The sequence below is a fragment of the Haloglomus irregulare genome, from assembly GCF_007421925.1.
GTDB classification, from domain to species: Archaea; Halobacteriota; Halobacteria; order Halobacteriales; family Haloarculaceae; genus Haloglomus; species Haloglomus irregulare.
Genome location: NZ_QMDX01000010.1, coordinates 1 through 56133, shown reverse-complemented (window position 1 = coordinate 56133; position 56133 = coordinate 1). Strand labels below are relative to the sequence as shown.

General features: G+C 68.2%; 53 protein-coding genes, 5 tRNA genes and 4 pseudogenes. 31 read left to right on the top strand and 31 right to left on the bottom strand.

Annotated elements, in window-relative coordinates; all coding sequences use genetic code 11:
* Nucleotides 1-104 precede the first annotated feature (104 nt).
* The 3 genes from DP107_RS14140 to DP107_RS14135 all read right to left on the bottom strand — a co-directional run bounded on the left by DP107_RS14140 (nt 105) and on the right by DP107_RS14135 (nt 805).
* Nucleotides 105-178 (bottom strand) — tRNA-Phe (locus DP107_RS14140).
* Nucleotides 179-242: 64 nt separating this feature from the next.
* Nucleotides 243-368 carry a hypothetical protein gene (locus tag DP107_RS21150; RefSeq protein ID WP_272949850.1) on the bottom strand — a complete coding sequence of 42 codons (126 nt, stop codon included), beginning with the start codon at nt 366-368 and terminating at the stop codon, nt 243-245.
* A 364-nt stretch (nt 369-732) separates the two neighbouring features.
* Nucleotides 733-805 (bottom strand) — tRNA-Val (locus tag DP107_RS14135).
* 213 nt (nt 806-1018) lie between these two features.
* Between DP107_RS14135 and DP107_RS14130 the strand changes: the two genes are divergently transcribed.
* The 3 genes from DP107_RS14130 (at nt 1019) to DP107_RS14120 (ending at nt 4646) form a co-directional block, all read left to right on the top strand.
* On the top strand, nt 1019-1627 hold the full coding sequence (locus tag DP107_RS14130) for a DUF192 domain-containing protein (RefSeq protein ID WP_144262790.1): 609 nt from the start codon (nt 1019-1021) through the stop codon (nt 1625-1627).
* Nucleotides 1628-1724: 97 nt separating this feature from the next.
* A complete protein-coding gene (locus DP107_RS14125; RefSeq protein ID WP_144262789.1) occupies nt 1725-3662 on the top strand; it encodes an ABC transporter ATP-binding protein in 1938 nt (645 codons plus the stop codon).
* 234 nt (nt 3663-3896) lie between these two features.
* On the top strand, nt 3897-4646 hold the full coding sequence (locus tag DP107_RS14120) for a creatininase family protein (protein ID WP_144262788.1): 750 nt from the start codon (nt 3897-3899) through the stop codon (nt 4644-4646).
* Between the two features lie 63 nt (nt 4647-4709).
* Here DP107_RS14120 and DP107_RS14115 read toward each other — a convergent pair whose 3' ends face one another.
* The 8 genes from DP107_RS14115 to DP107_RS14080 form a co-directional block, all read right to left on the bottom strand.
* Entirely contained in the window at nt 4710-5117 is a 408-nt protein-coding gene (locus DP107_RS14115; RefSeq protein ID WP_144262787.1) for a DUF5790 family protein, read from the bottom strand.
* A 100-nt stretch (nt 5118-5217) separates the two neighbouring features.
* Nucleotides 5218-5481, bottom strand: coding sequence for a hypothetical protein (locus tag DP107_RS14110; protein WP_144262786.1), 264 nt, complete (start codon nt 5479-5481; stop codon nt 5218-5220).
* A gap of 40 nt (nt 5482-5521) precedes the next feature.
* Nucleotides 5522-6799, bottom strand: coding sequence for an adenosylhomocysteinase (locus DP107_RS14105; protein ID WP_144262785.1), 1278 nt, complete (start codon nt 6797-6799; stop codon nt 5522-5524).
* A 124-nt stretch (nt 6800-6923) separates the two neighbouring features.
* Nucleotides 6924-7550 carry a hypothetical protein gene (locus tag DP107_RS14100; RefSeq protein ID WP_144262784.1) on the bottom strand — a complete coding sequence of 209 codons (627 nt, stop codon included), beginning with the start codon at nt 7548-7550 and terminating at the stop codon, nt 6924-6926.
* Nucleotides 7551-7847: 297 nt separating this feature from the next.
* Entirely contained in the window at nt 7848-9167 is a 1320-nt protein-coding gene (locus tag DP107_RS14095) for an amidohydrolase (RefSeq protein ID WP_144262783.1), read from the bottom strand.
* Between the two features lie 155 nt (nt 9168-9322).
* Complete coding sequence (locus tag DP107_RS14090; RefSeq protein WP_144262782.1) at nt 9323-9937, bottom strand: NfeD family protein; 615 nt, start codon at nt 9935-9937, stop codon at nt 9323-9325.
* 67 nt (nt 9938-10004) lie between these two features.
* Nucleotides 10005-10259: a DUF7312 domain-containing protein gene (locus DP107_RS14085; RefSeq protein ID WP_144262781.1), complete on the bottom strand. Its 255-nt coding sequence runs from the start codon at nt 10257-10259 to the stop codon at nt 10005-10007.
* A 48-nt stretch (nt 10260-10307) separates the two neighbouring features.
* Nucleotides 10308-11135 carry an NAD+ synthase gene (locus DP107_RS14080; RefSeq protein ID WP_144262780.1) on the bottom strand — a complete coding sequence of 276 codons (828 nt, stop codon included), beginning with the start codon at nt 11133-11135 and terminating at the stop codon, nt 10308-10310.
* 192 nt (nt 11136-11327) lie between these two features.
* Between DP107_RS14080 and DP107_RS14075 the strand changes: the two genes are divergently transcribed.
* Together DP107_RS14075 and DP107_RS14070 are read left to right on the top strand one after the other, a co-directional pair.
* A tRNA-Gly gene (locus DP107_RS14075) sits at nt 11328-11398 on the top strand.
* A 135-nt stretch (nt 11399-11533) separates the two neighbouring features.
* Nucleotides 11534-12319 carry a histidine kinase gene (locus tag DP107_RS14070; protein ID WP_202877415.1) on the top strand — a complete coding sequence of 262 codons (786 nt, stop codon included), beginning with the start codon at nt 11534-11536 and terminating at the stop codon, nt 12317-12319.
* A gap of 98 nt (nt 12320-12417) precedes the next feature.
* Here DP107_RS14070 and DP107_RS14065 read toward each other — a convergent pair whose 3' ends face one another.
* The 4 genes from DP107_RS14065 to secF form a co-directional block, all read right to left on the bottom strand.
* Entirely contained in the window at nt 12418-12819 is a 402-nt protein-coding gene (locus tag DP107_RS14065) for a cupin domain-containing protein (RefSeq protein WP_144262779.1), read from the bottom strand.
* A 63-nt stretch (nt 12820-12882) separates the two neighbouring features.
* Nucleotides 12883-13617 carry an Nmad3 family putative nucleotide modification protein gene (locus tag DP107_RS14060; protein WP_144262778.1) on the bottom strand — a complete coding sequence of 245 codons (735 nt, stop codon included), beginning with the start codon at nt 13615-13617 and terminating at the stop codon, nt 12883-12885.
* A 95-nt stretch (nt 13618-13712) separates the two neighbouring features.
* Nucleotides 13713-15293 carry a preprotein translocase subunit SecD gene (locus DP107_RS14055; protein WP_144262777.1) on the bottom strand — a complete coding sequence of 527 codons (1581 nt, stop codon included), beginning with the start codon at nt 15291-15293 and terminating at the stop codon, nt 13713-13715.
* Nucleotides 15290-16183 (bottom strand): protein translocase subunit SecF, encoded by an 894-nt coding sequence (gene secF / locus DP107_RS14050; RefSeq protein WP_144262776.1) that lies wholly within the window; start codon nt 16181-16183, stop codon nt 15290-15292. Before secF ends, DP107_RS14055 begins: the two co-directional genes overlap by 4 nt.
* A 147-nt stretch (nt 16184-16330) precedes the next feature.
* On the opposite strand from secF, the gene DP107_RS14045 reads away from it, so the two are divergent.
* Nucleotides 16331-17008, top strand: a complete 678-nt coding sequence (locus DP107_RS14045; RefSeq protein ID WP_144262775.1) for an HAD family hydrolase — start codon at nt 16331-16333, stop codon at nt 17006-17008.
* A 63-nt stretch (nt 17009-17071) separates the two neighbouring features.
* Nucleotides 17072-17755 carry an HAD family hydrolase gene (locus DP107_RS14040; RefSeq protein ID WP_144262774.1) on the top strand — a complete coding sequence of 228 codons (684 nt, stop codon included), beginning with the start codon at nt 17072-17074 and terminating at the stop codon, nt 17753-17755.
* Between the two features lie 53 nt (nt 17756-17808).
* Here the strand turns inward: DP107_RS14040 and DP107_RS14035 are convergent, their stop codons facing one another.
* Nucleotides 17809-18252 (bottom strand): DUF7382 domain-containing protein, encoded by a 444-nt coding sequence (locus DP107_RS14035; protein ID WP_185977321.1) that lies wholly within the window; start codon nt 18250-18252, stop codon nt 17809-17811.
* Between the two features lie 84 nt (nt 18253-18336).
* Here DP107_RS14035 and DP107_RS14030 point away from each other — a divergent pair, with 84 nt between their 5' ends.
* From DP107_RS14030 to DP107_RS14015, 4 genes are read left to right on the top strand one after another with little or no spacing between them, the layout of a single operon-like run.
* Nucleotides 18337-18738: a fluoride efflux transporter FluC gene (locus DP107_RS14030; protein WP_144262773.1), complete on the top strand. Its 402-nt coding sequence runs from the start codon at nt 18337-18339 to the stop codon at nt 18736-18738.
* Nucleotides 18735-19079 (top strand): fluoride efflux transporter CrcB, encoded by a 345-nt coding sequence (gene crcB, locus DP107_RS14025; protein ID WP_144262772.1) that lies wholly within the window; start codon nt 18735-18737, stop codon nt 19077-19079. Before DP107_RS14030 ends, crcB begins: the two co-directional genes overlap by 4 nt.
* A gap of 50 nt (nt 19080-19129) precedes the next feature.
* Nucleotides 19130-20023, top strand: a complete 894-nt coding sequence (locus tag DP107_RS14020; RefSeq protein WP_144262771.1) for a cyclase family protein — start codon at nt 19130-19132, stop codon at nt 20021-20023.
* Nucleotides 20020-21075 (top strand): fumarylacetoacetate hydrolase family protein, encoded by a 1056-nt coding sequence (locus DP107_RS14015; protein WP_144262770.1) that lies wholly within the window; start codon nt 20020-20022, stop codon nt 21073-21075. The genes DP107_RS14020 and DP107_RS14015 overlap by 4 nt, the downstream gene beginning before the upstream one ends.
* A 4-nt stretch (nt 21076-21079) precedes the next feature.
* On the opposite strand, the gene DP107_RS14010 is transcribed toward DP107_RS14015, so the two are convergent.
* Together DP107_RS14010 and DP107_RS14005 are read right to left on the bottom strand one after the other, a co-directional pair.
* Entirely contained in the window at nt 21080-21652 is a 573-nt protein-coding gene (locus tag DP107_RS14010) for a response regulator transcription factor (protein WP_144262769.1), read from the bottom strand.
* Nucleotides 21653-21816: 164 nt separating this feature from the next.
* Nucleotides 21817-21889: transfer RNA gene (locus DP107_RS14005), tRNA-Asp, on the bottom strand.
* A gap of 268 nt (nt 21890-22157) precedes the next feature.
* Between DP107_RS14005 and DP107_RS14000 the strand changes: the two genes are divergently transcribed.
* The 5 genes from DP107_RS14000 to DP107_RS13980 are packed head-to-tail and all read left to right on the top strand — an operon-like array spanning nt 22158 to nt 31571.
* On the top strand, nt 22158-22385 hold the full coding sequence (locus tag DP107_RS14000) for a DNA-directed RNA polymerase subunit H (RefSeq protein ID WP_144262768.1): 228 nt from the start codon (nt 22158-22160) through the stop codon (nt 22383-22385).
* On the top strand, nt 22382-23947 hold the full coding sequence (locus DP107_RS13995; protein ID WP_144262767.1) for a DNA-directed RNA polymerase subunit B'': 1566 nt from the start codon (nt 22382-22384) through the stop codon (nt 23945-23947). The genes DP107_RS14000 and DP107_RS13995 overlap by 4 nt, the downstream gene beginning before the upstream one ends.
* A gap of 51 nt (nt 23948-23998) precedes the next feature.
* Nucleotides 23999-25846, top strand: a complete 1848-nt coding sequence (gene rpoB / locus DP107_RS13990) for a DNA-directed RNA polymerase subunit B (RefSeq protein ID WP_144262766.1) — start codon at nt 23999-24001, stop codon at nt 25844-25846.
* A 6-nt stretch (nt 25847-25852) separates the two neighbouring features.
* The gene (locus tag DP107_RS13985; protein WP_144262765.1) at nt 25853-28852 is read left to right on the top strand and encodes a DNA-directed RNA polymerase subunit A'; all 3000 of its coding nucleotides are present in this window, start codon (nt 25853-25855) and stop codon (nt 28850-28852) included.
* Complete coding sequence (locus DP107_RS13980; protein WP_144262764.1) at nt 28845-31571, top strand: DNA-directed RNA polymerase subunit A''; 2727 nt, start codon at nt 28845-28847, stop codon at nt 31569-31571. Before DP107_RS13985 ends, DP107_RS13980 begins: the two co-directional genes overlap by 8 nt.
* A gap of 297 nt (nt 31572-31868) precedes the next feature.
* Here DP107_RS13980 and DP107_RS13975 read toward each other — a convergent pair whose 3' ends face one another.
* Nucleotides 31869-32273, bottom strand: a complete 405-nt coding sequence (locus tag DP107_RS13975; protein WP_144262763.1) for a hypothetical protein — start codon at nt 32271-32273, stop codon at nt 31869-31871.
* Nucleotides 32270-32536 carry a TOBE domain-containing protein gene (locus DP107_RS21695; protein WP_449405197.1) on the bottom strand — a complete coding sequence of 89 codons (267 nt, stop codon included), beginning with the start codon at nt 32534-32536 and terminating at the stop codon, nt 32270-32272. Before DP107_RS21695 ends, DP107_RS13975 begins: the two co-directional genes overlap by 4 nt.
* 150 nt (nt 32537-32686) lie before the next feature.
* On the opposite strand from DP107_RS21695, the pseudogene DP107_RS20160 reads away from it, so the two are divergent.
* From DP107_RS20160 to DP107_RS13960, 3 genes and pseudogenes are all read left to right on the top strand, one after another.
* Nucleotides 32687-32901 (top strand): annotated as a pseudogene (locus DP107_RS20160) (hypothetical protein); the annotation flags it as partial.
* A gap of 145 nt (nt 32902-33046) precedes the next feature.
* The gene (locus tag DP107_RS13965; RefSeq protein WP_144262761.1) at nt 33047-34168 is read left to right on the top strand and encodes a putative sulfate/molybdate transporter; all 1122 of its coding nucleotides are present in this window, start codon (nt 33047-33049) and stop codon (nt 34166-34168) included.
* Between the two features lie 98 nt (nt 34169-34266).
* Nucleotides 34267-34821 (top strand): MGMT family protein, encoded by a 555-nt coding sequence (locus DP107_RS13960; protein ID WP_144262760.1) that lies wholly within the window; start codon nt 34267-34269, stop codon nt 34819-34821.
* Here the strand turns inward: DP107_RS13960 and DP107_RS13955 are convergent.
* The 3 genes from DP107_RS13955 to lonB form a co-directional block, all read right to left on the bottom strand.
* Nucleotides 34818-35225, bottom strand: coding sequence for an ATP-binding protein (locus tag DP107_RS13955; protein ID WP_144262759.1), 408 nt, complete (start codon nt 35223-35225; stop codon nt 34818-34820). The genes DP107_RS13960 and DP107_RS13955 overlap by 4 nt on opposite strands.
* Before the next feature lie 152 nt (nt 35226-35377).
* Complete coding sequence (locus DP107_RS13950) at nt 35378-36196, bottom strand: CPBP family intramembrane glutamic endopeptidase (RefSeq protein ID WP_202877414.1); 819 nt, start codon at nt 36194-36196, stop codon at nt 35378-35380.
* A 1-nt stretch (nt 36197) separates the two neighbouring features.
* Nucleotides 36198-38306: an ATP-dependent protease LonB gene (gene lonB, locus DP107_RS13945; protein ID WP_144262758.1), complete on the bottom strand. Its 2109-nt coding sequence runs from the start codon at nt 38304-38306 to the stop codon at nt 36198-36200.
* Nucleotides 38307-38487: 181 nt separating this feature from the next.
* Here lonB and DP107_RS13940 point away from each other — a divergent pair, with 181 nt between their 5' ends.
* The gene (locus DP107_RS13940; protein WP_144262757.1) at nt 38488-39099 is read left to right on the top strand and encodes a nicotinamide-nucleotide adenylyltransferase; all 612 of its coding nucleotides are present in this window, start codon (nt 38488-38490) and stop codon (nt 39097-39099) included.
* Nucleotides 39100-39185: 86 nt separating this feature from the next.
* On the opposite strand, the gene DP107_RS13935 is transcribed toward DP107_RS13940, so the two are convergent.
* The gene (locus DP107_RS13935; protein ID WP_144262756.1) at nt 39186-39536 is read right to left on the bottom strand and encodes a hypothetical protein; all 351 of its coding nucleotides are present in this window, start codon (nt 39534-39536) and stop codon (nt 39186-39188) included.
* A 99-nt stretch (nt 39537-39635) separates the two neighbouring features.
* Between DP107_RS13935 and DP107_RS13930 the strand changes: the two genes are divergently transcribed.
* The 4 genes from DP107_RS13930 (at nt 39636) to DP107_RS13920 (ending at nt 42604) form a co-directional block, all read left to right on the top strand.
* Nucleotides 39636-40325 carry a lipoyl protein ligase domain-containing protein gene (locus DP107_RS13930; protein WP_144262755.1) on the top strand — a complete coding sequence of 230 codons (690 nt, stop codon included), beginning with the start codon at nt 39636-39638 and terminating at the stop codon, nt 40323-40325.
* Nucleotides 40326-40404: 79 nt separating this feature from the next.
* A complete protein-coding gene (locus DP107_RS13925) occupies nt 40405-41238 on the top strand; it encodes a hypothetical protein (RefSeq protein ID WP_144262754.1) in 834 nt (277 codons plus the stop codon).
* Between the two features lie 64 nt (nt 41239-41302).
* Nucleotides 41303-41449 carry a hypothetical protein gene (locus DP107_RS20155; RefSeq protein ID WP_185977319.1) on the top strand — a complete coding sequence of 49 codons (147 nt, stop codon included), beginning with the start codon at nt 41303-41305 and terminating at the stop codon, nt 41447-41449.
* A gap of 57 nt (nt 41450-41506) precedes the next feature.
* Nucleotides 41507-42604: an SMP-30/gluconolactonase/LRE family protein gene (locus DP107_RS13920; RefSeq protein ID WP_144262753.1), complete on the top strand. Its 1098-nt coding sequence runs from the start codon at nt 41507-41509 to the stop codon at nt 42602-42604.
* 182 nt (nt 42605-42786) lie between these two features.
* On the opposite strand, the gene DP107_RS20530 is transcribed toward DP107_RS13920, so the two are convergent.
* Nucleotides 42787-43392, bottom strand: coding sequence for a hypothetical protein (locus tag DP107_RS20530; protein ID WP_202877413.1), 606 nt, complete (start codon nt 43390-43392; stop codon nt 42787-42789).
* 496 nt (nt 43393-43888) lie between these two features.
* On the opposite strand from DP107_RS20530, the gene DP107_RS13910 reads away from it, so the two are divergent.
* The 5 genes and pseudogenes from DP107_RS13910 to DP107_RS20845 form a co-directional block, all read left to right on the top strand.
* Entirely contained in the window at nt 43889-44194 is a 306-nt protein-coding gene (locus DP107_RS13910) for a hypothetical protein (protein WP_144262752.1), read from the top strand.
* An 823-nt stretch (nt 44195-45017) separates the two neighbouring features.
* Nucleotides 45018-45221 carry a hypothetical protein gene (locus DP107_RS20525; protein ID WP_202877412.1) on the top strand — a complete coding sequence of 68 codons (204 nt, stop codon included), beginning with the start codon at nt 45018-45020 and terminating at the stop codon, nt 45219-45221.
* 24 nt (nt 45222-45245) lie between these two features.
* Nucleotides 45246-45695 (top strand): recombinase family protein, encoded by a 450-nt coding sequence (locus DP107_RS21480; protein WP_202877418.1) that lies wholly within the window; start codon nt 45246-45248, stop codon nt 45693-45695.
* A gap of 657 nt (nt 45696-46352) precedes the next feature.
* A complete protein-coding gene (locus DP107_RS13900) occupies nt 46353-47273 on the top strand; it encodes a winged helix-turn-helix domain-containing protein (protein ID WP_144262751.1) in 921 nt (306 codons plus the stop codon).
* A 19-nt stretch (nt 47274-47292) separates the two neighbouring features.
* A pseudogene (locus DP107_RS20845) lies at nt 47293-47735 on the top strand (bifunctional sugar-1-phosphate nucleotidylyltransferase/acetyltransferase); the annotation flags it as partial.
* 40 nt (nt 47736-47775) lie between these two features.
* Here DP107_RS20845 and DP107_RS20840 read toward each other — a convergent pair.
* Nucleotides 47776-48291, bottom strand: a complete 516-nt coding sequence (locus tag DP107_RS20840; protein WP_238330884.1) for a hypothetical protein — start codon at nt 48289-48291, stop codon at nt 47776-47778.
* Between the two features lie 1817 nt (nt 48292-50108).
* Between DP107_RS20840 and DP107_RS21475 the strand changes: the two are divergent.
* A pseudogene (locus DP107_RS21475) lies at nt 50109-50715 on the top strand (trimeric intracellular cation channel family protein).
* 539 nt (nt 50716-51254) lie between these two features.
* Nucleotides 51255-52295 carry a hypothetical protein gene (locus DP107_RS13880; RefSeq protein ID WP_144262749.1) on the top strand — a complete coding sequence of 347 codons (1041 nt, stop codon included), beginning with the start codon at nt 51255-51257 and terminating at the stop codon, nt 52293-52295.
* Between the two features lie 235 nt (nt 52296-52530).
* Here DP107_RS13880 and DP107_RS21145 read toward each other — a convergent pair whose 3' ends face one another.
* The 5 genes and pseudogenes from DP107_RS21145 to DP107_RS13860 form a co-directional block, all read right to left on the bottom strand.
* The gene (locus tag DP107_RS21145; protein ID WP_272949849.1) at nt 52531-52662 is read right to left on the bottom strand and encodes a hypothetical protein; all 132 of its coding nucleotides are present in this window, start codon (nt 52660-52662) and stop codon (nt 52531-52533) included.
* A gap of 74 nt (nt 52663-52736) precedes the next feature.
* Nucleotides 52737-52809 (bottom strand) — tRNA-Pro (locus tag DP107_RS13875).
* A 54-nt stretch (nt 52810-52863) separates the two neighbouring features.
* Nucleotides 52864-54669 carry an SLC13 family permease gene (locus DP107_RS13870; RefSeq protein ID WP_144262866.1) on the bottom strand — a complete coding sequence of 602 codons (1806 nt, stop codon included), beginning with the start codon at nt 54667-54669 and terminating at the stop codon, nt 52864-52866.
* 91 nt (nt 54670-54760) lie between these two features.
* Nucleotides 54761-55447: a haloacid dehalogenase type II gene (locus DP107_RS13865; protein ID WP_144262748.1), complete on the bottom strand. Its 687-nt coding sequence runs from the start codon at nt 55445-55447 to the stop codon at nt 54761-54763.
* Nucleotides 55448-55990: 543 nt separating this feature from the next.
* Nucleotides 55991-56133 (bottom strand): annotated as a pseudogene (locus tag DP107_RS13860) (IS630 family transposase); the annotation flags it as partial.

The following is a 56133-nucleotide window of genomic DNA, read 5'->3' as shown; positions in this document are numbered from 1 at the left end:
GGAAGACGGTCCGGGGTACTCACTGCGTTGCGCTCCCGGGCTGCGACTTCCAGGCTCAAATCGCGTCGTTGGCACTCTTCGGTTCACCGCGTTCACCCAAGGAGTGCCGCCTCCCCGATTTGAACGGGGGACAGCCCGATCTTCAGTCGAGTGCTCTCCCAGGCTGAGCTAAGGCGGCGTGCAACCGCCATTCAGGACGATTCCGTATAAAAGGGTGTCGAAACCCCGTCACTGCGCCGGCCTCAGATGAGGAACACGTCCGCCGAGTCGAACCGCCGGTCGCAGTCCCGGCAGACGTACTCCATGCCGTCCTCGGAGACCAGTTGTCCGCCACACTCCGGGCAGTCCGACCCCGCCTGACTCGACATATCCCCCGTTACTCGGGGGTGGATATACGGTTTGTGCCCGTTCGACCGGAGGCGGTAGAGCAGTCGGTCCGACTCCGCTCGCCGTCGTCATCGGCGCTGCGCGCCGACTGCAAGCGGGACGGGGTCCCGCCCTGCTCGCGGGCTCTCAGTGGGGCCGGGCGGATTTGAACCACGGTCGTTCCCCTCCGCTTCACTCTCCGGTTCAAATCGCCGGACGCGTTGAACACCGCTCGCTCTGCTTGCGGATTCTCAGTGGGGCCGGGCGGATTTGAACCATCGTCACTTCGCTCCCGCCGGTCGCTCGTGACGGGGTTCAAATCGCCGGACGCGTCGAACACCGCTCGCTCCGCTCGCGGGTTCTCAGTGGGGCCGGGCGGATTTGAACCACCGACCTCTTCCTTGTAAGGGAAGCGTCATGACCACTAGACCACGGCCCCGCACCCGCGACTCAACGGGCGACCGGAATAACGCTTGCCTTCCAGCACACCGCCGGAGCGAACCGATTACGCGGTTCTGTCCTCCGTTCGTCGATTACTCGCGACTTTTTGGACATCGGACGAACGTACGCCACGAACTCGCCCCCGGTGCGGTCTCCCGCTCCGTCCGCGCTCCCGCAACGCTTAGTCCGTGCTCGCCCCTACCGGGCGGTCATGGACACCCGCCGCGTGGCGCTGGCGGTCGTGCTGGGCGGGCTGGTCGTGGCGGTGCTGACCGTCGGCGTCCAGGGGCTCGTCGCGCCGTTCCTGACGACGGACGGCTACAACCCGCCGAACTCGACGGCCACGCCGGACGACGGCGCTCCGGGCGACGGTGCCCCGGGCGATGGTACCCCGGCTGGCTCCTCGACGCCGGTCAACTCCGACTACGAGCGCGCGACGGTCGTCGTGACCGACGGGAACGGGACGGAGCTCGGCCGGATCCGTGCGGCGGTCGCCGAGAGCTACCAGCAGAAGTACACCGGCCTCTCCGAGACCGACTACCTGCCCGCGGACCGCGGCATGCTGTTCCCCTACGACGAGCCCGGCAACCACACGTACGTGATGCGTGGAATGAGCTTCGGCATCGATATCGTCTACATCGACGCCGACGGCACCATCACGCGCATCCACCACGCCGAGGAGCCCCCGGAGGGCGCCGACGGCAACGACTACGAGTATCCGGGCTACGGCCAGTACGTCCTCGAGGTGAACTACGAGTGGACGACCCGGCACAACGTCAGCGTCGGCGACGAGGTCCGTATCGAGGGGTACGAGCGGTGATCGGCGGTCGAGCACGCCCGTCCCGGAACGTGTCGGCCTGTCAACGTGTATCAGTTTCAGGGAACGCTTATTCGGCGCAGGCCCCGACCATACGGTAATGGACGTTGCTCCCGCAGAGGAGGACGACCCGTTCGAGGAGCAGCGGGAGAACGCGGAGAACCCGATGCGCCGGCTGTTCGGTGAGTACGGCGCCGACAACACCCTCGCGTTCGTCATCGGCGTGACCTCCAGCATCGTCGCACGGGTGCTGGACCTGCTGCCGCCGCTGCTGCTCGGACTGGCCGTCGACGCGATCTTCTCGCAGACCGCCGACCGTGAGTACCGCCTGCTGTTCGTCCCGGACGCCTGGCTCCCGACCACGGAGACGGGCCAGCTCTACCTGACGGTGGCCCTCATCGGGGTCGCCTTCTTCGGCGGCGCCGCCTTCCACTACTCCCGGAACTGGGGGTGGAACTCCTTCGCCCAGCATATCCAGCACGAGATTCGGACCGACACCTACGACAAGATGCAGCGGCTGAACATGGACTTCTTCGCCGGCAAGCAGACCGGCGAGATGATGTCCATCCTCTCGAACGATGTCAACCGGCTGGAGCGGTTCCTCAACGACGGGATGAACTCCGCGTTCCGGCTGGGCGTGATGGTCGTCGGCATCGCCGCCATCCTGCTCTGGATCAACTGGCAGCTCGCCATGGTGACGCTGTTCATCGTCCCGGCGCTGGCCGTCTTCACCTACCAGTTCATCAGGACGATCCAGCCGAAGTACACCGATGTCCGCTCGTCCGTGGGCCAGGTGAACTCCCGGCTGGAGAACAACCTCGGCGGCATCCAGGTCATCAAGACGGCCAACACGGAGGCCTACGAGTCCGACCGTGTGGATGACGTCTCCCAGGACTACTTCGACGCCAACTGGGACGCCATCGACACGCGCATCAAGTTCTTCCCCGGACTGCGCATCATGGCGGGCGTCGGCTTCGTCGCCACCTTCCTGCTGGGTGGCGTCTGGGTACTCACCTCCCAGGCCACCGGGACGGCGCCGCTGTTCTTCAGCGGGACGCTCAGCCCCGGTGACTTCGTCGTCTTCATCCTGCTCTCCCAGCGGTTCATCTGGCCGATGGCCCAGTTCGGGCAGATCATCAACATGTACCAGCGGGCGTACGCCTCGTCGGCACGCATCTTCGGGCTGATGGATGAGCCATCCCGCATCGCCGAGAACCCCGACGCCGACGAGCTGGGCGTCGAGGACGGTAACGTCGTCTACGACGACGTGACCTTCAGCTACGACGAGGAGCCCATCGTCGAGGACGTCTCCTTCGAAGTCGGGGGCGGGGAGACGGTCGCGCTGGTCGGCCCGACCGGCGCCGGGAAGTCGACGCTGCTGAAACTACTGCTCCGGATGTACGACGTGGACGAGGGGTCGATCGCCGTCGACGGACAGGACCTCCGGGACGTGACCATCACCTCGCTGCGCGAGCGGGTCGGCTACGTCTCCCAGGAGACGTTCCTGTTCTACGGTACCGTCGCCGAGAACATCGCGTACGGCACCTTCGGCGCCGAGCGCGAGGCGATCGTCGAGGCCGCGAAGGCCGCCGAGGCCCACGACTTCATCACCAACCTGCCGGATGGATACGACACGGAGGTCGGCGAGCGGGGCGTGAAGCTCTCGGGCGGTCAGCGCCAGCGAATCGCCATCGCCCGGGCCATCCTCAAGGACCCCGAGATCCTCGTGCTCGACGAGGCGACCAGCGACGTGGACACGGAGACGGAGATGCTCATCCAGCGCTCGCTGGACCGGCTGACCGCGGACCGGACCACGTTCGCCATCGCTCACCGCCTCTCCACCATCAAGGACGCCGACCAGATCGTCGTGGTGGAGGACGGCCGCGTCGTCGAACGCGGCACCCACGACGACCTCATCGACGACGACGGACTGTACGCCCACCTCTGGGGTGTGCAGGCCGGCGAAATCGACGAACTCCCCGACGAGTTCGTCGAGCGGGCCGCCGAGCGCCGGGCGACGGTCGAGAGCGACGACTAGCGGGGGCTTTTCTGCGCGGCGGGTCGGCTCGTGCGCCGGCTTCGCCGTCCTCGGAATCGAGGATTTCTGATGTCGAGGCGAATCTTCGATTCGCCGACCATTGGAGAGTTCCGCTCTCCCGAACGGCGCTCCTGGCCGACCCGCCGTGCAAAAACGTTCAGGAAAAAGCTCGCCCCGGGACTCGGCGAGAGGCGACCACCCGCCTATTAGCCGCCCGCGGTCCCACCATGGGCCATGAACCTCGATGAACACACCTGGACCGATATCCGCGACGCCGACACCGACCTCGCACTCCTCCCGGTCGGGTCGACCGAGCAGCACGGGCCGCACGCGCCACTGGGTGTCGACATGGCCAGCGCCGAGGCCATCGCCGAGGCGGCCGCCGAGCGCTACGCCGACGAGCACGGCGAGGACCCGGTCGTCGCCCCGGCGGTCCCCGTCGGCGTTGCCGAGGAGCACCGCGCCTTCGACGGGAGCCTCTGGGTGTCCGAGGACACCTTCCGGTCGTACGTCGCCGACGTCTGCCGGTCGCTCGCGCACCACGGCTTCGACCGCGTAGTGGTCGTCAACGGCCACGGCGGGAACACGGGCGCGCTCCGGGAGGTCTGTGCCCGCCTGACCCGGGACGGCGACTGCTACGCGGTACCGTTCACCTGGTTCGACGTGGTCGCACCGGAGTTCGAACTGGGGCACGGCGGGCCGACGGAGACCAGTATGATGCTCCATCTCGCGCCGGAACTGGTCCGCGAGGACCGCTACGAGGAGGCCGCCGCGGGCGCGGGCCACGAGTTCGGCGTCTTCGTCGACGACACCAACCTCGCCTACGACTTCGACGAGTTCTCGGAGAGCGGCAACCTCGCGGACCCCACGCCCGCGACGGCGGCGGAAGGCGAGCGGTTGCTCACCTCGGCGGCCGACGCCTGCGTCCGGGTACTGACGGCTCTTGCCGAACGGGAGTGGGGAGTCGACGACGGGCCGAATTAGGCGGAAGCCAGCCGCATCCGGCTGCACTGGCCGGTACTGTCGACCTGTAGGTCGCAGCCCCGATTACGCTTCCTCCTCGTCCCCGTGGGCGTCCTCCAGCGTCGACTTCAGGCCCGGGACCGTGGCGGCGAGGTCGGAGGCCTCCCCGTGTGCGGTCTCGATGTCGCCGAACAGGGCCTCCAGCTCCCCGATGTCGTCCTCGAGGTCGTCGGCGTCCTCGAACGCGTCGGCCCGCTGGCCGAGGACGAACTGCTTTTTGGCCTCGCGGAGATGGTCGCCGGCGTCGCCGACGTCGAGGGCCCCCTTCAGCGCGTTCAGCACGCCCAGCGTGTTGTCCGCCTCCACCTCCCAGACGGCGTCCGGTTCGGGGAGCTCGGCCCGGGCCGTCTCGAGGGCCTCCTCGACCTCCTCGCGCATCTCGCTGGTGGCCTCATCGAACAGCTCGTCGTCGTCGAAGGTGGACTGGCTCATACCCGCTGTTCTCGGGGAGACGATTTAAACGAACGCCCGAAACCGGAAGTGAAACCGGCCGCGAGGGCCGCGCTGCCACCTCAAGGGCCGTCCGGCGGGATCACTTCCGACGGAGTACCTCGACCCCGTCCCCGGTGAACCGGACGTGGCAGAGCGCGTCGGCCGCCGGGTCATCGGTCAGGTCGTCGAGTTCCGGCGCGCAGCCGCCCATCCCGACGGCCGTGAACCCGCAGGCGTCACAGGCCGCGGCGTCGGTGAGCGGCTCGTCGCCGCCGTCGGTCCCGGTGACGGGGAGGTAGCCCGAGTCGATACCGTCGCCGCAGACCGCGCAGGTGAGCGTGCTGGGCTCGAAGGCGAGCGTCATACGTCGGAGCAGCGACCGGAGGATGAAGAAACGGTGGCCCTCAGGTCCCGTGGTCCCAGGAGTCCATGTAGTCTCGCTGCGCGTCGCTCAGCTCGTCAACCTCGATCCCCTCGGCGTCGAGCTTCACCTCGGCGACCTCGCGGTCGAGTTCGTCCGGCACGTCGTGGACGCCGGCCTCGTACGGGTCGGTGTTCGCGACCAGTTCCCGCGCGCAGACCGCCTGGATGCCGAACGACTGGTCCATGACCTCGACCGGGTGGCCCATCGCGATGGGGGAGGCCAGGTTGACGAGTCGCCCCTCCGCGAGCACGTTGATGCGGCGCCCGTCGGGGAGCTCGAACGCCTCGACCCCGTCGCGGACCTCCTCGCGAGCCTCGGCCATGTCGTCGAGCTGGTCGAGATTGATCTCCACGTCGAAGTGGCCGGCGTTCGAGAGGACGACGCCGTCGTCCATCCTCCGGAAGTGCTCCTGCGTGATGACGTCACGATTGCCGGTGGTCGTGACGAAGATGTCGCCCTCGGCGGCGGCCTCGGCCATCGGCAGGACCTCGTATCCCTCCATGTGGGCCTCCAGCGCCCGTCGGGGGTCGACCTCCGTGACGACGACGTTCGCGTTCTGCCCGGCGGCCTTCTTGGCGACGCCGCGGCCACAGTAGCCGTAGCCCGCGACGACGACCGTCTTCCCCGCGAACGAGAGGTTCGTCGTCATCGAGATGTTCGACAGCGCGGCCTCGCCGGTGCCGTGGACGTTGTCGAACAGCCGCTTCATCGGCGTGTCGTTGACGGCGAACATCGGATATTCGAGCGCGCCGTCCTCGGCCATGGCGCGCAGTCGGTGGACGCCGGTAGTCGTCTCCTCACAGCCGCCGACGATGCCCTCGATGAGCTCGGGGTGCTCCTCGTGGATGCGGAAGACGAGATCGCCGCCGTCGTCGACCGTGATGGTCGGCTCGTGTGCGATGACTGCCTCCATCGCCTCGTAGTACTCGTCGTCGTCGACGCCGCGCTCGGCGTAGGAGGTGATCGACGGATGGGCGTCGAGCGCGACGCTCACGTCGTCGTGGGTCGAGAGCGGGTTGCAGCCGGTGATCGCGACCTCGGCGCCGGCCTCGGCCAGCGTCTCGGTCAGGACGGCCGTCTTCGCCTCGACGTGCATCGCCATCCCGACGGTCTCGCCCTCGAGGGGTCGCTCGCCGCGGAACTCCTCGCGCAGCGACGCCAGGATGGGCATATGCTGACGTGCCCACGAGATCTTCTGCCGACCCGACTCGCGGGCCGCGTCCGGGTCCTCGACCCGGCCCGTGATGGTCTCGGTCATATCCACATCGAGGGGGAGCGCCCGGAAAACGCTACCGAACACCGCCGTCGGGTGCGCTGCCGAACCGGCGGCGACGCCGACACGGTGCGAGAAACGGGGGAGAACGTGGAGCTGAACTACCGAATCAGTTGGGACCTCTGTGGCCGGGGCCGCCACCGCCGCTGGTCTCGGCATCGTCCGCATCGCCGCCACCGCCCGGGCCGGCGTCATCCGGCGGGCCGGCGTCGTCCGGCGGGCCGGCGTCGTCCGGCGGGCCGGTGGTCACGTTCGTGTCGTTACCGGGACCGGCGTCGGCCGGCGGCCCGGCGCTCTCGGGCGCGTTACCGGGGTTGTTCGCCAGGACGAAGTCGGCGACGAGCCGGCCGATACCGTTGCCCGGCCCGGCCGTCGCGTTGGTGTCGTTCGTCGAGTTGCCGTCGAGGAGGCCCGAGACGAACGAGGAGACCTCGAGGCCGAACGCGTCGGACTCGTTGCCGTCGTCGGTCTCCGTTTCGTTGCCGTCGTCGGTCTCCGTTTCGTTCGTATCGCTATCCTCCTCGTCGCCGTCCAACTCCTCTTCGGCGTCCGTTTCGTTGTCGCCCGTCTCGTCCGCGTCCTCCTCTGTCTCGCCGTCGTCGGTCGGCGTGGGAGTGGGTGTGTCAGTGTCGCCGTCCTCCTGTGTCGTCGCGGCCGCGGCGGCCGGAGCGAGGGCCATCAGGACCATCGCCACCACCATACCGACCGCGAGCAGTTTGTGCCGAGTGCTGGTCATCGTCACTCGTTCCTTTCCGGGATACCAGCATAAAGCGCGGTCCACGTTCGTTCCGTTCACCCCGTTCAACGCGGTCGTCTCGATAGCATACACGGTTCTCAGAGCGACTTTCATCGTTCAAAGAGTGTTTTGAGTGGCTCTCACTGTTCGGTGCATCTCGCATCACCATCGGGGGCGAGCGGCCCGCCGCGAGGCCGGAGCCATCCGGGTCGAGGGTCGGTATCCGGGGCTACGAGTGGGGTGGTAGGTCCGCCCCGTGCGGGAGCGGGGCTGCGCGTGGTCCCCGCGAGTCGACCCTCACTCGTCGCCGGTGGCTCGCGAGACGGCGTCGCGGCTCCGGCGCGTGGCCTCCCGCTTGGTCGCCTCGGGGTCCAGCGCCAGCACCTCCCGGTCGCGCATCAGCACGCGACCGTCGCAGACCGTGTGGCGCACGTCGTGGCCGCTCGCGGCGTACGCGAGGTGACTGACCGGGTCGTGTCGCGGGGTGAGGTGTGCCGCGTCGAGGTCGACCACGGCGAGGTCGGCCGCGGCGCCGGGTTCGACCCGGCCGCCCGGCAGGTCCAGCACGGCCGCGCCGCCCGCGGTCGCCATCCGGACGGCGGTCGCGGCCGGGACCGCGCTCGCGTCGTCCGCGGCGAGCTTCCCCAGCATGGCCGCGTCGCGCAGTTCGTCGAACATCGAGAGGTCGTTGTTCGAAGCGGCGCCGTCGGTCCCGAGCGCGACCGGGACGCCGGCGTCAAGCAGCCGCTGGACGGGCGCCATCCCGCTCGCGAGCTTCATGTTCGACGCCGGGCAGTGGACGACGCCGGTGCCGGTCTCGGCCAGCAGGCCGACCTCCGGGCCGTCGAGGTGCACGCCGTGGGCGAGGAAGTCCTCGGACGCCAGCAGCCCGCGGTCCCGGGCGTACACGAGCGGACGCTGGTCGTGGGCCTCGACGAGCGGCTCGACCTCGTCGCGCGTCTCGTTGGCGTGCAGGTGCACCGGGACGCCGGCCTCGCGGGCTCGTGGGATGAACTCGTCCAGGTAGCCGGTCCCGACCGTGGTGAGCGAGTGGGGGGCGACCATCGTCCGGACGCGGCCGTCAGCGGCCCCGTCCAGGTCGCGAGCCACGTCCAGCGACTCCTCGAAGTCCGCGCGGGCCGCGTCGTCGTCCTTCCCGACCGTGACGACGCCGTGACCCAGTCGTGCCCGGAGGCCGGTTTCGGCTACCACGTCCGCCACCTGCTCCATGTGGAAGTACATGTCGGCGAAGGCGGTCGTCCCAGAGCGGATCATCTCCAGGACGCCGAGTCGCGCCCCGGCCCGGACGTCCTCGGGCTCGAGGACACCCTCCACGGGCCAGACGTCCTCCTGCAGCCACCGGTCCAGCGACTTGTCGTCGGCGTATCCGCGCAGGAGCGTCATCGCGACGTGGGTGTGTGCGTTGACGAGGCCGGGCATGACGAGGCCGTCCGTGGCGTCGAGCGTCGCGTCCACGGCGGGGAGGTCGTCCGGGTCGCCGACGGCCTCGACGACGCCGGCCGACCCGTCGACGAGGACGTCCGCGCGCCCGACGGTGGCGTCCGGTCGCAGGACGTGTCCGCCGGCGATGCGGTACGTGCCATCGGAGAGGGTCATGACATGTCGTTCTCGGGTCGACAGCGTGAACCTGACGGATGGGCGTTGTGGGGAACCGGTGACGGTTCGCTGTGAACTGGACACGTTCAGTCGGAACTACCGGTTCTATCGGCGTATCGGCCATCTGCCAGAGAAAACGCCCTCGTCGTCCCGTGTCAGGCGACCTCGGGTTCGTCGTCGCGGTCCGTCTCGCCGTCGGCCTCGTGCTCCCCTCGGGCCCGCTCGCGCGCGAGTTCGCGGTCGATGGAGTCCTCGCTGATGCTCGCGACCGACTCGACGGTGAGGACGTTGCCACCACCCGGGTCGATAACCATGACCTCCTCGCCCTCCTCGATGGCGCCGTCCATGGCCCGTGCCTGGTAGTTGGGGTTGAACCCGCCCTCCTTGAGCTTCACCTCGCCGCCGTCGGCGGTGACGCGCTCGGTGACGCGGCCAGTCTTGCCCCGGAGCGCGTCGGAGTCGGAGGTGCGGCCGTCGTCCTCCCGCCCGTAGATGCCGACGTTGCGGTAGGCGTACAGTGAGCCGGCCCCGGCCACGAGCACGACAGCCGCGAGCAGGAGCGGCGTGAGCGGTCCCAGTACGGAGCCCAGCAGCGTGCCGACGAGGCCGGCGGCCAGCAGCGCCACCCCGACGACGATGAAGTGCGCGCCGGGCGCGAGCGCTTCCAGCACGATCAGCCCGGTACCCGCGAGGAGGAGGATCAACGAGAGCGAGAGGCCGAACAGCTCGAACCCCCCCTGGAGGGGCAGGACGGCGAAGGCGTCGACCATACTCGAGATAGGATGGCCCACCGAATAACCGTTGGGCCCTGGCGCCCGCCCGCCGCCGACCCGCCGCTCAGAAGCCGACCAGCTGCGCGAGGACGGCGAGCGTGAGCACGACGCCCAGCAGCACGAACAGCGCGCCCTCCACCGTCGGGGCCCCGGGTTCGACCGGGCCCAGGTCCCGCGTCGGCGACGCGCCCGCGACGTTGCCACTCTCGTACTCGATCCCCTCGACCTCCTCGACGGTCGCCGCGACCGTCTCCGGGTCCCGCTCAGTGGCGTGCTCGCTGTCGTCATCCCCCCGGCGGGAGCCGTCCGTCTCGTCCATACCACTCCGTTCGGTCCGGACGCTCAAATGGCTACCGTCGACCCCGGGTCAGCGCGGTTCGGGCGCCGGCGGCATGTGGCGCTTATGTTCGCTCGTCGCGACCAGCTCCTCGACATGCTCGACCGCCGACTCGGGCACGTCCAGCGCGCGGACGGTCGCGGCCTTCGAGAACGGCCCGTCGACGTGGAGCGCCAGGATGGCGTCCAGCGTGTCGTAGTCGAGCCCCAGCTCCCCCTCGTCGGTCTGGCCCTCCCACATCTCCGCGCTGGGGGGTTTCTCGACGAACTCGTCGGGGACGCCGACGTGCCGGGCCAGCTGGCGGACCTGGCACTTATACAGGTTGCCGATGGGGTTGCAGTCGACGGCCTGGTCGCCGTACTTCGTGTAGTAGCCGGCCATCGCCTCCGAGCGGTTGCCCGTCCCGAGGACGACGCCGGACTCGGCGTTGGCGACGAAGTAGTTCAGCACCGCCCGCGTCCGGACCCGGACGTTCCCGAGTGCCATCCGGTCCTCGGCCGCGTGGTCCGGCGCGACGTCGACGAACGCGTCGACGACCGGGTTGATATCGAGCACGTCGTACTCGATCTCCAGCATCTCGGCGACGCGCTCGGCGTCGCTCATGTTCCGCTCCGTGTTCACGTCGCTCGGCATGACGAGCCCGTGGAGGCCCTCCTCACCGAGCGCCTCGACCGCCAGGAAGGCCGTCAGCGTCGAGTCGATGCCGCCCGACAACCCCAGGACGGCACCCTCGGCGCCGGCGTCGTCCACGACCCCCTTGATGAACGCGGTGATATGCTCGCGATGGGCCTCCAGTTCGGCCTCCGACAGCAGCAGGTCGACGTTCGTCTCCTCTACGAGTTCGGTGGCTTCTGCCATTACCGGATGATGGGCCGCTTGCGACTAATACCCCCCGTCCCCGCCCCCGAAACTGGACGGTCGTGGGGGTCGACGGCGCCCGGCGGTCGCCGAAGCGCTACGTTGAAGTCGGCGAGCGGAGTAGACCGAGACGAGCGCGCTGTCGACGAGTGATCCAGACGGGATGACGAGTCGCGGGGCGCGAACGGATGCGCGCCGTTGGTCCAGTGGTAGGACATTAGCTTCCCAAGCTAATAGCCCGGGTTCGATTCCCGGACGGCGCACTACGCCGACCCGCCGTGTGTCATCACCGACGATCGTCCGCCGTCGGGACCCGTTTCCGGCCGAACTGTGGCTCAGTCGAGGGCGGATACGGTCCATGCTTTCATTACGCTCAAGCCCCTGCCAGAAACGTACTCGTGGACGCCATCGAGACCGACAACCTGCCCGGCGCACTCACCTCGTTCATCGACGAGGTGCCGGAGACGGAGACGACGCTGATGGTGGTGAACCGGACGGGACCGGAGCCGCTGATCGACCTGCTGGACGAGGCGTTCGGGACACAGACGGTTTCGGTCTCCGAACGACAGCTCCCGGAGGGCGAGGAGGACCTGGTCCTGTTGCTGAGGAGCGGGTCGGTCGCCGCCACCACGTCGATGGATCGCCTCCAACGGGCGTTCCTCCTCGTGAACACCGACCGGTACCGGACCGGCGCGAACGGGCTGGCCGAGGCGGAGATGCCGGACGTGCTGACGGGACTCGACGAGGTCGAGTTCCAGGTGCGGGGCTTTCCCGCCTCGAACAAGGAGAAACTGCTGCTCGTCCTCATCTCCCGGTTCATCGAGGGCCGGGCGCTTGAGGTCGGCGGCGGCCGGTTCGACGCCTCCTTCCAGCGGCTCTCGCGGCTCGACGACGAGTACGGCACCCGGACGGTGTACGGCTGGCTCGGCGACACCGAGGTCGACGCCCACGTTTACGGCGTCCACGACGAACCCGTCCCCGACGAGCTGGACGTGACGGTCCACGCCGGCACCCACGAGGAGTACCGCCGCTCCTGGTTCGTCGTCTTCCGGCCGCCGCCCGGCGAGAGCGGGCACGTCGCCCTCGTCGCCGTCGAGGTCGGCGACAACGAGTGGCAGGCGATGTGGACATACGACCCCGAACGGGTGGCGCGTATCGGCGAGTACGTCCGGGCGAACTTCTGAATCGGGACGGCGGTCCACCGGCTGTCGGCGCGACGAGAGGGCTGGAGACGCCGTTCCCGTCCGACCCCCTGTTCCTGGCCGTCGTCGCGCCGGAACGGTTACAGCTCCTCGACCTCGCGGGTCCGCTCGCTCTCTGACTCCCCCGTGTTCAGCGTCCCCGCGGGCTCGAACAGTAGCACGTGGGCCGCGTCGCCGCCCGGGCCGACCCCGGTGTCCGCGGGGACGGCGGGCCGGTGCTCGACCCCAGCCGGGACGACGTGGAACTCGTTCGCCTCAAGGTGGACGTCGGGGGTCTCGCGCAGCTCGATGTCGAGGGCGCCAGCGACGACGAGGAACAGTTCGTCGGCGCCGGCGTGGTGGTGCCACTCGAACGCACCGCGTAGCTTCGCGAGCTTGACGTGCTGACCGTTCGGCTCGGCCGCCAGCCGCGGCGCCCAGTACTCGTCGATGCGGTCGAAGGCGTCGGATAGCGAGACGGTGGTCCCGTCGGCGTCAGTCATGACAGTCGGTGTGAGCGCTCCGGACAGGAAGCTTCCGGCTCGGCCCGCGTGCCGGATGCCCGTTCAGCCGTCGAAGCAGCGGTCGAACGCGGCCGTGTCACCGATGTCGAGCCACTCCCGGGTGGCCGCCTCGTCGAGCCGGAGCGGCCGACGCCACCACGGCCCCTTCCCCGAGTCGGCCGACAGCTCCGTCACCAGCCGGTTGGCGTCGACGCCGGCCGTCCGCGTCGAGAGCGGGACAGCCACGTCGTAGCGCTCCGAGCCCCAGGCGTCGCCCTGGACGAGCACCTCGGCATCGAACGTCTCGCGCTTGACGTGGGCGTTGTTGGCGAACACGTCCCGGGTCGCTTCGGCCGCCTCGCGGTACGTCTCGCCGGGGAGCGGGTCCCGCGCCAGCCGGAAGTGGCCGATGACGAACGCCCCCCACTCCGGCGGCTGCCAGCCCGGTCGCTCGTCGCCCGTCGAGAGCGTCGCGTAGAAGAAGAGGAAGTCGCCGCCCGACAGCTCCAGGATGGGCCGGGCTTTCACCCCGTGCTCGTCGCCGTAGGTGTACCCCTCACAGAACGGGTAGCCGTCGAACTCCGGGTCCAGATGCGTCGGCACGTCGCGCACGTCGGCCACATCGACGGGCCAGTCGAGTGCGTCGTCAAGTTCGCCGTACGTGGGTGCGTGGGCGTCGGCGCGGGTGGGCTCGGACTCCGGGATGGGGATGAAGTCGAACTGCCCGTACGCGTCGATTCGTGCCCGGAAGCCCGGCTCGTTGGTGTTCGCGCCGACGTTGATGGCGAGCCCGCGCATGTGGGTCTACTGCGTCGGTCGTGTACATCAAGCCGCCGGGACGGCGCCGACACGGCCTGGCTCGCGCACGGGCCGGGGAGGTGGCGGTCGCGCGCTCAGACGTCGTCCAGCACGAGGGTCCGGAGGATGTCACCGTAGGCCGGGCGGGTGACGAGGACGCCCAGCAGGACGCCGACGATGGTGATGATGGCAAAGCCCTGGAGATCGCCCAGCGACAGCACCGCCAGCGGCGACATCGCGATGATGGTGGTCGCGGCGGCCGCGCCGATGACCCAGAACGCCTTGCGGAAGCGCGACTCGAAGACGCGCGAGGTGTTGACCTCCCCGGACTGGAGGATCTCGTCGGCGATGATGATGAGGTCGTCCACCCCGGTACCGATGACGGCGATGAAGCCGGCGATGTGCGAGAGGTCAAGCGCCAACCCGACCGCGGAGGCGAACCCGAGCAGCAGGAACACCTCCGCGCCGGCGGTCAGCACCATCGGCGCGGCGACGCCGGGCTCGCGGTAGCGCAGGAACACCATCCCGGCGACCGCGAAGACCGCGACGAGGGCGGTGATGAGCGAGAACAGCTTGAACTCGTTCGCCAGCGACGGCTCGAGGAAGTAGGTCGTCCCCTGCCCCTCGATGTCCAGCGTGGTCGGGAGCGCGCCCGCCTGCAGGTCGATGGCGAGCTGCTGGGCCTCGCTGAAGTTGTTCGCCGTGATGACGAACGCCGGGTCCTTCACGAAGTCGCCGCTGCGGATGGTCCTGGCGAGCCCCGGACTCATCGAGGCGCCGTAGACGACCTCGCCGTCACGGACCGTGTACAGGCAGTAGCCCGGGTAGGTGTCGGGGTCCTCGCCGGACTCGGGCCGGTAGCCGCAGCTGCCGATGCCCTCGTCGGTGAACCCGAAGCTCTGCATCGCGTCCGAGAAGTTCTGGGCGGGGTCCTGCCGGAGCGACACCGGGACGCGCGCGGGCTGGTTCCCCTCGGCCTGCGCGGCCTGGAAGTTCTGGTTCGCGAAGTCCTCCTGGGTCAGCAGTCCCACGTTCCGGTAGGTGGTCTCGTTGCCCCCCTGCTGGGGGAAGTGCGCCACCAGCTCCACCTGTCCGCGGGAGGTGATGAGCCGGAGCACCTCCGAGCGGTTGGCGTTCGGGACCTCGACGAGGATGAACGTCTCGCCGGTCGGGGTCCGGGTGGTGGAGACCGTGCCGCCCGAGAGGCCGACGCTGTTGATCTTGCTGTCGAGCACGTTGACCGCGGTCTGGCGGGTGGCCTCGGTCACGCCGGGGCGGACGTCGTCGGTGGTCGCGTCCAGCCCGGACGTCTGCAGGGCGGCCGCGAAGTCGGCCTGCGTGATGTTGCCGTTCGCCTCGTTGGCGAACAGCTCGACCGTGTCCTGGCCGTCGCGGACCTCGCGCACCTGGACGTCCGTCCGGGAGCGGTTGAGCTGGCTGGCGACGCTCGACTCGATATCGCGGGCGCTCGCCCCCTCGAGTTCGACCTCGGCGGTCATGCCGACGAGCGGGGCTCGAACCCGGGTGCCGCCGGACAGCTCCAGCCCGTACTCGAGGTTGGTCTGGCTGTCGTCCGTGTCGGCACCGCCGAGCGGTACGAAGACGGCGACGGTGCTCACCAGCAGCAGGACGAGCAGTAGGTAGATACGCCAGTTCTCGCGGGGGGAGAGGTTCACTTCGCCACCCCCTCGTACTTGTAGTAGCGGAGCAGTGTGACGTTCATCAGGTAGGTGTTCATGAGGTCGGCGACCAGCCCGAAGACGAGGACCGTCCCCACGGCCGGGAGCAGCGGGATGCCGAGCAGGAAGGCGACGACGGACATCACCGTCATCGCGGCGATGGAGGTGAGCGTCATCGTCACCCCGGTCCGCATGGCCCGGTAGGTCGACTCGTAGAAGCCGCCCGACCGCCGGAGGATGTGGTTGTTCAGCAGGAGGTCGGAGTCGACGGAGTACCCGATGAGCATCAACAGCGCGGCGACCGTCCCCAGTGTCAACTCCATCCCGAAGACGTTCATCAGGGCGAGGGGGATGACGATGTCGGAGAACGCGGAGACGACGACGGCGATGGAGGGAACGAACGTCCGGAACAGCGCGAACACGAGGACCGCCATCCCGGCGAAGGCGACGCCCACCCCGAGCAGGGCCTGGCTCTGGCTCTGTGCCCCGAAGGAGGCCGACCGGCCCTGTATCGAATCCACGTCGTAGCCGGCGCCCTCGGCGGCCTGCTGGATGCCGTCGGTGTCGGTCGACTGGAAGGTGACGATGTAGCCGTCGGACTGCGTGCGGATGGGCTGGACCGACTCCACGTCGAAGCCCTCGGACTGGAACGTGGACTCGATGGCCGCCGCCGAGTCGGCCGCCGTGAGCTGGAGTTCGGTGCCCCCGGTGAAGGCCAGCCCCGGGCGGACGGGCGAGCCGGTGACGGCGAAGAACGCGCCGATGACGGCCAGGGCGATCACCAGCACCACCAGCGGGACGACGATGAGCTGTCGGTTCGTGTACTGCTCGTAGTCCACGTCGGGGAGGTCGAACGGGAGCTTCCCGGTGGCGTCGGCTTCAGCCACCGGCGCTCACCCCCACGTGCGCGGAATCTACCATGCGAACGCGTCCGAAACGGCCGCGAATAAGCCTTCTTACTCGAGTAGCCGTCCGGCGGCGAGTCCCGACCCGTTGCCGTGAGGGCTATCCCGACGCGGCTCCCAGCGAGGGTGATGCCAGCCGACACCGTTCGGGCGGTCCTGTTCGACCTGGACGACACGCTGTGTGCGTACCGCCGGTCGGGGGACGAGCTCATCACGACCGCCTGCGAGGCGGTCGGCGTCGAGCCGTTCTTCGATGGGGCGACGTACGAGGCCCGCTACGGCGAGTTCACCGACGAGAGCGAGGACGTCGCGGACCTCCGGGAGCGGTGTTTCGCCGCCATCGCCGCCGACCGGGGGCGCGACCCCGAGGTGGGTCGGGCAATTGCCCGCGCGTTCGCCGCCGAGCGCGACTACGGGAACGTCCGCCCGCTGGCGGGCGCCCGCGAGGCCGTCGAATCGCTCGCCCGGCGCTACCGTGTCGGCGTGGTGACGAACGGCGCGCCGGGGATGCAGCGTCGGAAACTCGCCGCGCTCCCCTTCGCCGACCGGTTCGAGACGGTCGTCCATGCGGGCTACGACACGGCCGCCAAACCCGCGGCCGCGCCGTTCCACGAGGCGCTCTCGACCCTCGACGCGTCCCCCGACCGGGCCGTCCACATCGGCAACTCGGCGGCCAGCGACGTGGCCGGCGCCCACAACGCCGGCCTCCGGTCGGTCTGGCTCCGCCAGCCGGACGGTCCCGGCGACCACCGGCCCCACTTCACCATCGACCGGATGGGCGACCTCACCGCACCGCCCTGGGAGTGAGACCGGGCGGCCGCGCTCCGGCGACGTGGGGATTAACCGGCGGGCGCGCCAACGGCCGCCCGGATGACAGGGGTCCAGGCGGTCACGCTCGACATCGACCGGACGCTGTGCGAGTACCGGCGCTCCACCGCCGACCTGCTGGCCACGGCGTTCGACGAGGTCGGCGTCGCGCCGTTCTTCACCGCCGCGGAGTACCACGACCGGATGTTCCGTTACGTCCCCCGGACCGACACGAAGGCTGAACTCCGGGAGGCCTGCTTCGCGGACCTCGCCGAGGAGCGGGGCCACGACCGCGCGGTCGGGCGGCGGGTCGCCGCGGTCCACACCCGACTGCGTGACCACCGCGCGGTCGAGCCGCTGCCGGGTGCCCGCGCGGCCGTCGAGACGCTCGCCGAGCGCTACCCGCTGGCGGTCGTCACCAACGGCGCGCCGGAGATTCAGGCGCCCAAACTCGATGCGCTCGGGCTGTCGGGGGTCTTCGAGACCGTCGTCCACGCGGGCTACGACACGCTGGCCAAGCCCGACCCCGCCCCCTTCCTCGACGCGCTGGACGTCCTCGGGACGGCCGCGCCCGCGACGGTTCACGTCGGCGACTCCAGCGACGACGTGCTCGGCGCCGACGCCGCGGGGATGCGGACGGCCTGGCTCCGGACCGAGGCCGAGCGGGACGCGACCGGCCGCCCCGGCACGCGCCCCCACTTCGAACTCGACTCCATGCGCGACCTCGTCGACCCGCCGTGGGAGTGAACGCCCCGTATTATCGACATACAGCGGTCGTCCGCTCGTAATCCCTACAACAGCTACCGAACGACGAGCAGGACCGAGTTATCCCGCCGGTCGACGAACGAGTCCTCGGGCGGCGGCTGCACGGAGAACCGGACGGTCCCCTCCGCCTGGTTCGCCCCCAGCTTCGGGTCGAGCCGGAGCCTCGCGGTCCCGTTCCGGTCCGTGCGGGCCACCCGGGTCCCGCCCAGCCGCGCGGACCCGCCGCGGGCGACGACCGTCGCGTTCGCTACCCCGCCGCCGTCGGGGTCGACCACGCGGACGGTCACGTTCGTCGGTCCCGGCTCCGTCACCGTCGGTTCCGGCGCGACGTCGACCTCTGCCACGCCCAGCCCCGACAGCCCGGAGAGCATGTTCAGCATGATGCCGAGGCTGGCCACCCCGACCACCAGCGCGATGACCAGCCGGACCGGCAGTCCCTCGATACCGCGGTCGTCGTCCGCGAGGCGTCTCGTTCGCACGGGGCGGGTGGCGCGGCCTCCGGTTTCAATCTTCGCCGTCCGCGCTCCGGACGATACAAGCACCCCCCGCCCGCCACGCCGAGCATGCGCGAACGACTCCGGCCGCTGGCGCTCGTCGCAGCCGGCGGTTCCGTCGGGGCTGCCCTGCGGTACGCCCTCGCCGAGATGCTACCCGCCGGAGCGCTCCCCTGGGGGACCCTGGCCGCCAACGTCGGCGGCGCGTTCCTCCTGAGCCTGCTACTGTACGAGAACCGGCTGGTCGGCTCGCTCGGCCGGGGGACACGGCTCCTCGTCGGCACCGGCTTCTGCGCGTCGTTCACCACGTACTCGACGTTCGCCGTCGGGACGGCCGGCCTCGTGGGGCTGCCGGCCATCGGTACGGGCGCGCCGACACCGGCACTCGCCGCCGTCTACGTCGCCCTCACCTACGCCCTCGGCTTCGTCGCCATCGGTCTCGGGCAGGTCGTCGTCCGGGTGATGGCGTGAAGCCGGCGCTGCTCGTGGGGTTGGGCGGCGTCGCCGGCGCGCTGGCCCGGCACCTGCTCGGCGAGCGCGTCGAGACGGGGACCCGCGACACGCTCGCGGTGAACGTGCTCGGCTCGTTCCTGCTGGGCGCCCTCGTCGCCGTCCCCGTCGGCGACGACCTGCTGCTGCTGGTCGGGACGGGCTTCTGTGGCGCGTTCACGACGTTCTCCACCTTCGCCTACGAGACGGTGCGACTGGCCGAATCCGGGCGCGCCCGGCGGGCGGTACTGAACGCGACGGTGAACCTCCTCGGGGCGTTGGTCGCCGTGTGGATGGGGGCGCTTGCCGCCGGCGCGCTCTGATCGGTCGCTACCGGGCCAACCTATACGGTCCGCCCGCTCCCGTCCCCGATATGCTCTCGTTCGCGGACGCGGAACTCGTCGACCTGAGCATCGGGCTCGAACCGGGGGCGGCCAGCGAGCCCTGGCCCCCCGAGGTGGAGTACTTCGACCACGCCGACGGCGCCCAGCTCCTCTCCGAGAACCTCCAGGGGCTGGGCCACGACGTCGCTGCCGAGGACTTCCCCGACGAGGAGGGCCTCGCCTGGGAGGAGGTTCACGCCATCCCGCACACCGGGACGCATCTGGACGCGCCGTGGCACTACGGCCCCGAGTCCGACGGTGACCCCGCGATGACGATCGACGAGGTGCCGCTCGAGTGGTGTCGCGGGAACGCGGTCGTCCTCGACGTGCGCGACATGGCCCCCGGCGCCGAGATAACCCCCGACGACATCGACAGTCGGCTCGACGCGCTGGACCACGAGCTGCGCCCGGGCGAACTCGTCTTCCTCCAGACCGGCGCCGACGAGCTGTGGGGTAGCGCCGAGTACCTCCAGCGGTTCCCGGGGATGGGTGCCGAAGCGACAGCACACCTCGTCGAGCAGGGGGTCCGGGTCATCGGGACGGACGCGTACGGCTTCGACAAGCCGTTCGCCGAGATGGGCGAGCGGTTCGTCGACTCGGCGGACGAGGGGGAGCTGTGGCCCGCGCATTTCGCCGGCCGCGAGGTCCCGTACTGCCAGATCGAGAAGATGGCGGACCTCGACCGGCTCCCCCGGCGGACGGACGTGCCCGTGGTCTGCTTCCCCGTCTCCATCGAGGGGGCCTCGGCCGGCTGGGTCCGGCCGGTCGCGATGTTCGAGCCCGGGACGCTACCCGGCGGTGGTGAGCATGCAGAGCGGTCCTCGTCGGAGCACCGCTCCGACGGTGGTGATGGGCTCGCGACCGACGGGGGTGTTCCGGCATGAGGCTCGCCACGGTCGCGGTCGAGACACCGGTCGGCCGCGAGCGACGGCTCTGCGTGCGGGACGAGTCCCGGGACGCGGCCGACCCGGGGTCGCTGGTCGACGTGACGAGCGGGCACACCTGGCTGCTGGAGCGGGACGGCGAGCCGGCCGCGGCCGAGCACGCCGCCGCGGTGACGCCGCCGGCGATGCGGCCGTTCCTCGAGCGGGGTGACCGCGCGCTCGACGCGGCCCGCGACGTGCTCGACGCGGTCCCGGACCCCGGCGACGGGTCGGCGCCACGGGCCGACGGGTCGGCGCCACGGGCCGACGGGTCCGACGGCCACGTCCGGACCGAGGGTGGTGCGAGGGTCCGGTTCTCCCCGGCCGAGGACGGCGTCCGCCTGCTCGCGCCACTGCCCCGGCCCAACACCGTCCGGGACTTCATGGCCTACGAGGAGCACGTCCGCAACACGCTGGGTGAGCCCCCGGAGGTCTGGTTCGATATCCCGGTCTGCTACAAGGGGAACCCGGACACCGTGGTCGGACCGGGCGACACTGTGACGTGGCCGGACTACTCGGGCCTCTGGGACTACGAGCTGGAGCTGGCGGCGGTCATCGGCAAGCGCGGGACCGACGTCGACGCCGACGCGGCCGGGGAGTACATCGCCGGCTATACCGTGTACAACGACTTCTCGGCCCGGGACACACAGGGCGAGGAGATGGACGCGAACCTCGGCCCCGCGAAGGGGAAGGACTTCGCGAACGCGCTCGGACCCTACCTGGTGACCGCCGACGCGTTCGAGCCGAGCGAGGCCACGATGACCGCCGAGGTCGACGGGGAGGTCTGGTCGGAGGGGACACCCGGCGAGATGCACCACTCGTTCGCGGACATCGTCGCGCACGTCTCCGACAGCGAGCCGCTCCGCCCGGGCGACGTCCTCGGCTCCGGGACGGTCGGCGAGGGCTGCGGTCTCGAACTGGGGCAGTTCCTCGAGGACGGCCAGACGGTGGCGCTCGAGGTGGAGGGCATCGGGCGTCTGGAGAACACGGTCGTGAGCGGCGACGGCGGATAGCGGGTCAATCCTCGGAGAGGTTCCGGAAGGCGACCTCGAAGTCGTCGCCCTCCATCTCCATCGCGGTCCGGTCGAGGTCGGTCTGGAGCGCCTCGATGCGGTCCTCGAGCTCCTGGTACTCCTCGCTGTTCGCGAGTTCCTCCTCACTCTTCTGGGTGACGAGGGCGGCTCGCTTCGAGACCAGGGCGTAGAGGTCGCGCAACTGGCTGTCGTAGTCGGCCCGCGCGACGAGGTCGCCGACCGCCTCCAGCAGCTCGTCGCGCAGGATGGGCTTGACGAGGTAGTCGTCGAACCCCATCTCGATGATGTCGAAGTCCGGCTCGACCGCGGTCACCATCGCGACCTGACAGCCGGTCCCCGCCTCCCGAACGTGGGTCAGTACCTCGTCACCGGACATCTCCGGCATCAACCGGTCGATGAGGGCGATATCGACGTCCTCGTCGAACTGGTCCAGCGCCTCGGCGCCACCGTAGGCGACGCGGGTCTCGTAGCGTTCGCCGAGCCATGCGGCGTACAGGTCCGCGAGATCCGGCTCGTCGTCGACCACGAGCACCGTCCGGGACTCCTCCGTGGTCATCGGCGCCCCCCGTCTCCGGTCCGACCACAGCACCGGATGTTGTTAGTCATCACCAGCCGAGCGTACAGACTGGGGAATATTATATCTGTGGCCGCGGAGTGGGCCATCGCCGTCAACCGTGGGGTGTTGGTGTTGCTACTCGGCGGTCGTGTCGTCCGGAGAAACGCCCGGAGCGGGATTTGAACCCGCGTCACAACCGTGACAGGGTTGTATGATGGGCCACTACACCATCCGGGCCTCGCTCTACCGTAGCCCGCTTTTGTTCTTAAGGCTTTCCAAGCCGCGACGCACTGTGTTGCGATACCGCTCCGCCCCGTCGCCACGTTTTTGATACCGTCGCCCGTCAGTGCGGGCATACGCTGCCCCTTCGGGGGTAACCGGCGGCTGGCCGACGGGGCCGTCGCCGGGTTCGCGTAGCGGTAGCCGTCGCATTCAACAACGCTTATTATCGCTCCGACAGTAAATGGCTGTAGTATCTCGTGACCGTGTTCTCACCCGCCCACCCATGGTAGACGTAACCGACCACGAACTCGTTCCCGAGCACGAGATCCTCGACGAAGAGGTCCTCGAGGAGGTGCTCGGCGAGTACGACATCGACCGCACCGATCTGCCGAAGATCAAGCGTCTCGACCCCGCCATCCCGGACGGCGCCGAGGTCGGCGACGTGGTGAAAGTGACCCGCGACTCCCGGACGACGGACCGGGCCGTCGTCTACCGACTGGTGGTAGAATGAACAGGGAAGACCGCCGAGAGATATCCAGAGAGTACTTCTCCCGCGAGCGGCTGGCCGAGCACCATTTCCGCTCGTTCAACGCCTTCCTCGACAACGGGATGCAGCAGGTGGTCGACGAGAAGGAGACCATCGACACGGACATCGGCGACAAGGAGGGCCAGGAGCCCGTCCGCGTCGACCTCGGCAACGTCCGCATCACGACGCCGCGTGTCCGTGAGGCCGACGGCTCCGAGGAGCTGCTCTACCCGCAGGAGGCCCGTCTGCGGAACATCACCTACTCCGCGCCGGTGTTCATGGAGATGACAATCGTCCGCGGGGGCGAGGAGGAGGAGGAGTACATCGTCGACCAGTCCGAGACGAAGGTCGGCCGGATGCCGATCATGATCGGCTCCAACAACTGCAACATCAACGAGTTCAGCCACGAGGAGCTGATCGAGATCGGCGAGGACCCCGCCGACCCCGGCGGCTACTTCATCGTCAACGGCTCCGAGCGCGTGCTGATGACCAGCGAGGACCTCGCCCCCAACAAGATCCTCGCGGAGTACGACTCCAAGTACGGCGACGAGATCCAGGTCGCCAAGACGTTCAGCCAGCGTCGGGGCTACCGGGCGCTGGTGCTCTGCGAGCGGAACCGCGAGGGACTGCTCGAGGTGAGCTTCCCCTCCGTCTCCGGCTCGATCAACTTCGTCACCCTCGTCCGCGCGCTCGGGCTCGAGTCCGACGAGGAGATCGTCCACCGGGTCAGCGACGACCCGGAGGTCGTGAAGTTCATGCTGGAGAACTTAGAGGCCGCGGAGGTCGAGACGACCGAGCAGGCCATCGAGAAGCTGGGCAAGCGCGTCGCCTCCGGTCAGGGGAAGAACTACCAGCTCAAGCGCGCCAACTACGTCATCGACCGCTACCTCCTGCCCCATCTCCACGAGGAGGGCGTCGACGAGGAGGAGGTCCGCATCAACAAGTCCTACTACCTCTGCCGGATGGCGGAGGCGTGTTTCGAGCTCGCGCTCGGGCGGCGCGACTCCGACGACAAGGACCACTACGCCAACAAGCGCCTGAAGGTCAGCGGCGACCTGATGAAGGACCTGTTCCGGACGGCCCTGAACAAGCTGGCACGCGACGTGAAGTACCAGCTCGAACGGGCCAACATGCGCAACCGGAACCTCTCGGTCTCGACGGTCGTCCGGTCGGACGTCCTGACCGAGCGGCTCGAACACCCCATCGCGACGGGGAACTGGGTCGGCGGCCGCTCCGGCGTGAGCCAGCTGGTCGACCGGACGGACTACATGGGCGTGCTGAGCCACCTGCGCCGGCTCCGCTCGCCGCTCTCGCGCAGTCAGCCCCACTTCGAGGCGCGTGACCTGCACGCGACCCAGTGGGGTCGCATCTGCCCCTCCGAGACGCCGGAGGGACCGAACTGCGGGCTGGTGAAGAACTTCGCCCAGGCGATGGAGCTCTCCCAGAACGTCGACGACGAGATCGAGCTGAAACGCGAGCTCGCGACGATGGGCGTCGAGGGCATCCCGGGTGTGGAGACGCCCGGCACCCAGCCGGCGGATGACTGAGGGCACGCGCGGCACCGGGCGACAGCACACACGGTACACACACGACACGACATGAGCAAGGGACGCGAAGCAAAGGTCTACGTGAACGGCAGTCTGGTGGGAACGCACCCCGAGCCCCGTGCGCTCGCGGACAACATCCGCGAGGCCCGACGGCGCGGCGAAGTGAGTGACATGGTCAACGTCTCGGTCAAGGGGCGCACCAACGAGGTCATCGTCAACGCGGACGCCGGCCGGGCCCGGCGCCCGCTGCTGGTCGTCGAGGAGGGCGAGCCCCTCATCAGTGACGAGGAGGTCGAGGCCGTCAAGAGCGGCGAGCTGGAGTTCGAGGAGCTCGTCGAGCGGGGCTACGTCGAGTTCATCGACGCCGAAGAGGAGGAGGACATCTACGTCGCCGTCGACGAGGACGACATCGAGTACGACTCGGACCAGCCCGAACTCGCGACGACCCATCTGGAGATCGACCCGCAGCTCATCTTCGGTATCGGCGCCGGGATGATCCCCTACCCCGAGCACAATGCGTCCCCCCGCATCACGATGGGGTCGGGGATGATCAAGCAGTCGCTGGGGCTGCCGAGCGCGAACTACCGTATCCGGCCGGACACGCGCCAGCACCTGCTGCACTACCCGCAGCTCTCGATGGTGAAGACCCAGACGACCGAGCAGATCGGCTACGACGAGCGGCCGGCCGCGCAGAACTTCGTCGTCGCCGTCATGTCCTACGAGGGGTTCAACATCGAGGACGCGCTGGTGCTGAACCAGGGGAGTGTCGACCGGGCGCTGGCCCGCTCGCACTTCTTCCGGACCTACGAGGGCGAGGAGCGCCGCTATCCGGGCGGCCAGGAGGACCGCTTCGAGATCCCCGACGACGAGGTCCGTGGCGCCCGCGGCGAGGACGCGTACACGCACCTCGACGAGGACGGCCTCGTCAACCCCGAGACGCAGGTCGGCGAGAACGACGTCCTGCTGGGCAAGACCTCGCCGCCCCGGTTCCTCGAGGAACCCGACGACATGGGCGGGCTGAGCCCGCAGAAGCGCCGCGAGACGAGCGTGACGATGCGCTCTGGCGAGAGCGGCGTCGTCGACACGGTGACGCTGATGGAGGGCGAGGACGGCTCCAAGCTCTCGAAGGTCTCGGTGCGCGACGAGCGCATCCCGGAGATGGGCGACAAGTTCGCCTCCAGGCACGGCCAGAAGGGCGTCGTCGGCCATATCGCCCCCCAGGAGGACATGCCGTTCACCCAGGAGGGCGTGGTGCCGGACCTCATCATGAACCCGCACGCGCTCCCGTCCCGGATGACGGTGGGCCACGTGCTGGAGATGCTGGGCGGCAAGGTCGGCTCGCTGGAGGGCCGGCGCGTCGACGGGACCGCCTTCACCGGCGAGGACGAGGACGAGCTCCGGGAGGCGCTCATCGAGCGCGGCTTCCGTGACTCCGGCAAGGAGGTCATGTACTCGGGGGTCACCGGCGAGCGTATCGAGGCCGAGATCTTCGTCGGGACCATCTTCTACCAGAAGCTCTACCACATGGTCTCGAACAAGATCCACGCCCGCTCGCGCGGGCCGGTGCAGGTGCTCACGCGGCAGCCCACGGAGGGCCGAGCCCGCGAGGGCGGCCTGCGTGTCGGGGAGATGGAGCGCGACGTGCTCATCGGGCACGGTGCGGCGCTCACGCTCAAGGAGCGGCTCCTCGACGAGTCCGACCGGGAGCAGATCCACGTCTGCGCCCAGTGTGGGATGACGGCGGTCGAGAACGTGGAGCAGCGGCGTGTCTACTGTCCCAACTGCGGCGAGGAGACGGACGTCCACGAGGTGGAGATGAGCTACGCGTTCAAGCTCCTCCTGGACGAGATGAAGGCGCTCGGCATCGCCCCGCGCGTCGAACTGGCGGACGCGGTCTAATCCACTATGTCAACGGACCAATCCCCCAAGGAGATCGGGTCGCTCAGCTTCGGACTGATGAACCCCGAGGAGTACCGTGAGATGTCGGCCACGAAGGTCATCACGGCCGACACGTACGACGACGACGGCTTCCCCATCGACATGGGGCTGATGGACCCCCGGCTGGGGGTCATCGACCCCGGGCTGGAGTGCAAGACGTGTGGTAAGCACAGCGGCTCGTGTAACGGCCACTTCGGTCACATCGAGCTCGCGGCGCCGGTCATCCACGTCGGGTTCTCCAAGCTCATCCGGCGGCTGCTCCGTGGCACGTGCCGGGAATGCTCCCGGCTCTGTCTGACGGAGGACGAGGCCAGTGAGTTCCGCTCGCAGCTGGAGCGGACCCGCCAGCTCGGCGAGGACCTCAACGATGTCACGAAGTCCGCTATCCGGCAGGCCCGGAAGCAGGACCGCTGCCCCCACTGCGGCGAGGAGCAGTTCGACATCCAGCACGAGAAGCCCACCACCTACTACGAGGTGCAGGACGTGCTGCACTCGGAGTACTCCGAGATGGTCGCGGCCGCGATGGAGGGCCGTCCGGTCCCCCAGATGGACGAGGACCCCGAGTCGACCGAGCGCGAGCCGATGCCGCCCCAGGACCTCTCCGAGGAGACCGGCATCGAGGTTTCCCGCATCAACGAGATCCTCTCGGGCGAGTTCCGCCCGAAGGAGGACATGCGCAAGCGGATCGAGACGGCGCTGGACATCGACCTCACCGAGGAGGACATGAACAAGCTGATGGCCAGCGACATCCGGGACTGGTTCGAGGACATCCCGGACGAGGACATCGAGACGCTGGGTATCGACCCCGCGAAGTCCCGGCCGGAGTGGATCATCCTGACGGTGCTACCGGTCCCGCCGGTCACCGCGCGTCCCTCGATCACGCTGGACAACGGCCAGCGCTCCGAGGACGACCTCACACACAAGCTGGTCGACATCATTCGCATCAACCAGCGGTTCATGGAGAACCGCGAGGCGGGTGCGCCCCAGCTCATCATCGAGGACCTCTGGGAGCTGCTCCAGTACCACGTGACGACGTTCATGGACAACGAGATCTCGGGGACGCCGCCCGCGCGACACCGCTCGGGCCGGCCGCTGAAGACCCTCTCCCAGCGGTTGAAGGGGAAGGAGGGTCGGTTCCGTGGCTCGCTGTCCGGCAAGCGTGTCAACTTCTCCGCCCGGACCGTCATCTCGCCGGACCCCACCCTCAGCCTGAACGAGGTCGGGGTGCCAGAGCGGGTCGCCAGCGAGATGACCCAGACGATGAACGTCAACGAGCGGAACCTGGACGACGCCCGTCGCTACGTCGCGAACGGGCCGGAGGGCCACCCCGGCGCCAACTACGTCCGGCGGCCGGACGGGCGGCGGCTGAAGGTGACCGAGAAGAACTGCGAGGAGCTCGCCGAGAAGGTCGAGCCCGGCTGGGAGGTCGCGCGACACCTCATCGACGGTGACATCGTCATCTTCAACCGGCAGCCCTCGCTCCACCGGATGTCCATCATGGCCCACGAGGTGGTCGTGATGCCGTACAAGACGTTCCGCCTGAACACGACGGTCTGCCCGCCGTACAACGCCGACTTCGACGGCGACGAGATGAACATGCACGCGCTGCAGAACGAGGAGGCGCGTGCGGAGGCCCGCGTCCTGATGCGGGTCCAGGAGCAGATCCTCAGCCCGCGGTTCGGCGAGAACATCATCGGCGCCATCCAGGACCACATCTCGGGGACCTACCTGCTCACCCACGAGAACCCCCGGTTCAACGAGACGCAGGCGCTTGACCTGCTCCGGGCGACCGCCATCGACGAGCTCCCGGCGCCCGACGGAGAGCTGTCGAAGACATCTCAGGCAGACGGCGGGGCCGACGGCGAACCGTACTGGACCGGCCGGACGGTGTTCTCCGAGCTCCTGCCCGACGGACTGGAGCTGGAGTTCACCTCCTCTGCCGGCGACACCGTGCTCATCGAGGACGGGCAGCTCACCGAGGGGACCATCGACGAGGACGCCGTCGGGGCGTTCGGCGGCGAGATCGTCGACACCATCTGCAAGCTCCACTCGAACACCCGCGCCCGCCAGTTCGTCAACGAGGTGGCGACGCTGGCGATGCGCTCGATCATGCACTTCGGGTTCTCCATCGCCATCGACGACGAGTCCATCGAGCCCGAAGCGGAGGCCCAGATCGACGAGGCCGTCGAGAACGCCGAGGAGCGCGTCCAAGAGCTCATCTCGACGTACGACGCCGGCGAGCTGGAGTCGCTGCCGGGGCGGACTGTCGACGAGACCCTGGAGATGAAGATCATGCAGACACTTGGACAGGCGCGTGACTCCGCCGGCGACATCGCCGAGGAGTACTTCCAGGACGACAACCCAGCAGTCATCATGGCCCGCTCCGGTGCGCGTGGGTCGATGCTGAACCTGACCCAGATGGCCGGCTGCGTCGGCCAGCAGGCGGTCCGTGGCGAGCGCATCAACCGCGGCTACGAGGGCCGCACGCTCAGCCACTACCTGCCCGACGACCTCTCGGCGGACGCCCACGGCTTCGTGGAGAACTCCTACCGGAGCGGGCTGACCCCGCGTGAGTTCTTCTTCCACGCGATGGGCGGCCGCGAGGGTCTGGTCGACACCGCCGTCCGGACGTCAAAGTCCGGCTACCTCCAGCGCCGGCTGATCAACGCGCTGTCGGAGCTGGAGACACAGTACGACGGCACTGTCCGGGACACCTCGGACAACATCGTCCAGTTCGAGTTCGGCGAGGACAGCACCTCGCCGGTGGAGGTCTCCTCGGACGCGGACAACGACATCGACGTGGAGGCCATCACCGAGCGCGTGCTCGACGAGGAGTTCGCCGACGAGAGCGAGAAGGCGGAGTTCCTCTCGCGCGAGGCCGTCGAGACGAACATCTCGGAGCACCAGGACTCCTGGAAGACCGGCCGCACTGCCGGCGTCGGCACGGAGGTCGAGTCCGATGACTGAGTTCGACGTGAGCGACGACGTCGAGGCGGTCGTCGAGGACACGGAGCTGCCGCGCCGACTCAAGAACGAGGTGTACGAGTCCATCGACGGGCGCGACGTCCCGGTCGAGAAGGCCGACGAGATCGCCCGCGCGGTGGAGTCGCGCTACCTCGAGACGCGTGTCGACCCGCTGGACCCCGTCGGCACGGTCTCGGCGCAGTCCATCGGGGAGCCCGGGACCCAGATGTCGATCCCTGCCGACGAGGAGATCGTCGTCCGTCGGGATGGCGAGACTGATATCGTCGAGATCGGCCCGTTCGTCGACTCGCTGGTCGAGTCCCGTGAGTCACGGATAACGGACGACCACGAGGTCGCGCTGGCTCCCGAGGGAATCGAGGTCCCGAGCCTCGGGAGCGACGAGCAGGTCCACTGGAAGACTGTCGAAGAGGTGAGTCGGCACGAGACGCCCGACGAACTGCTTCGGTTCGAACTGGAATCCGGCCGCTCGATTCGAGCGACCAAGGCACACTCGTTCGTTACACGGCGCGAGAACGAGGTTGTCCCTGTCGCGGGCGAGGAACTCGATGAGGGCGACTGGCTCCCCGTCGTAGCGGACCTCGACAACGGCGAAGGAACAGAGACGGTCGACCTGCGTGAGTATCTCCCGTCCGAGGACTACTGGTTCACCTCGGCGCTGACGGATGGCGGCGTGGACGCACTTCCCGGCGGCCCGGACCAGATTCGAAACAAGCGTGCAGCGCTGGACGCTGACGAACTAAACGAGCGGACCGCGTATCCGGTCGGGAGCTCCGTCGGACTCCCGGAGTCGTTCCCACTCGACGCAGGGACCGGCTTCTTCGTCGGTGCGTGGCTCGCCGAGGGGCCGCTGACGGAGTATTACGTCTCCGTCTCCAACGTCGACTCCGAGTTCCAAGATCGTATCCGTTCGTTCGCCGAGCGCTTCGACCTCTCTGTGAACGAGTACGAGAACGAGAGCGGGTTCGCCACGGGGTACGACATCCGTGTTAACGGAACCATCCTCGCGGACTTCCTCCGGTCGGCCTGCATGGATGACGGCGAGAAGGTCGTCCCTGGCTTCGCGTTCGGTGCATCAGAGGGGTTCGTCACCGGACTCCTACGTGGCTACTTCAGTGGTGACGGGAACGTCGGCACGAACTCCGTCCGTTCGAGTTCGACCAGCGACCAGCTTACCGCCGGCATCGCACTGCTTCTGAGCAGAGTCGGCATCTATTCGACGCTCGGTCGGCAGGACGATTCCCGAACGCTCCGGGTGCCGAAAAAGCACGTGCCTCGGTTCGCCGATTGTATCGGGATGGTCGGCGAACGTGGTGCGGAACTCGAGGAACTCGCCGCGGGCTGCGACACCGACGGGCCGGACGCGACGGACCAGGTTCCGAACTTCGGCGACTCGCTGGAGGAGGTCGCATCGGATGCCGGCATCCCGCAGCGTCAGGTCAACAGTGCCTCGAAGCGCCAGCGCGTCGGTCGGACCCGACTCCGTTCGCTCGTCGACGAGGCGCGCGAGGCCGGTGTCGACTCCGACGCCCTCGCTAGCCTGGAGCAGGCAGTCGAGGGCGACGTGGTCTGGGACCGCATCGCGTCGGTCGAGACGGTCACCAGCGACCACGACTACGTCTACGACCTCTCGGTCGCAGGCCTGGAGACGTTCACCACCGCCGAGGGTGTTGTGACGCACAACACCATGAACACCTTCCACTACGCGGGCGTCGCGGAGATCGACGTCACGCAGGGGCTCCCCCGGCTCATCGAGCTGGTGGACGCCCGGAAGACCCCGGACACCCCGATGATGACGGTCCACCTGGAGGGCGACTACGCGGTCGACCGCGAGCGCGCCCACGAGGTGGTCTGGGGTATCGAGGCCACGCGAATCCTCGCGCTGGGGGACGTGTCGACCAACGTGGCCGACATGATCGTCCGCATCGACCTCAACGAGGACACGCTCCACGAGCGCTGGCCCACCGTCGACGACACGGCGCTCATCGTCGACGAGATCGCCAGCACCATCGAGTCGAAGCTGGGCGTCGAGACCAGCACGATGGCCGGCACCGACGGCTCGGCCATCGAGTTCGGCCCCGAGGACCCGTCCTACCGGGACCTGCTCCAGCAGGTCGAGGAACTGCGCGAGATCGTCTTCAAAGGTATCGAGGAGGTCTCCCGGGTCGTCATCCGCAAGGAGGAGATCGACGACCCCGACATCGCCGCGGAGCTCGACGCCGAGGAGGAGTTCGTCCTCTACACCGAGGGGTCGGCCTTCGGCGAGGCCCTGGACATCGAGGGCGTCGACGCTTCCCGCACCACGTGTAACAACATCCACGAGATCTACCGCCAGCTGGGTGTCGAGGCCGCCCGCGAGGCCATCATCGAGGAGACGATGAACACCCTCGAGGAGCAGGGGCTGGACGACGTGAACATCCGGCACCTGATGCTCGTCGCGGACATCATGACCGCGCGCGGCACCATCGAATCCATCGGCCGGCACGGCATCTCCGGCAACAAGCAGTCCGTGCTCGCCCGGGCCGCGTTCGAGGTCACTGTCAACCACCTCCTCGACGCCGCCATCCACGGCGAGGTCGACGCGCTCAACGGCGTCACGGAGAACGTCATCGTCGGCAAGCCGATCAAACTGGGCACCGGCGACGTCAACCTCCGGATGGGCGCCACCCAGGGCAGCGAGAGCGGCGGGCCGGCGGACGACTGACGGAGCTTTTCTGACGGCTCGGATGTCCTCGGCGCGGCCCCGCCGCGCCTGCGGGCACTACTCGGGATGGAACCGTTCAGAGGAACTGCCGGCACTCGGGCGCCCCGGGCCCTCGTGCCGGCGAAACCGCGCCGGAGGCGCGGTATGCAGGCGAATCGCCGCTCCCCCTGCGTCTGTGCTGTTAGGGTGGTTTTCGATGTACTACGACTAGATGTGAGGGACGTGTGAGATATATGGGTAGTGCGGCGGATTCCGAGCGAAACGGGGCGTCCTACGAACGCTGTGCTCTCTATCGGATCATTCGACTTCGTCGTCCTCGTCCTCGGTCAGCGGGTCGAGCAGCGAGTCGTCCTCGCGATGGTCGACCTCGAAGGCGCGGCCGGCGTTGGCGAGCGCGATGACGCCGAGGCCGCTGGCGGTGATGAGGGAGTCGTCGTAGCGGAAGGCCAGCAGGGCGCCGGCGGCGGCCGCGAGGACGATGACGCTGTGGAGGCCGGCGGAGGGGCGGAAGCCGGGGCGGAGGAGGTTGCCGACGACCGAGCCGAGGGAGGCGGCCGTCGCGATGGTGCCAAGCAGAATGACCGTCGGGAGGCCGCCGCCGAGCGCGTCGAGGCCGGTGATGAGCGCCGCGGCGACCCCCCAGATGAGCATGAACTCGCCCTCCGCGGAGAGGCGGCCGTCGCCGCCGGCCTCGTCGCTCATACCCGCGGGTCGGTAGCGTGGCGTATGTGCCTTGCGACGGCGGCGTCGACCGCCCGCGTCGCGGTCGGCTTGAACGTCGCCACCATCGGGGCATCGGGGGCGAGCGACAGCCGTTCGACGCTCTCCAGCGTGACCAGGGCCACCAGCGTCACCGACTCCGTGCCGTCGGCCGCGACGCGGACGTGGGCCACGGTCCCGGCGAGCCGGTTCCGGGCGCTGGTGCCGCCGGCGGGCGGGGCGCCGTCCGGACCGTGGAGCCTCACGGCGTCGGCGCGGAGCGACACCTGCACGCGGTCGATGTCGGCGGGAGCGAGCACGCGGACCGTGCCGACCGACGTCTCGACGGTCGCCAGTTCGCCGTCCCGGTCGATGCCCTCCCCCTCCAGCACGCACTCCTCGGCGGCGGCGACGTCCGCGACCGCGGCATCGCCGCTGTCCTCGCCACCCACGGGCCCAGGCCCGTCGCGTCGCCGACCGCAGCGCCGTCATGCTCGACGGGACCGTCATCGAGCAGGGCGCCACGGAGCGGGTGTCCGATGACCCCGACGACGACCGCGCTCGCGCGCTCGTCCGCGGAGAGCTCGTCTATCAGACGATTCCCGGCCGTACACGGCACAGTATCGGGTAACGCACGCAGTAGATCGACGAGCTCCCTTCCGGCGTCTCGGGCCGTTGCCGCCTGATGTAACCGGTATCGGTTCCACAACAGTGCCGACGTGGCCCTGTCGGGTTTCTGAAAAAGGACTTGTCCCGGACGGACGTTCCACCGGTAGATGGCCACAGCGGAGGTGTTCGGGCACCGGTTGGAGATTCGGTTCGACAGCGGCGAGGTCGCCGGCGCGCTCGGGGATTCGGTTACGGTGCTCCCGCTGATGATCGCCATCGGCGCCCTGACTGACGCCTCGCTGGGGCTCGTGCTGCTGGGCTTTGCCGTCTTCCAGGCGGTCTGGGGGCTCCACTACGGTCTGCCGATGTCCGTCGAGCCGATGAAGGCGCTCGCCGGGCTCGCCATCGCCGGGACGCTGGGCTACGGCGAACTCGTCGCCGCCGGGCTCCTCGCCGGCGTCGTGCTACTCGTGGCGGGCACGACCGGGCTGGTCGGACGGGTCGCCGACCTCGTCGGCCGCCCCGTCGTCAGGGGCGTGCAGTTCGCGGTCGCGCTCCTGCTGCTGGTCGCCGGGCTGGAACTGGCTGCCGGGGCGCCACTGGTCGCCGCGGCCGGCGTCGCCGTCGCCGGTTTCGCCGCGCTGGTCGACCGCCGGGCGCCCGCGCCCGCGGTCCTGCTCGCGGGCATGCTCGCCGCGCTCTGGGCCGTCGGCGGCACGCCGACGGCCGCACTCCCCGCGGTCCCGCCCTCGCTCTCGGCCCTCCCCGAGCCGACCCTCACTTCCGACGCGCTGACCGGGCTCGCCGGTCAGCTCGCCATGACCGTCGGGAACGCCGCCGTCGCCACCGCGCTGCTCGTCGATGATCTCTACGGCCGCGACGTCTCGCCGGACGCCCTCGCCCGGAGCATGGGGACGACGAACCTGCTGGCGGTGCCGCTGGGCGGCGTCCCGATGTGTCACGGCTCCGGCGGCCTCGCCGGCAAGCACGCCTTCGGCGCCCGGACGGCCGGTGCCAACCTCGTGCTCGCGGGGCTGTACGCCGTCGCGGCGCTCGTCGCCGGCCTCTGGACCGCCTTCCCGATGGCCGTCCTCGGCGTGTTGCTCGTCCTCGTCGCCGCCCACCTCGGTCGCGTGGCGCTGGAGTCGGTCGCGAGCCCCGCCGAGGCGGTCGTCGTGGTCGGCACCGGTGTCACCGCTCTCCTCGCCGACGTCGGTCTCGCCTTCCTGCTCGCCGCCGCGGGACACGCCGCCTACGAACGGGTGCGGGGGCGTGCCGCCGGCGCGTAGTCGCCGCTCCGGCCGTCTGACCCGGAGTTATCGGCGCCCCGTCGGAGCCGACTGCTCGCGGCCGAAGCTTGATTGCCCGGACGGGCCAGACATCGGGTATGACCGACCCGGACGACGACACGACCGCCAAGGCCGAGGCGCCCGCGGAGGACGGGGAGGAAGGGGGGCCGGGCACGGCGACCGGTATCGGCGATAACGACCAGGAGACCGGCATCTACGCCCGTGAGTCGCCGTATCTGGACCGGTACGTCCAGCTCGGCGTTGCGGGCGAGAAGCTCATCAACGTCTCCTTTCCGGAGGAGCCAAACGGGGACGCCGAGCCGGACCACCCCCTGCTCGACCGGATCTTCGCCTACCTGGAGGGGGAGACCGACGAGTTCACCGGGGTCGACATCGCGCTGACGGTCCCCACCGAGCAGCGGGCCGTGCTGGAGGCACTCCGGAACGCCCCCTACGGCGAGGACGTCTCCGTGGGGCGCCTGGCCCGGATGGCTGGGCTCGACGACGACGACGGGTCCGACATCCAGACGGTCCGGATGGCGCTCGATACCAATCCCGTTCCGGTGGTCGTGCCGGACCACCGGGTCCGGGACGGACCGAGTTCGGCGCCGCCGCGGGTCGAACAGCGACTCCGGTCGCTGGAGGGCCTCTAGCCCGCTCGGGGGAGCAGGAGCGTCACCGTCGACCCCCGTGCCCCGGCCGGTTCCTCCGCCCCGGGGAGGTCGATACGGAGTCCCCCGCCGTGGCTCTGGACCGGCCGCTTCACCAGCCATAGCCCCAGCCCGCGGCCGTAGACCAGTTGGATGATCTCCGTACCGGCCTCTATGACCACCCGCTCGCGCTCCGGGATGCCCGGGCCGTCGTCCGCGATGCGGACCCAGGCCCAGCCGCCGCGGTCCGGGTCGAACGCCGACGCCCGCCCGGTCGCGTCGGTGGCGGCCGTGACGGCCTCGTTCAGATCCCGTGCCGTCTCGCTCACTGCCGCCAACTCCGCCGCCCGGTCCCCGACGGTCCCCGCCAGCGACACGACGCTCGCGTCCGCGACCGGGTCCGACACCGTGCGCCGCCGTGATCGACGGGAGTGGTGGATAGATGTCGGACGGCTACATCCTCCCGGCTCCTATCGCCGACGGCGAACCGTTCGGGATGGTATACGGCCACGACCCGGCGAATCGACCGGGTGGCACCTACCGGCGACGGTCGCCCCGTTCAGGACGCGAACGGTGGCTCGAGGTCGAGCCCCTCGTAGGCGACGAACTCGACGGCGTTGACGAGATAGTGGGCGACGACGACGACCAGCAGGCTCCCGGTGATGATATAGCCGGCCGCGAGCACGAACCCGAGCAGGCCGGTGACCGCGACGCCGACCGACCCCTGTGCGCCGTGGCCCAGCGCGAACGCGACCGAGGAGACGACGGCCAGCAGCCACGGTGACCAGCCGAAGCCGGCCGACAGGACGCCGACGAGCGCCCCCCGGAAGAGGAGTTCCTCGAACCCCGCGATGAGCGGGAGGACGACGCCGAGCAGGAGCGCCCACCCCGCGAGCGAGTCCGGCGCGAGCATCGTCCGCAGGTCCTCACTGGGGTCGTGCCCGAGCGTGCTCGCGGCGGCGCCGGCGAGCCCGTTGCCGGCCGAGAGGACGACGCCGAACCCGAGTCCGACCGCGAGCGCCCCGGGGCCGACCGCTTCGGGTCCCGCCCCGAACGCGCTCGCCGGAATCCCCGTGTACCACGCCGCCGCGACGAGGAGGACGGCGAACAGCCCCTGCGAGAACGCGACGTTGACCAGCAGGACGACCGGCGAGTTCCCGTTGCCGCCGGCCATCGACGCCTCCAGCGGACTCGCCGGGGCCGGCTCGGGTGCCTGGCGGGCCGCGAGATGGTCGGCGCCGTCGGGCAGCCGGTCGAGCCAGCGCACCTCGCCCGGCGTGGCGGGCGGCGTGCCGACGGCTGCCTGTGACGCGCGCGCCAGAAGAAGGAGCAACAGCGTGACCGCGACCGCGACGCCCGCGAACGCGGCCCACCGCACCTTACTGCGGCGAGGGGGAGCCGCCCGAGCGACCGACCTGCCGGTCCAGCGCGGAGCCGGTGATGTTCTTCAGGCGGTCGACCAGCGAGTCCTTCTCGGGTTCGCCGGCCAGCGCCACCTCCAGCACCTCGCTGATGTGGGTGACCGGGATGATCTCGATCTGGTCCTTGAACTCCTCCTCGATCATGACGTCCTGCTCGTTGGCCGCGGGGATGATGACCCGGTCGAGGCCGGTCTTGGCGGCGGCCTCGATCTTGTGGGTCACGCCCCCGACCGGGAGCACGTCGCCCCGGACCGAGAGGGACCCGGTCATCGCCAGGTCCTGCTCGACCGGGATGTCCTCCAGCGCGCTGATGACCGCGGTGGCCATCGTGACGCTGGCGGAGTCGCCCTGGACGCCCTCGTAGGACATCACGTACTGGATGTGGATGTCCTTCTTGCCGATGTCCTCGTCGGAGAACTTCTTGATGATGGCCGAGACGTTCTGGACCGCCTCCTTGGCGATGTCCTGCAGGTTACCGGTCGCGATGACCTCACCGGCGCCCTGCGCCGGGGTCACCTCGGCCATGACGGGCATCACGATGCCCGAGTCCTCGCCCATGACGGCGAGCCCGTTGACGCGGCCGACGACCTCGCCCTCCGAGACGGAGAGCTCGTAGTCCTTCCGGCGCTCGATGTAGTCGTCGGCGAGCTGCTGTTCGATGGAGCGGCTGCGGCGCTTTGCCTGCAGCACGTGGTCGCGGGTGGTGAACTCGGCGTTCTCCGCGCGGGCGATGTCGCCCGCGACCCGAACGAGGCCGCCGAGGTTCCGCAGCTCCAGCGTGAGGTGCTCCTTCCGGCCCGCACGGCGCTGGGCCTCCAGGATGACCTCCTCCATCGCGTCGCGGTCGAAGGCCGGCAGCCGACCGTCCTTCTCGACCTCCTGGGCCATGAAGCGGGCGTACTTCCGGCGCATCTCCGGGGTGTCCTCGATGGTGTCGTCCATGTACACCTCGTAGCCGTACCCCTTGATACGCGAGCGCAGTGCCGGGTGCATGTTCTCCATGGCGTCGAGGTTCCCCGCCGCGACCATCACGAAGTCACACGGGACGGCCTCGGTCTGAACCATCGCGCCCGAGGAACGCTCGGACTGGCCCGTGATGGAGAACTCCCCCTCTTGGATTGCGGTCATCAGCTTCTGCTGGGACCGGATGTCCAGGGTGTTGATCTCGTCCACGTACAGCACGCCCTTGTTCGACTTGTGGATAGCGCCCGCCTCGACGCGGTCGTGGCTGGGCGTCTCCATCCCGCCGGACTGGAACGGGTCGTGCCGGACGTCGCCGAGCAGTGCGCCGGCGTGGGCGCCGGTCGCGTCCTCGAACGGCGCGGTCTGCTGGTCGGCATTGTTGACCAGCAGGTTCGGGATCATCGCGTCGCTCCCCCGCGAGGAGTAGCGGAAGGCGAGGTAGATGACACCCGCCGCCAGGATGCCCAGCAGGAGCTGCTGGGCGATGAGCAGCGAGTAGCCGAAGACGACGGCGATGATGATCCACATCAGGAAGCTCCGCATCTGATTCCGCTTGCGGGCCTCCTCCTTGTGGGCCTCCACGATCTGTTCGCCCTTCCCCGCCGGCACCGTCCGGACCTTCGGCTCGTTGCCGTCGTCCGGGTTGTGGTAGACGAGGATGTCCTGCAGGTCCTCCTTGGGGAGGAGCTGGCTCATCGCCTTGGCCAGCATCGACTTCCCCGTCCCCGGGGAGCCGATCATCATGACGTGGCGGCGCTGCTTGGCCGCCTTCAGGACGATATCTCGGGCGTCGTCCTGCCCGATGACCTGGTCAACGAGGCGGTCGGGCACCTCGATATCGGCGGTCGACCCGATCTGCAGACCGCCCAGCAGGCCGTCCTCCTCGGCCGTCTCGACCTCCGCACCGGCGTCGACGGCGACATCGCTCCCGAGGTCCGACCCGTCGGTCAGTTCGTCGGACTCGTCGGCGGGCGCCGGCGGCCCGCTCGGGGTTTCGTTCTCGTCCCGGTCGATGGGGATGCCGGGGTCGGGGTGCTCCTCCTCGGGCACGCCGTCCTCGGAACCGCTGCCGGGGTGGTCATCCGTGTTGTTGTCGTCGCTCATAGAACCGTTGCTGTCATCGTAATACATGGGCGTTCGACTGATATACTTTCTCCCCGTGGGTACCCCCCACACACGGGGAAAACGGGCGATAGAGGCGCTCTGGAGCCGGTCGGCCGGTCGACGGGCGCGGACCCGCGAGGCTTATGGGGCGGGCCACGCAACCCCGGAACAGACAGGCGAGATGAGCGTCACCCGCGGGTTCTACATCGGTCGGTTCCAGCCCTACCACGAGGGGCACCACGCGATGGTGGAGCGCATCGCCCGCGACGTGGACGAACTCGTCATCGGCATCGGGAGCGCGGACCAGTCCCACACGCCTCACGACCCGTTCACCGCCGGCGAGCGGATGATGATGATCACAAAGGCCACCCAGGCGATGGACCTCCTGACGTACGTGGTCCCCATCGAGGACCTGAACCGGAACGCCGTCTGGGTGAGCCACGTCCAGTCGATGAGCCCCAATTTCGACGTGGCCTACTCCAACAACCCGCTCGTCGTCCGGCTGTTCGAGGAGGCCGGCATCGAGGTCAAGGGGTCACAGATGTACCGCCGTGACGAGTTCCAGGGGACGGAGATCCGCCAGCGCATCGTTGACGGCGGGGACTGGCAGTCGCTGGTCCCGCCGCAGGTCGTCGACGTCCTCCACGAGTGCGACGGCGTCGACCGGCTCCGCCAGGTCGCTGACACGGACGACCCCGCCACGGGCGATGATCTCCCCGGAGATACCGAGATGAGCGACGGCGGCGCGGAGATAGAGTTGTCGGAGTACTCCGGGCTCGACGCGTCGGAGTAGCCCGTATCGGCATAACATCCGAGATAACCGGTGAATCGTCTCCGTTCGACGGAAACTGCGACAGCAACGTGGAGCCGTGCGCCGGTCTACAGTTCGCGACGGTCCCGTCGCTTGTCCCGATCGCCGTGCTCCGCGGGCAGGTCGACCTCCTCCGGGGCCGGCATCCAGAAGTAGTCGAAGGCGATGCCGGTCGCCAGCGGCAGCACGACGGTCAGGCCGATGACGGTCGCGGCGTTGCCGAGGTTCGGCCCCAGGCCGGCGCCACCCAGGACGATGGTGAGCACCGTCAGGACGAACGCGCCCAGCAGCACGGCGTACAGCGCCGAGCCCCAGCGGGTGTCGAGCCGCACCCGGAAGAAGCGGGTCAGCACGGCCGCGGCCGCCGCGTTCACCCCCAGGATGACGAGTAGACCGACGATGTCGGCGATCGATAGCATTGCCGGCAGTACGGGTGCCGGGTGTATCAGTCCCTCGGCGCGAGTGTGGCCGTCACGCCCCGCCGTCAATCGCAAGTCACGGGACCGTCAAGCGGGACCATGCGAGTCCTGCGCGGCCGCGCGGCCGACATCGACGAGGATCGGGCCGTCACCGACCACATGGTGGCGGACGCCGCCGAGACCGGCCGCCCGGCGGTCCGGGTCTGGACGCCCCACCGGCAGGTCGCGTTCGGCCGTCGTGACGCGCGGGAACCCGGATACGACACTGCCCGCGAGGCCGCCCGCGACCGCGGCTACTCGCCCTACGAGCGACGGACGGGCGGGCGGGCGGTCGCCTACACGGGCCACACAGTCGCGTTCTGCCGCGCCGAACCGGTCCGGGAACTCCGAACGGGCATCACCGAACGGTACGAGGAGGCGGTGGAGACAGTCGGTGCGGCGCTCGCCGACTGCGGCGTCGACGCCGAGCAGGGCGAGCCGGACCGCTCGTTCTGCCCCGGCACGCACTCGCTCTCGGCCGACGGGAAACTGGTCGGTATCGCCCAGCGGGTCACGCAGGGGGTCGCCCGGCTCGGCGGCATCGTCGTCGTCCGGGACCACGAGGCCATCGCAACCGTCCTCGACCCGATCTACGACGCGCTCGGTGTACCGTTCGACCCGGCGACCGTCGGCAGCGTCGCCCGGGCCCGCGGCGTAGAGCCGCCGGCCGTCGACCCCGACGCGGTGGCCCGTGCACTGGAGCGCCGGCTCGTCGGCGACGCCACGCCGACCGTCGAACAGGTGGCCTGACGGAGCGAGCGACGCCGGCCCCGACCCAGGGACTGCCGGCGACGCCGGGTACTTGCCCGTGGGGACCGTATCCGGACGCATGACCGATAGCCTCGACCGAGTCCGCGCGGCGCTGTGCGAGCGCGGGTACACGGTCACCACGCCCGAGGACCGCGCGGCCCCGGCCGCGGTCGCGACCCCCGGCCCGACCGCGTCGCCGCCGGGCGACGTCGACGGCGGCCTCGCGCTGGAACCGCTCGCGACCCGCTCGCGCGTCCGCCGGTCACGGGACGCGGCGACCCCGGCCGTCGACCCGACGCGGGCCGTGGACGCCGTCGCGGCGGCCGTCGAGCGCGACCTGACCTGTGTCTTCGTCGTCGACGCGCGCGCCGCGGCGGGCGTCCGCGAGGTGCTGGCCGACCCGCCCGGCGTCCGGGCCGTCGACGCGGACGGCTGCCGCACGTTCTACGACGTGCCCGATCGGCTCTCCACGGGCGAGGGGTTGGCCTGCGTCCGGACCGACGACCCGCCCGTCTGGCGCGAGGAGCCGGCCACCGGCGGGGTCACCGGCGGGGAGGGTGGCGACGAGGGTCGGACTGGGCTGGACCGCGCCGACGGGGCCGACCGGCCGATCCGGCTGGTGCTCGTGGCCGACGGCGAGGTCCACGCCGCGTTCGACGACTACACCGCCCTCGCCTGCCCGACGGCCGAGGCGTTCCCCTACACATACCGCCGGGGGGCCGACAAGCGGGTCCACGTCCGGAACCGGAACGACCGCGAGGTCGGCGTCTACCCCTCCATCCGGGCGATGAAGGCCGACGCCTACCGGCCCGTCCCGGACCCGCTGGTCCCCGAGGTCCACCTCGACGACACGCCGCTCCGGACGGCGTGGCTGCTGGCGGTCGACGACGGGTCGGTCCGGTTCGGGCGGTGACCGACGCAACCGGCATGTCAGACGCTACCAGAGCCGTTATACGACCGGGCGGAGAGCAGTTCCTATGGACGCTTCCGACGGTCGTCGCGGTGGCGCTGCGGGCGAGCCACAGGTCGGCACGGCGTGGCTCCTGAAGGTCGCCCTCCTGTTCACGCTCACCGTCGTGGTCGGAGTCGGCCTCGGCATCGGGCTGGGCGTCATCCCGCTCTGATCCGGAGCCGCGCATCCGAGCGCCCATCTTCTTGCCCTCCCCACGAGAGGCGGTGGTATGTTCGGATTCATCCGTCGACATCCGCTCGCGACCGGCGGTCTCCTGCTGGGGGCGGCCGTCGCGGCCGGCACGCTCGCCGACTCGCGTCTGGACCCCGTCGAGTGGCATCCGCCGGACCCGCCGCCGATGACGGGCGCGCTCGAACCGGACCACGCCCTCGCGGACGCCGGCCGCGTCCTGACCGCCGACGGCCCGGAGGACACAGCGTTCGACGCCGAGGGCCGCTGCTACACGGGCGCCGACGACGGCGTCGTCTACCGCACGACCGAGCCGGTCGACGGCCGAACGGACTGCCCGGTTGAGCCGTTCGCCCGCGTCGGTGGGCGCCCGCTCGGCCTCGTCTTCGAGGACGGTATCGACCAGGGGGAACCGGGCTCCCCCCTGCTCGTCGCCGCCGAGGACGCCGGCCTCGTCCGCGTCTCGCCGACGGGCGAGGTGGAGACGCTCACCGACGGCGCCGCCGGCCAGCACACCGAGTTCGCCGACGACCTCTACGTCCACGACGGCGTAGTCTACGTCACCGACGCGACGGTCCACGACCTGTTCCAGGACGAACTGTTCGAACTGCAGGACACCGGCCGCCTACTGGGCTACGACCTGGAGACGGGGGAGACGACCGTCGAGCTGACGGGACTGGGCTTCGCCAACGGTGTCGCGCCCGGGCCGGACGGGGAGTCGCTGCTCGTCACCGAGACCTCCCGCTACCGGATCCGCCGCTACTACGTCTCGGGCGACCGCGCCGGCGAGGACGAGGTGTTCGCCGACAACCTGCCCGGATACCCGGACAACGTCGACGTGGCGAGCGACGGGGGGTACTGGGTCGCGGTTCCCAGCATCCGCGACGAGTCGCTGGACGACCTCCAGGGCCGGCCGTGGGTGAAGCGACAGCTCGGGAAGCTCCCCGAGTCCGTGCTCCAGCAGGTCAGCGGCGACCCGTACGGGCTGGTCCTGCGCGTCGACGAGTCCGGCGATATCGTCGGCTCGCTGCACGACCCCGCCGGCGGCGTCTTCGGCGTCACCTCCGCGACGGAGCACGAGGGCGCGCTCTACCTCGGGTCGCTGTTCAACGACTACGTCTACCGGCACGAGCTCTGAGCCGAGCCGGCCCCAGCCGGCGGCGTCCATCTGCTCCGGCGCCGACGCCACTCGAATCACGACGACTGGGCCCTCGGGACCGGCCGACCGAGAGCCCGGTGAGGTATTCCTCGCAGTGACGGTCTCTCGATCAAACCGGGGGAAGTACCCAGCTCACGAGACTGCAGAACGGGGGTTACCGACTAGCTGAGAACATCCGAAAGCTCGCTGCGGTTCCCTCCAGTGCCGAAGTGGATCGTGAGCGTGCCGCTGATCTCCCCAGTGAACTGGTCTGCGGGCTTCGTTCCCATTTCGATATCCACATCAACAGCGTCCGGCTGGACGAGCTTCGGCAGGTCATCCACATCACTGTAGTCAGCCGCCCGGAGGGGGGTTCCCGGATCGATGGCAGTAGCCTTCTCACCGTCTACAGTCGGATTGAGCGAGGCGAGGTCGCCGGATCCGGTTGCTTCGATGATGACACGGGCGTCACCCTGCCCGGCAGTGTTAGCGATCCCGAAGACCTCCGCGAAATCGGAGGTCGAGTCGGCGTTGACACCCTCTGCGTCGCCGTGGAAAGTTCCCGGGCCGCTGTCCTCGTCGAAGTCGAGTTCCAGTTCGCCGTCGCCGGTGCCTGAAGCACAGGTGTCGTTCAGTCCCGTTATCCCGACGGATCCACTTTCCTCCGCAGTGACGTTGATATCCACCGTCCTGTCGGACTGGGCAGTGGTGAATACGCCACTCCCTATCGCTGCCGATCCAGCGGCGGTGAGCGATCCGAGTCCGATCAGGAGCTTTCGTCGTTGCATATCGCGTTCACCGTGGTCTCTCCACACATCCTCCCCTGTCTCCGGTCGAGTCTTCCCCGAACCAGAGGGCCTCGAGGATGTGCGTACCTGTCGGGGGCCTCACATCTCCTGTACACACCACCTGAAAGCTCTCCAGCGGTTGCCCATCTCATAAACGAACCCTGGAGACGCCCAACTATCGGTCTGTCACACAACCCGAAACCACGACCGACGCCGACTCCCGTACTCCCCGAGACCCCGCGGTTCGACGCCCACCGTCCTATCACGTCCGAAAACATCTCTGCCGGTGATGGGAGACCGGATACGAACGGACAGCACCTCCCCGTCGTCGCCAGCGGTGATTACGGGTGGCGCCGAGAACCGGTGTGGTGTCGAGAAGTCACGGCCCGTCTCATCTGGGGCGGTGGTTGTCGGTGTGCGCGAGGCTCCCGGCCGTAGCGGTGATTGATTATCGACCGGGCCCAAGCCGTATTGTAGAGGCGACAGCGGGATCATAATGCACGGCCACGCGACCACGCTCCGGATCAAACTCGTCGTCTCTGACGGGGACGGATGCGAGGCCGCTCACAACGCGTTCGCGGAGCTCTCGGAGATTCACAGGGACCAAGCGATCTTCCAGGTCAACGAGACGCAGTACGTCGCCGACGATGGCTGGGGGTTCAAGATCACGTACGAGACGCCGGTGTACTCCCGCGAGGAGTTCGTTCGGAGCGCGTCGCTGCCGGATATCGAGCGCGCGATCGTAGCGGTCGCGCCCGACTCGTTCAAGCGGCGGATACTGGCGGCCGACGAGCGGGGGTAGCGGCCGCGCTCCTCGTCGCGGAAGTCGTCGGCGGCGTCGTACGAACTGCTGCATTTGTGCCCCGTGCCGGCGCGCTCCCGGCAGGTTTTGCTGGGGCAGCCGGCTTACGTACCCGCTCGAGGCCCGGGGTCCGGTATCCCATGCGCGCTCGTGACAGCGCGGGCGACCGCGTACTCGTAGAATCTGTGGGCGGTTGTGAACTGACCCCACGGTCTCCGGCCGCCAGGTGTGGGTCGCGGCCCGGAGACCGGTTCGCGCGACGGGCTCCCGCCCAGGCAGCTCGGCGTCGCCGCTGTCGTGAGGGGATGTAGCTGTCGAGCGTTCTCAGCCCCAGTAACAGTGCCCGGCGGTTGAACACCGTTCCGGGGGAGAAGACGGGTGCTGCTTTCCCGGAGGCGGTCCGGCCCCCTCTCGGAAGGCGGTGCATTCCCCCCACGGCCCTCCAACACACGCCCCTCCCTTTCTGGAACCGTTGAGGGTCTGTCAGCCCACCCACTTACACTGAACTACCCTTTCCGGCGCTGGCTCGCCCGTTGTCGGCCGGCGGCTGGGCATATCGCTCTCTCCGTCGCCCATCCTCAACCGCTCGCCCGCCACCCGGACGCGGGCGGCGTAATCTCCCTGCTGACGACACGGCCCGATCCGGCGCGTCGGGGGCGGGGTTGATCCACGCAGGCTATCGGCACCTGCGATGTATCGCGTCTCCCAGCGGGTCACGGGACGTAGATGTGCTCACATACCGTCCTGTCGGTCGGGATACTGACCCGCTCGGCGTCGGTTTGACCGCCGCCCACGTTAGTCCGCGTAACTCTCACCCGATCGTATGTTTGGGTTCCCACGCGCGAGCGGCCGCTCGACCGCCAACTCGAAGGCATCCACGGCTACCTCCAGCAGCCCTTCGACGCCGACCTCGACCGGCTGGAGGTCTCTCGCTACGACTCCACTGGCACCGACGTCGGGGCGCGACGGCTACCAGCATCTCGTGCAGGACGTCGAGGCCGGCCACTACGATGCCGTGGTCGTGTAGGAGGTCTCACGCGTCGCCCGCCCCATCCGCGACCTCTCCCGGGCCGTCGACCGTGTCCGCGATGCCGGCACCGAGCTTCACATCGTCAGCGAGGGCCCAGCCCTCCGGCCCGACGACGAGGACCCGTATCAGACCGCACTGTTCCAGCTGCTCGGCGTGTTCGCCGAACTCGAAGTGAGGATCAAACGCCAGAACATCGGCGAAGGCATCCCCGCCCGTCAGGAGAACGAGGACTACCGTCACGGACCAGCTCCTCTCGGTTTCGAGAGGTCCGGCGGCCGGCTCGCCGAGAGCGACGAGCATCAGCGCGTCGTTGAGGTGCTGGATCGTGTCGCCCGTGGCGAGCTGTCGAAGCGCTGGGCTGGGAAGGAACTGGACAGCTCCCGGCGGACGGTCCAGCGCCCCTCGAAGAGCGGGCCGAGTTGTACGGGCTGTAAGCCGTGTCCGGCGGGGAGCCCGGGCCCCGAAGCCTGATGATAGCAAGACATGAGTCCGCTGAACACCCACACGCCGTGATAGGTTTCAGCGGCCGTGCTGAATACAGAGCGCGTATCTCGTGGGGGAACACCTTCAGAACGGACGAATCGAATCGGTACACCAACGGCTACGGATTGCAGAAAAACCCGCGATGTTACAGTAAAGGTGGCTGCTGCCTACCGGTTAGGACGGAGACTTTTTCTTTACTTCCAGGTTGTTCGCCAAACATTCCGTGCATTGCGCTCGATCCGGCGTCTTTGCCGATTGGAAGGTGGTACCGCACTCCTGACACTTGTACGTCCGCCTGGTAACTCCCTCATCTCCGAGGGGCAGCACGGACTTGAGCTTCTGAACGACACTCATACTCTCACCGCACCCACATACGGTTTTCGAACAGTGAAAACCCTCGTGGAATTTTTTGCAGTTTCGTAGATAAAAACTTGCAGGCCGGGGCCATCAGTGCGTGAATGGTCCGTCGTGCTGGACTCGGGCTCTCTATCGGTCACGTCGGTTCTGAGGGTGGTTAGTCAGGTGCCCCCGGCCGGTGCTGACCACAGGGCGCGTATCTCGAACGCAGTTCGACAGTAGCATCGAATCAGAACGAGCACTGGTGTCCCCGCTGCTTCTTTTTGTTTTCCCGACTGTATGCTCGCTATGACCGATTCACCGTTCGTCGAGCAGGCAGACCCGGACGAGGTATTCTCGCTCCTGTCGAACAACACTCGGGTCGAGATCCTCCGAGCATTGTGGGAGGCCGATGACCACGAGGCCACGTTTTCCGAACTCCGTCAGGCGGTCGGGATGCGCGACTCGGGGCAGTTCAACTATCACCTCAACGAACTGGTTGGACGGTTCATCAGCAGTACTGAGGGGGGCTACGAACTCATGCAGGCGGGCATGCGGATCAACGGCGCAATCGAGGCCGGGGCATACACCGCCGAGGGATTGATCGACCCGATCGCGCTCACGGAACCGTGCCCACCGTGCGGGGGGGACCGAACCCTCCACTACGAGGATGAGACTGTCCGCGTCGAGTGCGACTCGTGTCCAGTTGGCATTCGGATCGGTGTCCCACCCGCGGTCTTTGCCGGTTACGACCGTGAGGCGATCCCCCGAGTCGCTAGTCAGTACCTGCAAACGACGGCCTATCACATCACCAATGGCTTCTGCTCGTTCTGCGACGGCCCGGTCACGCCAACGGTCGGCCCGGCAGTTGCCATCGATACCGACGAGGACGTGTCCGCTGAGGATTCGGACAGAGATACCGCCCACAGAGGTGCCGAGTGGCTGGAGAACATCCCGCTGATCCAGTACACCTGCCACCAGTGTGGTGCTGAACCCACGTTCGGACTGACCCAGGCACTGATTCATCACCCTGCCGTCGTTAGCTTCTATCATAATCGCGGCATAGACGTACGAGATCACTCTATGTTGGATTTCACCGGGGGAGACCCCGATCACCAGGCCGTGCAGAGTCGGAATCCGTTCCGAGGGAGCGTAACCTACGAGTGTGATGGGGATGCGCTGACGCTAACTGTTGATGAGACCCTCACCGTCGTCGAAACCGAGAGATAGAATCTGACCCGTTGGCGACGTCCTCGAGGCCGGCGCTACGATCGGGCCGGGCGTCGTCGTCGAGGGACCGGCGCTGATCCGGTCGGGTGCGACGGTGGGGCCCAACGCCTACCTCCGTGGGGCGACGCTCGTCGGCGAGAGCTGCCACGTCGGCCACGGCGTCGAGGTGAAGAACTCGGTGTTGATGGCCGATGCGGCCGTGCCGCCCGTCCTACGTCGGCGACAGCCTGCCCGGGGCAGGCGTGCACCTCGGAGCGGGAACGCAGGTTGCGAACCTCAGACACGACGATGCCGACGTGGGGACAGACGGTCAGAGGCGAGCGCGTCCCGACCGGCCGGCGGAAGTACGGCGTCGTCGCCGGCCTCGACGCGAGGACCGGCATCAACACCGGTCTCTCCCCGGGCGTCGTGTCGTCGGCCGGAGCGACCACCGAGCCGGGCGGGTCGATCACGCGGGACCGGCAGTCGAGCGAGCGCCCGCTCTCGGCGGGCCGTGCCTCGGTCAGAACTCGGCCGCCATTTCCGCACTCCAGGCGACGGGGAGGTCCTCGAACCAGCCGTCGACCGCCGTCTCTGCGTCGCCGTTCAGGTGCGCGTACTTGCCGTAGACGGTCCAGACCGACTCTCCGAGAGAGTCGGTCGTCGGAGCGAGCCGACACCTCACCGTGCCTCCGTACTCCTTGTAATCGGTACTGTCGGTATCGTCGCACCTGAACCGCACTCCACCCATCCCGTCGATCGTCCCCACGGCGGTGACCCGCTCGCACGGGTTTGAACGGTGCGGACGCAGGAGCGGTCCCGCGCTCACCAGCTCCCACTGGTCTGCGGGCCAGCCGATCACCATCGCGTCGTCTGGCTCGGACCCGCCGTTCTCGTGTGCCCAATCCCACTCGAGCGACAGGACGATATCGTTGGGGTCGTCTCGATCGGGCACCGTGTATCCGATCCCGAGGTCGATCTCGGAGCGCTCGTAGGACCCGTCGGAGCGGCCGAGCGAGGAACACCCCGCGAGCGCCACGCTGGACGCCGCCAGAAGTCCACGACGGGTAACTCGTGTTGGACGGCAGGAAAGCGTCTCCGTCGACGGTGACTCCCGGCTCGACATTGCTCTACCCCAACGGCCAGCCGACTTGTGTGTAACTCTTCCGGCCAGGGGACCCGAGACGCCGAGCGGCTCAACCCGTTGCCGGCCGGCCCCCGTCGACAGCCGTGCGACACGAGCCGAGTCGTGCCGAGCAGTTTTCCACCATTCATGCGTGTCATAAATGGTGGCCGATGGCCGCGTCGGGCGACGGCAGTTGCTCTCCGGTCCTGTGGGTGGCTCGTCACCACGGTCGCTGGCTGTGGTGAGGGCCAAGCGAGGCCCCTTCACCTTCGGCTGGGACAGGAGGCACGGCCCCATCGACACCCCCGAGGCGCCAGTCGACACCCCCGGACCCCCTCCAGCTTTCGGGGGAGTTGTTGACAGCCGACCGCCGGCTCCCTCCCGCCGTGTGTGGTCTCTCAGGCAAGCACGCTATCCTCGGAACACCATCCATCAACGGGGGATTCGCGACCGTATCTGCGTTCCACAGCGATAGTGATGTGGCTACCGGGTGGCGCGAACAGGGGACGCTTCGACCAGCGAAGCAGCGTGACCAATTCGGCCGGGAGGTTATCGGTGACGGGACAACTGCGGTCATCGGCTCCTCCCGACCGGTCGAAACTGACAGCGAAGAGTCCTCCATCCGCCGAGCCCACATACACGGCCTCGACGGTGGGCAATGGCGAGACGAGGAGTAACTCAAGCCGCCGGAGACGCCACGAGTCAGCCAGTTCGGCCGGTCGCTTATACTGGTCGATGACCAGCTCATCGCCGGGGGAATCGGGGGCGGTGTAGCCGTCGCCATCCGGGAGAACGGTCCCTGGTCGCAGACGACCGCCATCGAGCCGCCGGAGACAGTCAATGGCTTCGCCGGCGGCGTCGTCATGACCGCACGGGCCGCGTTCGTCGGGTCAGCGACCGAGCAGGTCGACAGCCAACTTTCAGGCACCCTATGTGTATATCCGAACCAGTCCGGTGAGTGGGAACGAACCGGGCGGCTGACTGCTTCCGAAGGGGAGGGGCCCGGCCTGTTCGGTGAGACGGTCCCTGGCGACGATGAGACGCTGGTCGTTTGCAGCACCGGCCGTCGCGGTTGACGATGCACGCGCCGTCGGGGGGTGCTACATCTACGAGCGAGCGGGAGATGGATGAGTATCTCAGGGCCGGTCCGTTGCTACTGCCCTCGAAGGGACGATGCGCTCCCGATGCTGCTCGCAGTCGGAGATGGACTCGGTCCGGCGCAGGGGGCTATCGAGGACAGCGCCGGGCCAGTGGCGGTCTTCACAAGAGGGGAACCCAGCTGGGAGCGACGTGACAGTACCGAGCGACCCGATGGGGACAACCGCGAAACGTTCGGCTTCTCACTCGCCATCGATAATGACCGGGCGTTAGTCGGGGCCAGCGACGGTGGTGCCCCGCCGACCACAAGCGACGGATTCGACACACCAGGGAATCCCGGTGGCGGACTGTCCTCGGCCTACGCGTACCGCTTCTGAGTGCAAACGGTTCCGGTGATGGATGCGTGCACCCACATATAGTTGGAATCTCCCCGATAACACGACAGATTCGGGCATAACTATTGAACACATCCTATATATCCAGTATGCGGTTCCTATCGGGTGATGAGGACTTCGCCGGAGCCGGGAGATAGCACCGAGTGGGCTTCGTCAGATCATGCATAACTGGCCGTATAACCACTGAGACTGCTTCCCGACGTCCTCGCCATCCCGTTCGATGATCCGTTCGCGATCATGAACGCTATCGGCATGATCGCGTTCCGCACTCGCGATCGGCAGAGGCGATTCGTGAGGCGTTCGACCTGTTCGGCATTACTGTCGTTGGGCTCACGATGGCCTTCGTCTGCGGTGCCACACGCGACCTCCTCGTGACTCGCGTTCCGTTGGCGCCCCAGTCTCCAGTCGAGATCACGCTGGGCCTCGTCGGCGTTGGGTTAACCATCGCGTTGAGCGTGGCCCTCCCGTCTCCGGACACCCATCCGATCACGGTCTCTCCGATGCAATCGGCCTCGCCGTCCTTGCCACGACCGGGGCGATCGTTGCGACCGAAACGGGCGTGTCAGCGTTCGGCATCGTCGCCATTGCAATCATCAATACGGTTGGCGGGGGTGCGATCGCAGATATCCTGCTCGACCGCTCCCCGTTCATCCTCTTCGATGATCTCCATGCGAGCTGTGCAGTCGTCGGCGGGACTGTGTACTGGATTGCAACGAGTCTGGGGGCCGCTGGGAGTACTGCTGCCGTGGCGCGTGCAGTGGTGACCGTCGGAACGCGTCTAGCAGCGGTCACCTACGACTGGGAACTCCCATCAGCACAGAAACTGGGGCTGGTGCACAAATGATCCGGATGGGCCAGTCAGCTCCCGATGAGCGTTCTCACCGCTGACTTAGCGGGACCCCCCCCAACTCCCGGATCCTCCCTGGTGAACCCACCCCCTGTATTCAGCGTGTCCGAACCGAGTTCCATGTGGACGAACACCAGTGCGACGAAGCCGGTACCTACCCAACACTGCCGTCGAAGCTCGGGTCCGTTTCACGGAACGAGGGCCGACCCGTGCTCGCCGTGTCTCCACTAGGAGAGTTAGTCGCCGTCAGGTGTTTCGAGAACAGAGACACTCGGCCCGGGACGACCAGCGGTGTCATCGAGGCGAACGACTGAACCACGGGCCTCCCGGGGGCGCGAGTTTCAGTACTGCAGAGTTGGTAGTTCGGTTATGATGACTCTACTGAACCCGTCGATCGGTGATAGGCTTCAGAACTCCTGCTGAATACAGGGCGCGAATTCAGCACGTCGCACACTGGAGTCGCTACCGGTCAGTTCGGCCAGTGCAGGGCGTACATTAATGATTAAAAGCTGATAGCTGTTACAACCGGCTTGCACATGGATATTGACGAAGACGTGGACGAAGTCTGGGTAACTCGGCTTTCGCGGATTTTCGTGAGCAGAAGTCCACTCGGCGCGCTCCCGACGATATTGCTCTCTGTCGGCTCGATTCCGTTCATCCTGACAGGAGTGTTCTTCGTGTTCATCGGTCTTGACGTTCGGCGGGTGTTCATCGGTAGTCAGCTTCTCGCGGCGCTGCTGAGCGCAGTCGGGCCCGCACTGATATGGAGATACGAAAACAATATATTTACGACATTTATCCAGCGTGCAACTGAGGTCACACCACATGAGGACAATCGTGCGCTCCAGGCTATCGCCGTCCGATACAGGTCGTTCTTCAGTGATGTGGCGGCGACTACCGGTATCTGGACCGTACTCCTTCTATCGGCACTCGTCGCCAATCTCGAATATTTCGCTTCGTTCGGCGTTACTGGCTATACCGACCCTGCTTTCCTCGTGTATGGATTGTTTGCCGTCTGGACCGCTGTGATTACTGCCGTCGGCATCCGGATGGCAGTTACAACCATCCTCTGTATCCGCGAGATCGGTGCCCTGGAGTTCAGTATAGATCCGTTACATCCGGACGGGTTGGGTGGACTCAGCACCATCGGCTATTTCGCCATCCGGACGACGACACTCCTCTCATTCGGCGCGCTTGCGTTGCCTATCGCATTCGACGTTGTCAGGGCCGGCGACGGCAGTGTAATCGTCTACCTGGCTGTCGCAGTCTACATCGGCTTGATCATCGGATCCTTTGCCTTTCCGACCATCTACATCAATCGCCGTGCGAACGAAATCAAACGCAGCATCATGAACAGCAAACGGGAACGCATCCACGAACTCCAGTCACAACTCCTGGCAGGTGATAATCCTGAGAACCTGGAAACGCTCCAGATGAAACTCGAGGAACTCCGCACGGAGCATGATGCGTATGATAGCGTGAGCCTCTACCCGTTGTCGCTATCGATAATATCACGACTCGTCTCGTCGGTATTCCTGCCGCTATTTTTTGCGGTCGTCGAGACGTACGTCATCTAAGTGACCTATCCCAGGTATCTCAGGATTCACTGGTTGTGGGCGTTAGACTCACGCCGAGAGTAACTCCGTGAGAATCCCGCCGAAATCTCTGGAGCTCAGAGTGCGTGATGGAGTCCGAAAGGCAATCAAGTTCCGATCCACCCACTCGAACAGACGGCGTCGCCCGGATTCTACCGGCACCGGCCGACAGGTGCCGCTTCCCGTTCAACGAACGGGCCGTGGGCCACGATACCCGTCATGACGCGCATATTTCGCCGTCGTCGCGGGCGAAGCACTGCTGGCCGCGCTCCTCGATCTCGAATCCGCAGATGTCGCAGATCGGGTTCTCGAGTTCGTCGAGCGAGAGGCGACAGTATGGCTCGCTCACGTCGATCACCTCGAACTGAGCACGGACCCGGGATTGAGGGACCGCAGAACGGCGGCTATCTGTTTAGTTACGGATGGGACCGCCCGGATTTGAACCGGGGTCACGGGCACCCAAGGCCCGAAGTATACCATGCTAACCCACGGTCCCACACCCGATGATTCCGCGAGCGCGGGTGAAAGCGTTTCGCTCGCGGGCGACCCCTCAGACGCCAACGAGGACGACGATGCCGACCGTCGTCACCACGGCGAGCAGCAACTGGAGCGGCGTCCCGACGCGGAGGTAGTCGGTGAAGCGGTAGCCACCGGGACCGTAGACGAAGAGGTTGGTCTGGTAGCCCACGGGCGTCATGAACGCGGTCGAGGCGGCGAACGTCACGGCGAGGACGAACGCGTATGCGGAGGCGCCGATGGCGGTGGCGACCTCGAACGCGACCGGGATCATCAGCACGACCGCGGCGTTGTTGGAGACGATGTTCGTCAACACCGCCGTGACGACGTACATCAACCCGAGCACCACGACCAGCGAGAGCGACCCGGCGGCCATGACGATGCCCTCGGCGATGAGGTCGGCGCCGCCGGTCGTCTCCATCGCGATGCCCAGCGGGATGACCCCGGCCAGCAGGAAGACCACGTCCCACTGGACGGACTCGTACACCTCGGTCGGCTTCAGGCAGCCGGTCAGCACCATCAGCAGCGAGCCGAGGAGCGCGGAGACGACGATGGGGAGGAGGTCGAGCGCGGCGACCCCGACGACGCCGGCGACGATGCCGATGGCGACGGGGACCTTCGACCGCCGGAAGTCCGGCCGCTCGACCTCCTGGGCGATGATGAAGTCCTGACGGTCGGCCAGGCGGTCGATGGAGTCGGCCGTGGCCTGGATGAGCAGCGTGTCACCGACGCGGAGGCGGGTGTGGTCCATCCGCTGACGGATGAGCTCCGGGCCGCGCCGGAAGGCCAGGACGGTCGCGTCGTAGCGCTGCCGGAAGTTGGTGGTCGCGAGCGTCTCCCCGACGAGGAAGGACCCGGGCGCGACGACCACCTCGACGAGGTTCTGGGCCGCGTCCTCGGCGGCCTCTAAGTCCGTCTCCTCGACGGTCTGGGCGACCATCTCCAGCCCCTCGGCGTCCATCAGCTCGACCAGGGTGTCGCGGTCGGTCCGGACGGCGAAGATGTCGCCGGCCTGGATGGACTTGGGGGCCAGCGGCTCGAGGAAGACCTCCTCGCCGCGGATGAGCTGGACGACGTCCACGTCGAAGTCGCTCTCCTCCAGGGCCGACCGCACGGTGTCGCCGATGATGGGGGAGTCCCCGCGGACGGTCACCTCCGTCAGGTACGCCCCCATGTCGAACTCCTCGGTGAGGTCGTCACGGGGTTCGATCCGTTCGGGGGTGAGATACTGCCCGAGGGTAAAGAGGTAGGCCGTGCCCGCGACGCTGACGAAGATACCGAGCGCGGTGAACTGGAACATCGAGAACGGCGCCCCCGGCACCCCCAGGTCCGCGGCGACCTCGCTGGCGAGGATGTTCGTCGAGGTGCCGATGAGGGTGAGCGTGCCGCCGAACATCGAGGCGTACGAGAGCGGGAGCAGCAGTTTCGACGGCGAGGTTCTCCCCTCGTGTGCGATCTCCGTCACCATCGGGAGGAGGATGGCGACGGCGGCGGTGTTGTTGATGAAGCCGGAGATGGGGCCGACGGCGCCGATGGTGGCGCCGAGCTGGCGGCCCTCGCTGTCGCCGGTCAGGGCGGTCAGCCGTTTCCCGAGCAGCTGTATCACGCCGGTTCGCTGGACGCCCGCGCTCAGAACGAACATCGCCAGCACGGTGATGGTCGCGGCGGAGGCGAACCCGGAGAGTCCCTGCCGTGGGGTGATGCCGGTCAGGTTCACCGGCCCCTCGGTCCCCAGGATCATCAGCGCCACCATCACCCCGATGGCGGTGATGTCGATGGGGACCGGCTCGAGGGCGAACAGGACCAGCGCAGCGAGGATGATGCCGAACACCGTCAGCATCCCCGGGGTGACCGGCGGTAGTGCCACGACGGCGACACTCCCAGTGGCGAGGAAAAAGTTGCGGGACGCCCGGGGGCTGGTGGGGCCCGACTCAGAGCCCCAGCTCGTCGGCCAGCTCGTGGAAGTCGGCCACCGTCAGGTCGGGCTGGCCGGCGAAGCCGTCCCAGGGAGTCGTCCCCCGGGCGACGCGGACGGCCTGCATCCCGGCGTTCATCGCGCCGTAGACGTCGAAGAAGGGGCCACAGACGTGGGCGATGCGGTCGATGGGGGTGCCCGTGCGGGCGGCGGCGTGGCGGTAGATCTCGGTGTCGGGTTTGAACGTCTCCACCTCGTCGGCGCTGATGGTGCCCTCGATGACCCCGCCGATGCCGGCCTCGTCGACCATCGACGACAGCATCTCGGGGTTCCCGTTCGAGACGACGTAGCAGTCGTACGTCTCGGCGAGTTCGGTGATGCCGTCGCGAACGTCGTCGAAGACATCGAGTTCGTGGTACGTCTCCAGCACGGCGTCGCGCTCGGCGGCGTCGGTCTCGATGCCGTGCGCGGCTAGGGCGTGTGTCAGTGCTGCCCGGTTCAGCTCGTAGAACGGCTGGTATGCGTCGATGGCGTTGGCGACCATCGTGTACATCAGCGAGCGCGAGCGCCAGTGGTTCGAGACGGGTTCGGGGTCGGCTACCCCCTCCACCTCGGCGAGTGCCGTCTCCACGGCCGCCACGTCGACCAGGGTCCCGTACGAGTCGAAGGTGAGCGTCTCCACGCGGTCGGAGTCGAACGTCATGTCGGGGAACGCTGACGCCCGTCACATAAACGGGGTGTCTAGACGGGGTGCCGCGACCCGGCCGCCCAGCCGGTCCGCCAGGTCGTGGAAGTCCCTACTCCAGGTCGGGCTCCCCGTCGAAGCGGACCCAGGGGTCGTCATGGCCGACCCAGACGCCCTGCATCCCGGCCGCGGCCGCGCCCTGCATATCGACCCGGCCGGCCGACGTGTGGGCCGGGCGGGGCAGGCTAATACCGGTTCCAGCCCACCCTCTCATACCCCAAACAGCCGCATTAGGCTACCGGACGGGTCCGAGGCACCCGGCCCCTTGGAACCTCCACCCGGTGATGGGTTTTCGAAGTCGTACCGAGTAGAGCGCGCGAATCCGACAGATCTGACCGCTGAACCGCAGAAACCGTCAAGCTAATGTATACTGGAATAAACGGATACCTCCCTGTGTCATCAGAAGACGACCCGATAGCGAAGGCTGCCTACGACGAAATAGCAGACACGTACGCGGAGGACGTGAGGACGAACGCGTATAACGCGGAACTATAGTAAACTTTAGAAGTAATTACTCACTTTGGGAAGAGACAGTTCCTCGAGAGCAGTGTCGATCGCCGTTGTTAGCTCGTCGAGTGAGTCGAAAAAGCGGTTGCTGAGAGCCGCTTGCAGTTGTCTCCAGCACTCCTCGACAGGATTCAACT

Coding starts and splice junctions, on each gene's coding strand:
- DP107_RS20525 (WP_202877412.1), top strand. CDS start 45,018: ATGTTTGGGTTCCCACGCGCGAGCGGCCGCTCGACCGCCAACTCGAAG.
- DP107_RS13925 (WP_144262754.1), top strand. CDS start 40,405: ATGACCGATAGCCTCGACCGAGTCCGCGCGGCGCTGTGCGAGCGCGGG.
- DP107_RS21150 (WP_272949850.1), bottom strand. CDS start 368: ATGTCGAGTCAGGCGGGGTCGGACTGCCCGGAGTGTGGCGGACAACTG.
- DP107_RS13865 (WP_144262748.1), bottom strand. CDS start 55,447: ATGACGTTCGACTCCGACCGCGTGGAGACGCTCACCTTCGACTCGTAC.
- DP107_RS13935 (WP_144262756.1), bottom strand. CDS start 39,536: ATGCTATCGATCGCCGACATCGTCGGTCTACTCGTCATCCTGGGGGTG.
- DP107_RS14060 (WP_144262778.1), bottom strand. CDS start 13,617: ATGCGCGGGCTCGCCATCAACGTCGGCGCGAACACCAACGAGCCGGGC.
- lonB (WP_144262758.1), bottom strand. CDS start 38,306: ATGAGCGACGACAACAACACGGATGACCACCCCGGCAGCGGTTCCGAG.
- DP107_RS14130 (WP_144262790.1), top strand. CDS start 1,019: ATGGACACCCGCCGCGTGGCGCTGGCGGTCGTGCTGGGCGGGCTGGTC.
- rpoB (WP_144262766.1), top strand. CDS start 23,999: ATGAGCAAGGGACGCGAAGCAAAGGTCTACGTGAACGGCAGTCTGGTG.
- DP107_RS14110 (WP_144262786.1), bottom strand. CDS start 5,481: ATGACGCTCGCCTTCGAGCCCAGCACGCTCACCTGCGCGGTCTGCGGC.
- DP107_RS13985 (WP_144262765.1), top strand. CDS start 25,853: ATGTCAACGGACCAATCCCCCAAGGAGATCGGGTCGCTCAGCTTCGGA.
- DP107_RS14085 (WP_144262781.1), bottom strand. CDS start 10,259: ATGGACGAGACGGACGGCTCCCGCCGGGGGGATGACGACAGCGAGCAC.
- DP107_RS14015 (WP_144262770.1), top strand. CDS start 20,020: ATGAGGCTCGCCACGGTCGCGGTCGAGACACCGGTCGGCCGCGAGCGA.
- DP107_RS14105 (WP_144262785.1), bottom strand. CDS start 6,799: ATGACCGAGACCATCACGGGCCGGGTCGAGGACCCGGACGCGGCCCGC.
- DP107_RS13910 (WP_144262752.1), top strand. CDS start 43,889: ATGCACGGCCACGCGACCACGCTCCGGATCAAACTCGTCGTCTCTGAC.
- DP107_RS14100 (WP_144262784.1), bottom strand. CDS start 7,550: ATGACCAGCACTCGGCACAAACTGCTCGCGGTCGGTATGGTGGTGGCG.
- DP107_RS13930 (WP_144262755.1), top strand. CDS start 39,636: ATGCGAGTCCTGCGCGGCCGCGCGGCCGACATCGACGAGGATCGGGCC.
- DP107_RS13880 (WP_144262749.1), top strand. CDS start 51,255: ATGGATATTGACGAAGACGTGGACGAAGTCTGGGTAACTCGGCTTTCG.
- DP107_RS14080 (WP_144262780.1), bottom strand. CDS start 11,135: ATGGCAGAAGCCACCGAACTCGTAGAGGAGACGAACGTCGACCTGCTG.
- DP107_RS13960 (WP_144262760.1), top strand. CDS start 34,267: ATGACCGACCCGGACGACGACACGACCGCCAAGGCCGAGGCGCCCGCG.
- DP107_RS13980 (WP_144262764.1), top strand. CDS start 28,845: ATGACTGAGTTCGACGTGAGCGACGACGTCGAGGCGGTCGTCGAGGAC.
- DP107_RS13940 (WP_144262757.1), top strand. CDS start 38,488: ATGAGCGTCACCCGCGGGTTCTACATCGGTCGGTTCCAGCCCTACCAC.
- DP107_RS14090 (WP_144262782.1), bottom strand. CDS start 9,937: ATGGTCGACGCCTTCGCCGTCCTGCCCCTCCAGGGGGGGTTCGAGCTG.
- DP107_RS14120 (WP_144262788.1), top strand. CDS start 3,897: ATGAACCTCGATGAACACACCTGGACCGATATCCGCGACGCCGACACC.
- DP107_RS14125 (WP_144262789.1), top strand. CDS start 1,725: ATGGACGTTGCTCCCGCAGAGGAGGACGACCCGTTCGAGGAGCAGCGG.
- DP107_RS14010 (WP_144262769.1), bottom strand. CDS start 21,652: ATGACCACGGAGGAGTCCCGGACGGTGCTCGTGGTCGACGACGAGCCG.
- DP107_RS13920 (WP_144262753.1), top strand. CDS start 41,507: ATGTTCGGATTCATCCGTCGACATCCGCTCGCGACCGGCGGTCTCCTG.
- DP107_RS13870 (WP_144262866.1), bottom strand. CDS start 54,669: ATGCTGACGGTGTTCGGCATCATCCTCGCTGCGCTGGTCCTGTTCGCC.
- DP107_RS14095 (WP_144262783.1), bottom strand. CDS start 9,167: ATGACCCTCTCCGATGGCACGTACCGCATCGCCGGCGGACACGTCCTG.
- DP107_RS13900 (WP_144262751.1), top strand. CDS start 46,353: ATGACCGATTCACCGTTCGTCGAGCAGGCAGACCCGGACGAGGTATTC.
- DP107_RS13965 (WP_144262761.1), top strand. CDS start 33,047: ATGGCCACAGCGGAGGTGTTCGGGCACCGGTTGGAGATTCGGTTCGAC.
- DP107_RS14000 (WP_144262768.1), top strand. CDS start 22,158: ATGGTAGACGTAACCGACCACGAACTCGTTCCCGAGCACGAGATCCTC.
- DP107_RS14020 (WP_144262771.1), top strand. CDS start 19,130: ATGCTCTCGTTCGCGGACGCGGAACTCGTCGACCTGAGCATCGGGCTC.
- DP107_RS13975 (WP_144262763.1), bottom strand. CDS start 32,273: ATGAGCGACGAGGCCGGCGGCGACGGCCGCCTCTCCGCGGAGGGCGAG.
- DP107_RS14115 (WP_144262787.1), bottom strand. CDS start 5,117: ATGAGCCAGTCCACCTTCGACGACGACGAGCTGTTCGATGAGGCCACC.
- DP107_RS14045 (WP_144262775.1), top strand. CDS start 16,331: ATGCCAGCCGACACCGTTCGGGCGGTCCTGTTCGACCTGGACGACACG.
- DP107_RS20155 (WP_185977319.1), top strand. CDS start 41,303: ATGGACGCTTCCGACGGTCGTCGCGGTGGCGCTGCGGGCGAGCCACAG.
- DP107_RS14040 (WP_144262774.1), top strand. CDS start 17,072: ATGACAGGGGTCCAGGCGGTCACGCTCGACATCGACCGGACGCTGTGC.
- DP107_RS13995 (WP_144262767.1), top strand. CDS start 22,382: ATGAACAGGGAAGACCGCCGAGAGATATCCAGAGAGTACTTCTCCCGC.
- DP107_RS14030 (WP_144262773.1), top strand. CDS start 18,337: ATGCGCGAACGACTCCGGCCGCTGGCGCTCGTCGCAGCCGGCGGTTCC.
- DP107_RS14065 (WP_144262779.1), bottom strand. CDS start 12,819: ATGACTGACGCCGACGGGACCACCGTCTCGCTATCCGACGCCTTCGAC.
- DP107_RS20530 (WP_202877413.1), bottom strand. CDS start 43,392: ATGCAACGACGAAAGCTCCTGATCGGACTCGGATCGCTCACCGCCGCT.